This is a genomic window from Lysobacter sp. F60174L2 (assembly GCF_052547135.1).
On the sequence record NZ_JBQWRA010000001.1, the window covers coordinates 169,980 to 225,669 of the forward strand.

Genomic DNA, 55,690 nt, shown 5'->3' on the forward strand with positions numbered 1-55,690 from the left:
GGAGACGCGCGACATCTCGCTGGCGGGGCGGATCCTGGCGCAGTTCCCGGACGTGCTGCCGGCCGACAAGCAGGTCGGCGACCACCTGGCCGAACTCGGCAAGCTGGCCACCACGCCGGAAGCCAACATCATCAAGCTGCCCAACATCTCGGCCTCGGTGCCACAGCTCAAGGCGGCGATCAAGGAGCTGCAGGCGCAGGGTTACCCGCTGCCGGACTACGTCGACGAGCCCAAGACCGACGCCGAGCGCGACGCCAAGGCGCGCTATGACCGGGTCAAGGGCAGCGCGGTCAACCCGGTGCTGCGCGAGGGCAACTCGGACCGCCGCGCGCCGTTGTCGGTCAAGAACTACGCGCGCAAGCACCCCCACCGGATGGGTGCGTGGTCGGCGGATTCGCAGTCGCACGTGGCGCACATGGACGGTGGCGACTTCTACGGCAGCGAAAAGTCGGTGATGGTCGACAACGCGACCGACGTGCGCATCGAGCTCGTCGGCGCCGATGGCGTGACCACGGTGCTGAAGGAGAAGACCTCGCTGCTCGACCGCGAGGTGATCGACGCATCGGTGATGGACACGCGCCGGCTGGCGCAGTTCATCGATGCGCAGATCGACGATGCCAAGGCCAAGGGCGTGCTGTTCTCGCTGCACCTGAAGGCGACGATGATGAAGGTGTCCGACCCGATCATCTTCGGCGTCGCGGTCAACCGCTTCTACGCGCCGGTGCTGGCCAAGTACGACCGCGAACTGATGGAGGCCGGTTTCGATTCGAGCAACGGTATCGGTGATCTGTACGCGCGGCTGTCGTCGCTGCCGGCGGACCTGCAGGCGTCGATCAAGGCCGACATCGATGCGCTGTACGGCGAGCGCCCGGCGCTGGCGATGGTCAACTCCGACAAGGGCATCACCAACCTGCACGTGCCGAGCGACGTGATCGTCGACGCGTCGATGCCGGCGATGATCCGTGACAGCGGCAAGATGTGGAACGCGAAGGGCGAGCTGCAGGACGCCAAGGCGATCATCCCCGACCGCTGCTATGCCGGCATCTACCAGGTGGTCATCGACGACTGCAAGGCGCGCGGCGCGTTCGACCCGGCGATCATGGGCAGCGTGCCCAACGTCGGCCTGATGGCGCAGAAGGCCGAGGAGTACGGCAGCCACGACAAGACCTTCCGCGCGCCGCGCGACGGCACCATCCGCGTGGTCGATGCTGCCGGCAAGGTGCTGCTGCAGCACGCGGTCCAGGCCGGCGACATCTGGCGCATGTGCCAGACCCGCGACCTGCCGGTACAGGACTGGGTGAAGCTGGCGGTCAGCCGCGCGCGCATCAGCGGTACGCCGGCGGTGTTCTGGCTGGACCCGCAGCGCGCGCACGATGCGCAGCTGATCGCCAAGGTCGAGCATTACCTGAAGGACCACGACACCAAGGGCCTGGACATCCAGATCATGGCGCCCGAGGAGGCGATGCGGGTGTCGCTGTCGCGCGCGCGACGTGCGCTGGACACCATCTCGGTGACCGGCAACGTGCTGCGCGACTACCTGACCGACCTGTTCCCGATCATGGAGCTGGGCACCTCGGCCAAGATGCTGTCGGTGGTGCCGCTGATGGCCGGCGGCGGGCTGTTCGAGACCGGCGCCGGCGGCAGCGCGCCCAAGCACGTGCAGCAGTTCGAGGCCGAGGATTACCTGCGCTGGGATTCGCTCGGCGAGTTCCTCGCGCTGGCGGCGTCGCTCGACCATGTCGCCGAGACCACCGGCAATGCCAAGGCGCGGGCGCTGGCGGAGGCGCTGGACAAGGCCAACGGCGCGTTCCTCGACAACAACAAGTCGCCGTCGCGCAAGCTCGGCGGGATTGACAACCGCGGCAGCCATTTCTACCTGGCGATGTACTGGGCGCAGGCGCTGGCGGCGCAGGACGACGATGCGGAACTGAAGGCGAAGTTCGCGCCGTTGGCAAAGGCGTTGACGGAGAACGAGGAGAAAATCGTCGGCGAGCTGATTGCGGCGCAGGGCAAGCCGGTGGAGATGGGCGGGTATTACCACCCGGACCTGGCGAAGGTGGGCGCGGCGATGCGGCCGAGTGCGACGTTGAACGCGGCGTTGGCGGGGGTGTAGCCGGCGTTGGCGTGCGGCCGCGTTTGCGCGATGTTGCGCGGTCGCGGCTTGCGGCGCTCGTACCAGAACAGGAAGCCCGGGGTCGCTTGCGATGCCCGGGTTTTCTTTTTGGCGAGTGGCCCCGCGGGCGGTGGGTTGATTGTCGGCGGGAGGGGCGTGTCGGGGTGGTGAGGTTGCGGAACGGGGGTGCGTTGCGTTTGGGGTGTCTGCTCGGTCGCGACTTACGTCGCTCCTACATGGGGAGCGTGTGCGGTCGCCTGTTCGTTGTTGTAGGAGCGACGTGAGTCGCGATCGCACGACGCACGCGCCAGCCCGCTCGCGTTCCGGAGCTATGGCGCCGCCCGCCCCGCTTCCTCGATCCGCTCCCCTATCTCCACCGGCTCCATGTCCTGCCCGTTCCCATGCAGTCGCTTCGACGCCTGATCCGCCTCTGGCTCCGCTTCCGGCCCAGCCTCCGGCGCCAACACCTCCCCCAGTTCCACCGCCTCCACCCGCTCCCTTTCCCGCGGCCGGAAATCCTGCCGCTCCTGCAACCACGCCTGCGCTTCGGTCTGGTCCATCCTGTAGGCCGGCGCGAGGTGCGGCAGCAGCAGCCGCATCCAGGCGTTGCTGGCGCGGCTGGCTTCGGCGGGGCAGGTGCGGGCGCGTGATTCGGGCAGGTCGCCGCGCGCGACGATGTCGGCGAAGCGCTCGGGGTCGGAGCCGTACAGCAGGCACTGCAGGTTGAAGTAGCGCTGCAGGTTGAGCGAGTGGGCGTCGGCGTAGGCGTCCAGCGAGAATTCGGTGTCCACGCGCGACAAGAACCACAGCGAGGCCATGCGCAGGTTGTCGGCGATCTGCTTGGGCGACTCGCTGTCGCTGCCGATGTACTGCATCAGCGAGGTCGCGAACTGGTCGACGGCGTCTTCCTGGCGGCCGGTCACCGGCAGGTCGAGCAGGTCGATCAGGGCGTGGCCGGTCTCGTGCGCGACGATGAAGCGCACGTTGGCGAGGACGTAGCGGATGGCGATCTGCCCGGGCGTGCTGTCGCCGAAGTCGAAGCCTTCGCCGCCGGTTTCGGCCAGGTGTTCGCCCTGTCCGTAGAGCGCGTGCAGCATTTCGTAGCAGAGCACCACTTCGTGCCTGTCGGGCAGGTAGAACGCATCGGCCTCGCCGCAGGCCTTGGCGACGTAGGTGATCGTCGCCGGCAGCAGCAGCAGGCCGTCGAGCCATTCCACCTCGGGCAGCTTGCGCAGCAGGTCCTGTTCGCGCACGCGGCGGGCGGTGGGTGCCAGCGCCGGGTCGCCGGTGTCGAGGTAGCGGTAGGCGAAGTTGACCGGCTGGATGGCGGGCGTGTCTTCGGCGGGGGTGGCCGGTGGCATGGGGACGGCGGGGGACGGCTCGACCGGCGGCGTGTCGCGCCCGGACCAGGCGGCATGGCCGCAGGCCCCGACGACGGCGCCGACCGCGACCAGCAGCAGTGCCTTGAGAATCCTGTGCAGCATCGGCGTCCCCTCCCTCATGCGCGGACCGGGCCATGGTACGGCCCGGCCGCGCGCGGCGCTGCCCGCCGCTCAGTCGGTCATCCGACCAGCAGCGGATGCGGCCGCGCATGCAGGCGGCGCCAGGCCGAGGCGATCGCCGCGCCCAGCAATCCGTACGCCAGCACCCATGCAAGCGCGAGCACCAGTGGGGTGGCGCCGATGCCCTTGGCCATGGCGGCATACAGAATGGTGCCCATCGCCAGCAGCAGCATCGGTCCGGCCAGCACCAGCATGCGCCAGCCGTTCATGCGCAGGCCGGCGACCGGGCGAAGGCAGGCCAGCGCGGTGGTCAGCGCGACGCCAACGCCGGCCATCGCCATCAACCCCATCATCCGCGGCGCCACGCCGGTCATCAGCCCGAGGCCGACCAGGACCACCAGCATCAGGGCCATCGCGATGGCCGGCGCGCGGGTCACGGCCGACAGCAGGGTGGCGCGGCGCTCCGGGACTTCGCCCAGACCGGGCAGCAGCGCGAGTTCGTCGAGCTCGCCGCCCGGCTTGCTGTACATCGCCTCCAGGCGCTGCGCGTACATCACCACCATCACCGCGATGCCGCCGATCGCGCCGCCGACGAGGGTGCCGGGATTGGCGTTCTCGCCGGTCGTGTTCATCAGCAGGTAGGCCACGACCAGCGCGCCGATGCCGAGCTGGACCACGATCTGTGCGCCCGACAGCGGCGCGAATGGCGTACCCATCAGTGCACGCATCGCACGCACCGGGCGGTCCGGGCCGGCGCCGGCGGTCTGGCCGGCCGGCCACATCCAGTCCGGCAGTTGCGCGCTGGAGGCATCGCCCGACAACCAGTCGAAGCCGCCACCGGTGCGCGGGTTGGCGACCAGCGCCGGCTGCCACCAGACCGAGGTCGTGTCGGCGGGCGGGCGCCGCACAATGGCGAACCAGCGCCAGCCCGCCAGCGCGAGCACCGGCCCGACCAGCCAGACGACGTGCTGCATCTGCAGCGCCGGCAGTGTCACCGCGCCGGCCGGCACCACGCGCACGAACAAACCATGCAGCAGGCCCACGCCAAGTGGCGCGAGGCACAGTGCCATGTAGGCGATCCGGGGCAGCGTGGCCGTCAGCACCCCGACGCCTGCGGCCAGCGTCATCGCGCACACCGCGACACCGGGGTTGACCCCTCCGGAGGCGAGCAGCAGCGACGGCAGCAGCACCGTCGCGATGAAGGCGAGCGAGACGGTGCCGGCAATCGCCATGCCGACCCCGGGCATGCGCGACTGGTGGGCTTCGATGTGCAGCAGCAGCAGCCGCGAGAACCACAGGCCCCACAGCGCGGCGACCGCCAGCCCCGACAGGAACAGCGCCACTGACAGCCGTTCGGGTTTGTCGATGGTGGCCAGTGCCAGCCAGCCCAGTCCCCCGAAGATCAACGCAAGCGCGATCGCCAGCACGCGCATCGAGCGGCTCGCGCTGTTGCCCAGCAGCGCCCCGGCGTGGCGCATGCGCCAGCCGATGCTGTCGGTTTCATACGGATGGGCGCGGGCGTTCACTCGGCCACCTCGACGAACAGGTCCTCCAGCGACAGCACGTCGGCGTGCACGCCCGGCGCCGTCACCAGTGCCGGCCAGGCGGCGTCCTCGTCACGCACGACCACCAGCGACAGCGCGCCGTCGGGCAGCGTGCGGCGGGCGACCTCGCCGGGCACCCTTCCGACCAGCTGGCTGGCGGCCGACGCCGGCACGCGCAGGCGTCGGTGGCGCTCCTTCAGCGTGTCGAGTTCGGTCTGCAGCACCACCCGGCCCTCGTGCATGAAGGCGACGTGCGAGGCGGCGCGCTCCAGGTCCGAGACGATGTGGGTCGAGAACAGCACGCTGGTGCCGGACTCGCCGGCGCGCTGGGCGATCTCGCGCAGCAGTTCGCGGCGGGCGACCGGGTCGAGTGCGGCGGCGGGCTCGTCGAGCACCAGCAGTTCCGGCCGCGGCGCCAGCGCGCGGATGATCGCCACGCGCTGCCGCTCGCCCGGCGACAGCTTGGCCAGCACCTTGTTGGACGGCAGGTTCCAGCGCGCCAGCGTGGCGGCGACGAAGCCGGCATCCCAGCTCGGGTAGAAGCGGCCGACGAAGTCCAGCATGTCGCCGACCTTGAGCCACGGCAGCGCCTCGGGTTGCTGCGGCACGTAGCCCAGGCGCGCCTTGGCGCCGTCGTCGAGCGCGAGCGCCGGCCGGCCCCAGATGCGCGCTTCGCCGGCGTCGGGCTCGACCAGACCGAGCAGGACCCGGATCAGGGTCGACTTGCCGGCGCCGTTGCGGCCGATCAGGCCGAGCACCGCGCCCGGTTCGAGCTGCAGCGAGGCTCCGGCGAGCACGGTCTGGCCGTCGTAGCGCTTGTCGATGCCGGTGACGGCGATCGGCGGGTCCATGCCCAGCCGCGACAGGTCCAGCGGCGGCGCGGCGACAGGGTGGGCGGGTACAGCGGTCTCGGCAACGGTGTTCATGCGGGTTCCTCCATCCGTAGGCGGAGCCGGGCGAGCAGTTCGTCCGGCGGAAGTTCGAGTTCGCGCGCGTGGCGGGCGAGCGCATCGAGGGCGGGTTCGAGCAGGTCCCAGCGCTGCTGCGGCGACGGCGGCGCGGCGGCCCCGGAGGCCACCGCCATGCCCTTGCCGCGCTGGCGTTCGAGCACGCCTTCGGCCTCCAGCTGGCTGTAGGCCTTGGAGACGGTCATCGGGTTGATCGCGTGGGCGGCGGCGACGTCGCGCACCGACGGCAGCGTGGTGCCGGCGGCGAGTTGGCCACCGGCGACGAGGCGGCGGATCTGCTCGGCGATCTGCCGGTAGATCGGCTGCGCGGCGGCGGGTTGGATATGCAGCAGGGTTGCGTCCATGTGTATTACTACATCGATACACTTGGCGCCTGTCAAGTGCCCCTCGCACGCCGCATGAAAAAAGGCCCGGCGAACCGGGCCTCCGGGTGCATGCGGTGGCGGCTCAGCGGCAGCCGACGCGCGGATCGACGGGCACCACGCCGGCGAACGCCGCAAGCGCATGCGCCGCGCGCCGCCAGCCGGACCGCACCGGCGCACGGTCCTGCGGACGGCGGGATGGCCGCGCCGCAGCCGACGCGGCCGCGACCGCCACGTCATCGGCGTCTTCGGGCAAGACCCGGAATCCATCGAGGAACATCAGGCCCTTGTAGATATTCATGGTTCGCTCCCAGTTGGCAGGCAGCGCCTGTCTTTATTGAACGCTGCAAAGGCTAGGCGCATGATCTGCCTTGAAAAAGCGACGATTTCGCAAGCCTGGCTTGAATCCATTTCAACCCTCGACTGGAGCCCGCATGGCATGGCCCGACTCCCGCTGAACACCCTGCAGGGCTTCGCCGCGGCCGCGCGCAGCGGCAACCTGACCCGCGCGGCCGAGTCGATGCACCTCACCGTCAGCGCGCTGAGCCACCAGATCCGCGCGCTGGAGGAGCACCTCGGCCGGCGGCTGTTCGACCGCGGCCCGCGCGGCGTCGTGCTGACCGACGAGGGCCGGCGGCTGCTGGCCGAGACCGACCCGCACCTCGACGCGCTGGAACAGGCCCTGCGGCCGCCCGGCCCGCGCAACGGCGAGGTGTTGACGATCAGCGTGATGCCGAGCATGGCCTCGGGCTGGCTGGTGCCGCGGCTCGGGCGCTTCCTCGCCGCGCATCCGCAACTGGAACTCAACCTGCTGTCGTCGGAGCGGCTGGTCGATTTCGACCGCGACCACGACATCGATGCGGCGTTGCGGATGGGCGCGGGCGACTGGCCCGGGGTCCATGCCGAACACCTGCTGGACGAGTCGCTGGCGCCGGTCGCCAGCCCGGCACTGATCGACCGGCTGGGCCTGCCGCCGACCGAACTGCACCGCTGGCCATTGCTCGGCGAACGCGGCAAATGGCATTGGACCCGCTGGTTCAGCGCCCACGGTGGCCCGGAGCCGGAGCGGTACGTCGCCTACCTCGATGACCTGGAATCGCTGCACCGCGCCGCGGTCGACGGCATGGGCGTGGCGCTCGGACGGATGGTGCGTTCGCGGGTGTTGATCGAGAGCGGCCAGCTGGTGGTGCTCAGCGATGCGCGGCTGCCCAGCGACTTCAACCATTACCTCGCCTATCCGCCGCGCTCGGCCGGGCATCCCGGGCTGCTCGCGTTCCGCGACTGGCTCCATGCCGAGGTGCGCGCGCACCGCGACGCGGCGGCGGACACCGCCGCGCGCGACTGAACCGCGCCGCCGACTCTGCGATACGCTGGCGCCCTCGTTCCCAAGGCCCCGGCCATCCAAGGACCCGCCATGAACCGTGTGCTGCTCGTCGCCCTCCTGCCCATCGCGCTCGCCGCCTGCAACGGCAATCCGCCGCCGGTCGCCAACGACACCGCCGCCGCGGTCGAGACGCCGGAACCCGCCGCCACGCCCGACGCGGCCGCCACCGCGCTGCAGGCCGCGATCGCCGGCGACTGGCGCGACCCCGCCAACGTCGCCCGCGACCGCTACCGCCACCCGGCCGAAACGCTGGCGTTCTTCGGCCTGCAGGCGGACCAGACCGTGGTCGAGATCACCCCCGGCGGCGGCTGGTACGCCGAGATCTTCGCCCCCTACCTTCGCGACGGCGGCCATTACGTCGCCGCCGTGGTCGACCCGGGTGCGCTGCCCGAAGGCAGCGGGCGCGACTACCAGCAACGCAGCCGCGACCGGCTGGAAAAGAAGTTCGCCGCCGCGCCCGCGCAGTTCGACGCCGCCGAAGTGGTCGCCTACGACCCGGCCGCACCGGTGTTCGGCCCGGCCGGCTCGGCCGACCTGGTGATGACCTTCCGCAACGTCCACAACTGGCGCGAGTCCGGACAGGCGCAGGGCATGTTCGATGGCTTCTTCGCGGTCCTGAAGCCGGGCGGCACCCTCGGCGTGGTCGAGCACCGCGCGGCGGCCGATGTCGCCGCCGACGACGACAGCGGCTACGTCGGCCAGGACCAGGTGATCGCGCTGGCCGAGGCCGCCGGCTTCGTGCTGGAGGAGACCAGCGAGATCAACGCCAACCCGCGCGACACCAAGGACCACCCCAACGGCGTCTGGACGCTGCCGCCGGGCAACAACCACGACGACGCCGACGACGCGAAGTACCAGGCCATCGGCGAGAGCGACCGGATGACGCTGCGCTTCCGCAAGCCGGAATAAGGCGGCGATCGGAACGCCTGTTCGCGGGACGTCGACCGGCGCCCCGCGAACCGGACACCGGCTTGCACCACACAGCCCGGATGCTGGATGTAGGAGCGACGTAAGTCGCGAACGCCACCGCATCCGCCTGCGTTGGTCGACCACCGTGCGCGAACGGCACCCGCGTATCGGAATGTTCGCGCGCACCCTGATCGCCGGGGCATCGGTGAATTCGCGACTTACGTCGCTCCTACATCCGGACCTACTCCCACTCCTGTTTCACGACCTTGCTGATCGCCTTCAACAAACCCTATGGCGTGCTGTGCCAGTTCACCGATCGCAGCGACCCACCGCGGCCGACGCTGGCCGGCTTCGGGCTGCCGCCGGGGGTGTATGCGGCCGGCCGGCTCGACCACGACAGCGAAGGCCTGCTGTTGCTGACCGACGACGGCGGCCTCGCCCATCGGTTGACCGATCCGCGCCACAAGCAGCCCAAGACCTACTGGGTGCAGGTCGAGGGCGCGCCGCAACCGCAACAGCTGGACGCGTTGCGCCGCGGAGTCGAGCTGCGCGACGGCCTTACCCGGCCGGCCGCGGCGACGCTGATCGAGCCGCCCTCGCTGTGGCCACGTAATCCGCCGGTGCGCTTCCGCAAGACCGTGCCGGACGCCTGGCTGCAGATCGAAATCAGCGAGGGCCGCAACCGCCAGGTCCGGCGCATGACCGCGGCGGTCGGGTTGCCGACGCTGCGGCTGGTGCGGGTCGGGATCGGCGGACAACGGCTGGACGGGCTGCCACCCGGCGAGTGGCAGTCACGCTGACGCCGGTTGGCCGGACGGCCCGGCGCGCGGCGTGATGATTATGTGAACCGTTCAGACACCTTCCACGGGGTCCGCACGAAAGCGCAGCGACTCTGGTAGTTTCAATCGCGCATTCAGATTCATCCCGGCGCTCCCGACGACCGCCGAAACTGTGCGAGACCCGATGAGCTCAACCGATACCGCCCTGGGCCGCATCCTGGTCGTCGACGACCAGGCGGCCAACCTGCGTGTCGTCAGCGCGCTGCTGACCCGCGAGGGCTACGACGTCATCACCGCGGCCAGCGGTCCGGATGCGCTGGCGTGCTACGCCGATGCGGTGCCGGACATGATCCTGCTCGACATGATGATGCCGGGGATGGACGGTTTCGAGGTGCTGGCCGTGCTGCGCGAGCAGGAGCCGCCGCTGAACATCCCGGTGGTATTCGTCACCGCGGCGCACGACCGTGACCTGTTGCTGCGCGCGTTCGATGCCGGCGTGGTCGATTACGTGACCAAACCATTCCTGCCGGAGGAGCTGCTGGCCCGGGTCAACGCGCACATCGGGCTCAAGCTCACCCGCGACCGGCTGGAGCGCGTCGCCCGCGAGCGCGAGGAGCTGGTCAACCTGGTCGCGCATGACCTGAAGAACCCGCTGTCGAGCGTGCTGTTCGCCGCCGACATCCTGCGCAACGACGGTTGCCGGCCCGAGCGCGTGCCGCGCTACCTGCAGATGATCCACGAGAGCGCCGACGATGCGCTGGGCTACATCCGCCACTACCTGGAAAGCCGCGCCGGCGCGATGCGCGAACCCGGCGAAGCGGCGTGCGCCGACCTCGGCGAGGTCATGCAGTGGCTGGCGCAACGCTACGAGATGCAGCTCGAAGCGCGCGGCGGCCGCTTGCGGCTGGCGCTGCCGCAGGACGCCGCGCACGTGGCGATCGACGAGCGGGTACTGCGCCAGCTTGGCGAGAACCTGGTGACCAATGCGATGAAGTACGCGCCCGGCGGCGAGTTGCTGCTGGCCGGTCGACCCGGCGCGCCGGGGTACTGGCAGCTGGTCGCGGCCGATCGCGGCCCGGGCATCCCGCCGTCGCAGCAACGCGAGCTGTTCAAGCCGTTCACCCGCCTGCAGCAACCCGAGGACGGCGTGTCGAGTGGGCTCGGGCTGTCACTGGCCAAGCAGATCGTCGCCAACGCGGGCGGCCAGCTCTGGTACGAGGACCGCGAGGGTGGCGGGGCGTGCTTCGTGATCGAATTGCCCGAGGCGGGGCCGCAGGCGGAGTGTGACCCGGCCGATCCGGCCTGAGCGGCGAGCCGCGTCGCGGACGCAGCGGTTATTCGGAACTCGGTGTTTTAGTCGCAGTGCGCTTGCGCGCGGTGGTCTTGCGCGGGCGCTCGGCCGCCGACGCGCGACGTGCCTCGACCCGCTTGGCCTTGCCTTCGATCGGCGCGCTCGCGGCCTGCCGCTGCTTGCGTCGCGCGGCGTACCACAACAGGCCCGCACCGGCCGCGGTGGCGACCACGATCGCCGGGTTGCGGCGCACGAACGAACCGGCGATGCGCGCGCCACCCTTCAATGCACCGAGCTTGGCGCCGGTTTCCAGCCAGCGGCCGGCGTTGGATGGCACCAGATGCCTGATGCTGTCGCCGACGCGGTCGGCCAGTTCCAGCGCGCGGTCGGGGTAGGAGTCGAATCTGCTCATCGGGATGCCTTGTGGGGTACGGGCGAATGCAGCCAGTTTCTGCAAGGCATCGTTGAAACCGCGTGAGTCCGGCGCACTGCGGTCGGCTCGCAGCTGAACGCCGCGCGGCAATCGCTCAGGTGCCGCGCGGCTTGGCCCGGTGGGTGGCCTTGGCGGTCCACGGGTCGTCGGGCCAGGGGTGCTTGGGGTAGCGGCCCTTCATCTCCTTGCACACTTCCGGATAAGTGCGTTCCCAGAACCCGCGCAGGTCGCCGGTGACCTGCAGCGGCCGGCCGCCGGGCGACAGCAGGTGCAGGGTCAGCGGCACCCGGCCATCGGCGATGCGCGGGGTGTCGGCCAGGCCGAACAGTTCCTGCAGCTTGACCGCGAGCACCGGTGCCAGCGGCGCGTCGGTGGCGTCGTCGAAGGCGTAGGTGACCGGCCGCTCCAGCCCCGATGGCACCGCGATGCGGGTCGGGGCGAGCGCATCGATGCGTTGCCGCAGTGACCAGTCGACGGTGTTCCTGAGCGCGTCCGACAGCTCGGCCTGCGACAGCGCGTCGAGCCGCGACTTGCCGGCCAGCGATGGCTGCAGCCAGTGTTCGAGCCGATCCAGCAGCGCGGTATCGGAGAGGTCCGGCAACCCGAGTTCCGGACACCATGCGCGGAGGCAGCGCAGCCGCGCGCGCCATTGCCGCAGCGACTCGCTCCACGGCAACGCATCGAGGCCGAGCTGGCGCACCGCGTCGACCAGCGCTTCGGCGTGGCGCGACCGGTCGGGCGCGGCGATCGGCTTGCGCTCCAGCACGATCTGGTCAAAGCGGCGCTCGCGCACGGCGTGGATCCGCTGGCGGTCCGCGTCCCACAGCACGCGGTCTTCGGTGGTGAAGCGGTGCGGCCAGTCGCGCTCGAGCCGGGCCGGGTCGAGCGGTGCGGCGCGCAGCACGGTCGAGTCGTTGCGTGCGCCCTGCGCGGAACGCAGTTCGGTGACCAGCAGCCACGGTTCGCCAAACACTGCGCTGTCGTCGAACAGCCGCGCGCTGCGGCCGTTGGCGAGCTGGTAGCGGCGCGGATCGGCCGGGTGCTGGCGGGCGATGCGGTCCGGGTAGGCGTGTGCGAGCAGGTCGCCGAGTTGGTGCGCGGCGGCATCGACGGGAGGCACCGCATCCAGGCGCAGGCGGCGTCGCCATTGCCGGGCCGCCTGGTCGATCGCGGCCAGTGCGCCGCGCGAGGCATCGGCGGGGACCCGACCGGCGCGGAACGCGGCGAGCGCCTGCCAGCGTTCGACCAGTGCATCGCTGCGCGAGCGCAACGGGTCGCGGGCTTCGATCAACGCGGCGAGGTCGCAGGCCAGTGCGCGTTCTGCGGGGGCGGAATCGTCGGGCGCAAGCAGCATCGCGGCCAGTCGCGGGTGGGTGCCGAGCGCGAGCATGCGCCGGCCGGCGGCGGTGATCGCGCCGCGGTCGAGCGCGCCGAGTCGTTCGAGCAGTTCGCGCGCGGCGGCCATCGCGCCCGTTGGTGGCGCGTCGGGGAAGCGCAGGTCGGCGTCGCCCCAGGCCGCGAGTTCGAGCGCGAGGCCGGCCAGTTCGACCTGCGCGATCTCCGGCCGGCGCTGCGGCTCCAGCCGTTGCGACTGCGGCCACAGCCGGTAGGCCCAGCCGTCGGCAACGCGGCCGGCGCGACCGGCACGCTGGTCGGCCGAGGCCTGCGCGATGGCGACCACGTCGAGCCGGCCGAAGCCGCTGTTGGGGTCGTAGCGCGGCTCGCGTGCAAGGCCGCTGTCGATCACCACGCGCACGCCGGGCAGGGTCACGCTGGATTCGGCGACGTTGGTCGCGAGCACCACCCGGCGGCGACCGTCGGGCCCGGGCTGCAACACGCGCGATTGTTCCTCGACCGGCAGGTCGCCATGCAGGGCGAGCAGGTCGACGTCGCCGGGCAACTGCACAAGCGCCTGTTGTGCACGCGCGATCTCGCGCCGTCCCGGCAGGAACACCAGTACATCGCCGGGGTGTCCGGCCAGCGCATGCTCGACCGCGCGGCGGACCTGGTGTTCCAGCGCCTCGTCGCGACGCGCCGGGAAGTGGCCGATGTCGACCGGATGGCTACGGCCGCCGCTGCCGAGTCGCGGCGCGTCGAGGAACTGCGCGAGGCGCTCGCCATCCAGCGTCGCCGACATCACCACGATCCGCAGGTCGTCGCGCAACGCCGCCTGCACGTCGAGCGCGAGCGCCAGGCCGAGGTCGGCGGCGAGGTGGCGTTCGTGGAACTCGTCGAACACGATCGCGCCGACCCCATCCAGGGTCGGATCGTCCTGGATCATGCGGGTCAGGATGCCTTCGGTGACGACTTCGATCCGGGTGGAAGCAGACACCTGGTTGTCGAAACGGATGCGATAGCCGACCGTCTGCCCGACCGCCTCGCTCCGCTGCGACGCCATGAACCGCGCCGCCGCGCGCGCGGCAACCCGGCGCGGCTCCAGCATCAGGATCCGACGGTCGCCGAGCCAAGGCGCGTCCAGCAGCGCCGGCGGCACCTGGGTGGTCTTGCCGGCACCGGGCGGCGCCTCGAGCACGAGCCGCGGATGGGTGGCGAGGCTGTCGCGGATCCGCGGCAGCAGTTCGTCGATGGGGAAGGTCGGGCGGTTCACCGTGGAAGGATAGGCGGGCTGCCGGCCTGGGGCACCGTTCCGGTGACATTCCGTCCGTCCATGCGCGTTCTCCCAAGGAGTAGAAGCTGCGTTGTGTAGGAGCGACGTAAGTCGCGAACGCCTCGCCATCTGCCGCGCTCAGGGCGTCGCGACTCAAGTCGCTCCTACAACGGAGGGATTGGCGAACGGCCGGGGCGGGCACCCCATACACGCACCGCGCCCCTGCCACCTAAACTGTCCCGATGGAATTGATCGACATCGGCGCCAACCTCACCCACGACTCCTTCGACCACGACCGCGACGCGGTGATGCAGCGCGCGCGCGATGCCGGCATCGCGCAGATGGTGGTGACCGGCGCCAGCCGCGAGCATTCGCCACAGGCGCTGCGACTGGCGCAATCGCATCCTGGCGAACTTTTCGCCACCGCCGGCGTGCACCCGCACCACGCCAGCGAATACACCGCCGAATGCGACGCCGAGATGCGCGCACTGCATGCGCACGCGGAGGTGGTCGCCGTCGGCGAATGCGGACTCGACTACTTCCGCGACTTCTCGCCGCGACCGGCGCAACGCCGCGCATTCGGGATGCAGCTGCAGATCGCCGCCGACCTCGCCGTCGATGGCGTGGGCAAGCCGCTGTTCCTGCACCAGCGCGACGCCCATGCCGACTTCATGTCGGTCATGCGCGAATTCGACGGCCGGCTTGGCCCGGCCGTGGTGCACTGCTTCACCGGCAGCCGCGAGGAGCTGTTCGACTACCTCGACCAGGACTGGCACATCGGCATCACCGGCTGGCTGTGCGACGAGCGCCGCGGCCTGCACCTGCGCGAACTGGTCAAGAACATCCCCGCCAACCGGCTGATGATCGAGACCGACGCGCCCTACCTGCTGCCGCGCACGGTCAAGCCGGCGCCGTCACACCGGCGCAACGAGCCGATGTACCTGGCGCATATCGTCGAGGAACTCGCGCGTGATCGTGGCGAGGATGTCGCGGTGACCGCGGCCAACAGCACCGCGACCGCGCGGGCGTTCTTCGGCCTGCCGCAAGCCGGATAACGGCGGCGCGACGACGCGGCGCCGGTGCGGCCGGCCGCCGGCCGATGCCGGGATGGCGCCGCGGACTTGCGCGCCGCGAGCGCCATCACGGGAAGCCCGGGAGCCCGGGAACTCTGGAACCGGCCTACTTGCCCTGCATCTGCGCGGCCGCCGCCGCGGTCGCGTCTTCGATTTCCTTGCACGATGCGGCGATCTCCGCATCGGACATCGCATCCAGCTTCTGCTTGTGCCTGGCGTACTCGGCCTCGAACAGCGCATCGACCTGGGCATCGCTCAGGCCCAGATGCTGCCGCATCGGCAACTTGCGGACGGCATCGCGGACAGCGGTGTCGTCGGTGCTGCCCGGCGCACAGGCCTCGCCCAAAGCCAGGAGCCCCGTGCTCATGTTGACCATGCCGCGAAGCTGGTCCACCAGCGGGCCGGTCGGGAGGTCCACCGGGGCGGCCGTGGCTTCGGCTGCTTCGGTCGCGGCCTCGTTTTCCGGCATCGACGGCTCCGCCACCGTGTCGGCCATGCCAGGATCAGCCGTGGCGGAATCGGTATCGGACGGGCTGCAGGCGACCAGGGCCGCGGCGAGCGCGAGTCCAAGGATCGGGGCGATGGCGTTGCGGGAAATGTTCATGGGGAACTTCCTTGTGGAAAGCGGATCGGGCGACCGTAACGCAGCGGTCATGGCGCTACAACTGGACCAGCTCGACCCGACGGTTGCGGGCCTTGCCTTCTTCGGTCGAATTGTCGGCCACCGGTTCGGCCTGCCCGAACCCCTTCGCCTGAAGTCGCGAACCGTCGATGCCGCCTCCCGTCAGCGCCGCGACCACCGCCGCCGCACGCGCTTCCGACAGTTGCTGGTTATGGGTGGCGTCTCCAGTGTTGTCGGTGTGGCCGTTGACCGACAGCTTCAACTCCGGATCGTCCTTCAGCAGCGCCACCACCTGTTCGATCTGCGGCTTGGAGTCGGGCAGGATCTCGGCCTTGTCGGTCGCGAAGTTGACCTGGAGCGCGACCTTGCCGGCGCTGTCGAGCGTCTGTTTCAGCTCGCTGGCCGGAAGCAGTTGGGCGGAGGCAACGAACGGCTTGGTCTCCGCGATAACCCAACCGCCAGAGTAATTATTGGTCGACAGATGCACCCAGATGTCACGGTCGGGGCGACGGATTAGATAGGTGGACGTTGGATTGTTGTAGAGGTCGCCCAGGCCATCGACGTACCGTACAGCGATGTCATCCTCCTGGTACGTGTCGGTCATTGCGGAGGGGATCTGCCCATTGGCAACCTTCCGGCCACCGGCGGCGGCTACCACCGATTCGACGTTTCGATGCACGCCGTATGGCGAGTATTGCTGGTCGTCCTTGCCGGCAAATCCCGCCGAAAAGACCTTGCCTTCGACCCAGACCATGCGATCGCCCACCCAGAATGGGAAGCGGTCGAACTCGAGCGTCCTTTGGTCGCGCGCTGTCAGTTCCGACGGTAGCGACAGGTAGGGGAAGTCGCCCAGCGGCTGCTCGGACACCGGCACGGAGGCGATATCGAATCCGGCGCTGGCAGCGGGCGCCTCGTCGTATTCCGATGCCTTGTCCGAAGCCAGGTCGACCACGGGTGCTTGCTGCGCATCTGACCGTAGTTGTGCGTCAGCCGGCGCATCACCCGACGGCTCGCCCCCGCAAGCGGCGAGCACCGAAACGACAGCCAGTGCTATGAAAGTGTGCGGTAAGCGGGAAGTTCTGACGATCATGTCGGTACGGTCCTTGGGTGTTGAGCTATGCGGTCCACGGTCAATCCGGGCGCGCTTCTGTCGACGCCGGCTCCGGCGCACGCGGATAAACCTGCTCAAGGGTTCGTGGCAGGTCGAACAGGGAAGCATCCAGCGCGTCGCGCGACATTGACGTGACCCGCAACTCCTTCACCTGGTCGCGGCCGGCTACGCGCCCGCGGAAGGCAAGCACCAGGCCGCTACGGGGTTCCACCCACAACGTGCCGCTCTCGGTCCCGTCGGGACCGCGACCGTCGGCGTCGCGATAGCGCCAGGCCTGTACCAGCTGTCCGGCGATCACCTCATGCTGGCCGGGTTCGCATCGCGCACCAATCTGGGCGCATGGCGCGGTCGGATCGGCCCGGAACATCGTCCGCGCAGTGCTGTGAATCGGCAACGCCACATCGGCCCGCTCGTTCACCAACCAGGCACGTGAGTCGCCGTGGCTCAGCAGATAACCGTCCTCGCCACGCGGGCCGTCGAAGTCGATCCGCACCCGGGTGCCATGCAGGCGGATGGTGAGCGGCATTGCCGCACCGGTGCCCCGCACCGGCCCGATGCCGGTGGCGAGCGCGTACAGGGTGACATCCTGGACTGGCGTACCGGTGTCGTCGGCCACGGCGACGCCGGTAACCATCGACGCACAGGACAGCGCGAACGCCCCGGCAACCCGCAGGATGCGGTGCCAGGGTTCAACGCAACTTGGAGCGGTCATAAATCGGAGATTGCATGCGCACCAGCGCATAGGATTCGAGCCGGATCCGGCTGTGGCCGCCCACCGAGCAACGCAGGCTTTCGCGCCAGGTTCCGCCGGTGGTGATCAGGTCGGAAGCGCCCTTGATCACGCGATCGACAAACGGGACGATCATCGGATAGCAATAGCGCACGCGGATTTTGAGAATGTTGGCGTCCTGCACGTTGACCCCGCTGCTGCCGACGGCGGCGCTGCGATAGGCGAGATTGTCGTTGGGCAGTGCACGCTTTCCGTTGTACTGGACCTCGGCGAACTCCTGCCAAGCGGCCCGGCTGGGGCTGATGATGTCGATGTCGGAGAAGAGGCGGACGTCGGCTTCTGCCTTCAAGCGACCCTCGGCTACGCCGCCCACACTCGGCGAATGCACGTACAACGGCGTCAACCCGCGGATCAGACCCTGTCGAATCTCGGATATTTCCGCCCTGTTGACCGCGCCGCTGCGTGCGGCTTCCAGCGCCGCATAATCCAGCGTGGCCTTGGCTCGATAGATCAGCAGAAACTGGAATGCCCCCAGCAACAGGAAAATGAAGGCCGGTACCACGATCACGAACTCCAGCAGCGACTGCCCTCGCTGATGTAGCGGCATACCGTGCGCGTGGCCGCGAAACGTGGACGTCAAGCGTCTATGGCTTGCCATTGCAGCACCTCCCCTTTTACCGGTTCGATCCGCGACAGGCCGCCGGCATGGAGTTCGATGGTGGCGTGCGCGCCCTTGAACGCACAGGCGCGCCAGGGTCGCACGCTTTCACGCCAGCCCAGTACCTTGTTGTCGCGGCCAAGGAACAGCAGGTCCAACGGGTAACCCATCCAGAACGTATGCACCGAGTTGCACGGCGACAGCCATAGCGCCTCGCTACCATCGGCGGCCAATGCCTGCCGCCCCAGCAGGCCACGCAGCCGCAACCACCAAGAGTCTGCGCGCCACACGCGCGGCACCAGGCAAGCCTCACGACGACAGAGCCGGCCTGATTTCACAGGACGCCCTCCTGCTTCAACTTCAAATAGATGAAGTACCCGAGCACCAGGAAGATCAGCGGGAAAAAGAACATCACCAGCGGCAACATCATCTTGACCGGCGCTTCCAGCGCGAGCTTTTCGGCGCGCAGAAAGCGCTCCTCACGACGCTGACCGGCCTGTGCACGCAGGGTGGCGCTCAGGCTGGCGCCGACGCGGTCGGCCTGGATCAGCGCACTGGTGAAATTGGAGATCTGTGAGATGTCCATGCGCTCGGCCATCCGCTTCAACGCTTCCGAACGCGGCAGGCCGGCGCGCAGATCGCGCAGCATGCGTGCGAACTCCTGCCCCAGCGGGCCTTGGGGTCCCTTGGCCACTGCCTGCTCGATCGCACCGGTAATGTTGAGCCCAGCCTCCACCGCCATGGTGATGAAGTCCAGGTAGGTCGGAAGGTCTTTGATCACCTTGCGCCGGCGCAGGTTGCGCTTCTCGCCCAGCCACAACGTGGGGTATATCCAGCCAAGCGGCGCACCCAGCAACACGCACAGCAATACGCCTGTCAGACTGGCCTTGCCGAGCATGAACGCCATCACGACAAAGAACACCGAGACGATGGCGGCCGCCACCACGCGCAAGCCGTACAGGCTCTCCGGGGTCAGTACGTAGTCCTGTCCGGCCGACTGCAAGGCGCGATGGGCGGTTTCCAGCTGCACCGACTTCAGCCGCGGCGCCAGCGCCAGGGTGGCCGCCGTCACCACCGGCCAGATCAGCTGCAGGCCCTTGGGCAAGGGGTCCTGGTAATAGCGGTCCTCCTGTGGGACCTCCTGCAGCAGCCCGCGGGTAGCCACAAACACCAGACCGACCGCTGCGGCCGCCATCAACCCGATCAATAGCAGCCAGATGCTCATACGTCGATGGTCATGATCTTGCGGCACATGCGGTAGCCCAGATATTCCATGACCAGACAAATGGCAATCACGGCCCAACCGAGCGCGGTGTGGAACATCGGCCGCATGGTTTCCGGGTAGAAGAACACCAGGTAGGCGACCATGGTGGCCGGCAGCATGGCCATGACAATACCCTGCAGGCGACCCTGCGAGGTCAGCGCCTTGACCTTGCCTTCCATGATCAGCCGGCGACGCAAGGTTTCGGCCAGCGTGGTCAGGCTTTCGGCGAGATTGCCGCCGACCTCGCGCGATATCTGCACCGCCGACACGAACAAGCGCGCGTCCTGCACGGGCACGCGCTCAGCGAAGTGGTCGAGCGCCTCCTCGGTCTTCACGCCCATGCGTTGCTCGCGTAGCACCAGCGCCAGTTCCTGCGCCAGCGGTGGCAGGCCGTCAGCAACCAACGCTTCCATCGCCGGGCCAAAACCGACGCCGGCCTTCATGCTGCCCGCCAGCATCAGCAAGCCGTCGGGCAACTGCTCCTGGATCTTGTCAATGCGGCGCTGGCGCAGCCAGACGTAGATTTTGCGCGGCATGATCGCCAGCAGCAGCGCGGCGGCCACTGCGAACAGCAGTTGTCCGGTCAGTATCCAGACCAGCAACGGCACTACCACCAGCACCGCGATGTTGATCATGAACAGGTTGGCGGTATCCATGAACAGGAACATGTCGGCCAGGTTGAGGCGCGCCTGGTTGACGAAGCTCTCCCGGTAGTGGTGCATGAACTTCTCGCTGGCGCGCACCGCCACCACGCCTGCGGTCGCGACGCAGGCGAATACAACCAGCCCGATCAGCCATACGTTCATAGCTGGTCACCGCCGCGGAAGATCGACAGGTCCACCGGTACGCCACGGTCGGCCAGCTCCTCATAGAATTCGGGCACCGCGCCGGTGGCCACAAAGTCGCCTTCGACCCTGCCATCGGCACCGGCATGGTTGCGCGCGCGAAACAGGAACACGTCCTGCATCTGGATAGTGCCGCTTTCCAATCCGGTGATCTCGGTGATGTGGCTGACTTTGCGCGAACCGCATGGAAAACGGCGCTGGTGCACGATCAGGTCGACCGCCGAGGATATCTGCTCGCGCACCACCGTCATCGGAAGGTCCATCGACGACATCAGCACCATCACCTCAAGCCGCGAAAGTGCCTCGCGCGGGTTGTTGGCGTGCGCGGTAGTCAGCGACCCTTCGTGGCCGGTGTTCATAGCCTGCAGCATGTCCAGTGCCTCTCCGCCGCGACACTCGCCGACCACGATGCGGTCGGGCCGCATGCGCAGCGCGTTCTTGACGAGGTCGCGAATGGTGACCTGGCCCTTGCCTTCCAGGTTGGGCGGCCGTGCTTCCAGCGCCACCAGATTGGGCTGTACCAGTTTGAGCTCGGCTGCATCCTCGATGGTGACGACGCGGTCGGTGTCGGGGATGAAGTTGGACAGGATGTTTAGCAGCGTGGTCTTGCCCGAACCGGTACCGCCGGTGACAACGATGTTGCGGCGTTCGCGCACGGCGATGGTCAGGAACTCCAACATCTGCGGACTGATCGACCCGTACCCGAGCAGATCCTCTCCGGTCAGTTTGCGCTTGGCGAACTTGCGGATGCTGACGCTGGGTCCGCGCAACGCGATAGGCGGGATGATCGCGTTGACACGCGAGCCGTCCTTCAGGCGCGCGTCGACCATCGGTGAACTCTCGTCGATGCGCCGGCCCAGTGGTGTGACGATGCGCTCGATAGCCGACAGCACCGCGCGATCGCTGGTGAAGCACACCGCGGACTGTTCGATGCGTCCGTTGCGTTCGATGTAGATCTGGTCGTAGGCGTTGACCATGATCTCCGTGACGGTGTTGTCCTCGATCAGATCTTCCAGCGGACCCAAGCCGATGGCTTCGTCAAGCACCTGCTTGGCCAGGCGCCGCGGGTTTATGGTTTTTGGCAGATCGGAAAACTGGCGCTCCATGATCTCGTCGATGAGCTTGGCGGTCGCCTCGCGCAAGGCCTCGTCGCTGAGACTGCGTACGTCCATCCGGCGCAGATCCATCTGCTTGACCAGCTCGCCGTGAACACGCGCCCGCCAGACGTTCATGTCCGGCGGTAGATCGTTGGCGTGGGCCAGCTCGCGTGAGGTCGACGGCGTGTGCTCCTGCGGGGGAACGGGAGCCGGGTCCGGAGCCGGGACTGCATCGTTGGCCGCTTGCGGCGCGGGCCGTGCATCCTCGTTCAGCACCCGAATACGGTACTCGCCAATCTCCACCAGGTCATTGCTGGTCAACGGCCCGTGCGTGGCCTTGAGCTTGCGGCCGTTGACCAGCACTGCCGCGCGCCCTCCGCCAAGCGGCTCGATGAAAACGCCATCGCTCATGCGCTTGAGCGCCGCATGACGACTGCCAATGTTCCAGCCTTGCAGCACCACCAGATTGCCATCGCCACGACCGATACCGCACTCGCTGTGCAGGCAGCGCACTTGGCGCGGGTCGCGGTTTCCGGTTTCGATCAGGACGTTGAACATTGCATCACTCCGCCATCTTCCTGCCCAGATCGGCGTCGAGCTCCTCGTGCATCTTCCGACCCTTTTCGATGCCGTCGAGGTTCTCCGGCGAGTCCGGAGTGACTATGCGCGGAGTGACGAACACCACCAGTTCGGTGCGGTTGCCACGGAAGCCGTCGGAGCGGAACAACTTCCCGAGGATCGGGATGTTGCCCAGGATCGGGAACTTCTCGGCCGACCGGGCGGCGTTGATATCAGTCAGCCCGGAAATGACGAGTGTCTGGCCGCTGCGCACATTGACCTCCGAGCGCGTGCGGCGGGTCAGGAAACCGGGGATGCCGGCCACGACCACGCTCGGATCGATGCGGCTGACCTCGGCCATGACCGTGGTCAACACGTCGCGCGATGCATTGACCACGGGCGAAATCTCCAGCTTGATGCCGTATTCCTTGAATTCGACCTGGGTCTGGCCAAACAGCGAAGACACTGGGATCGGCACCTCTCCTCCGACCAGGAAGTCGGCCTGCCCGCCACTGCGCGTGCTCAGGTGCGGTGAGGCGAGCGCCCACGCTTTTCCATCGCTGACCAGCAGGTTGATACGCGAGGCGATGCTGGTGGCAATGCCGAAGAATGCCTGGCTGCCGGGTACCTTCAGCGGCAGGTCTAGGTCGTCGAATGCGCCACCTTCCGGCGCCATACGGTAGTAGTCATTGGTGGTGAAGTCCTTCAGATATCCGCCGACCGGGCCGTCGATCTGGGTATCCCAGCGGATGCCCAGCTCTTCCAACGCGTTCTTGTCGAACTCCATGATCTGCACGTCCATCATCACCATGGGCCTCATGCCGACCGCGTCGACGCTGCCGAGGTTGACGATGCTCGGATAGGTCTTGGTCAGCGACTGGATGCGCATCCAGTCCGCCTGGCTGATGTCCTGCCCGCTGACGATGACGTTGCCGCCAACGATGGCTACGCGCGCGTTGCTCATCGGCGACAGCGACGCCTGCAACACGCGCGCGGCCAACCCGAGGTTGTCGTCGACGATGGTGATGGGCACGTCGCTTTGGCTGCCGTCGCGCATCCACAGGTGCAACGAGGTATTGCCCGGTTCGTTGGCGATGATGACCAGTTCGCCGCCACCCAACGTCTTCACCTCCACCAGCTGGCCACTGCCGACCGCAACACGTCGCAGCGGAGAGTCGACGCTGTAGGTGACGACCTGCCCCGCATACATGGTCAGCGACAGCGGCAGGCGGCCATGGCTGGAAGCCGATGGCGCGGCGGCTGCGTTCCGGTCATTCGGGCGTTGGCTGGCATCGATCTCGCTGGATTCGATGATGTAGCTTTCGCCCGGCGGCGGTTCGGTCGGTTGGGCCGGTTCGGCGGACGCGTCCAACGCCTGCCGCGCGGCTTCAGCGGCATTCTGGAGGACGGCCGCATCGGCTACGGTTTCAGCATCGGCTTCGGATTGTTGTCCCGCCGCACTGGCGGTCGATACGATCGCCAACAAGGCGATGCCCAGACACGCAGCCATGCCGCCACGCGCGATCGTGTTCCATTGCACTCGTTTCAACCCTCACCCCCGATAATGAATTGCACACCCTGGCTGCGGCGCTGGCGCGTGGGCGCGCCTTGCAGCAGTTCGCGTTCGGTCAAGCCGTCGAGTTGGAATGCGGTGGCGTCCTCTCGCTGGCGCAGCAGCACCCGCAGAGTGCCTGCCTTGTCTGCCACGGTGAGCTTCTCCGCCTGCTTGGGCTGCAATTCCAGGGTCATGGTCGAGTAGCCCAGGTCACCGTCATCGTTGGCCAGCTCCTCGCCGACCCGCGTGCCGGTCGCCAGAACGGTGATGTCTTCCAGCAGGGGCATCACCCGGGTGTTGCCACTTTCCTGCTCGGTCGACAGCAGGATGTCGACGTGGTCGCCCGGTGTCACCATGCCGGAGATCGAGTTGGTCTCGTCAACCTGCAGTGTGTAGCCGACATTGCCCTCGTTGATGACCCGCGAGAATTGATCGTATAGCGGCACCAGCGAAGCTGCTGACAGCGGCACGCCCTCGCGCACCGGCGCGCGCAGCATGCGACCCATCAGACTGGCGTAGTTTTCGGGGGTGACGGCATCTGCGGGCACGTAATCGACCGGTACTTCGCGCACTGCCAGGTCGGCCTCGTAGATCACCGCGCCCACCTCCATGTCACCCTTGGGCACCGCCACTGCCGTCATCTGGGTGGACAGATCTGCTGTGCGCAGATCGACCTCTTTGCGGATGTAGCTGACCGCTGCGAACGCGGCCACCAAGCCGAGCACTAGCGCGACAGCCAGGTAGATGAAGTTTCGATTGATGGTGGGCATGCGGCGCTTAGATCCAGGAAAGGGAAATGGCGAAAGTGAAAGATTCGTAGACGTTCTTCAGCGCGTTCAATAACGCCGGAATAGCGTCGGGAAAGGCGACCAGCACCAGCACCGCCAGCGCGGTTATGACGCTGTATTCGATCAGCGCCTGACCAAGCTGGGCGCGGCGCCGGGAAGGTGGCGTTATTGGAGGAGGTTTCCGCATGGCCGGTTTCACTCGTCTACCTGGTTGGCCATAACCATGGTTCCTTCGCCATTCGGGGCGCGGGTAAAGGTCAGGCTCAGGTGGGATCCGGGCTTGACGAAACGGGCCGCGCAACCGGCGCTGACCGCAAGGCATTCGCTGCCACCTTCATGCCGCCAGCCCTGTCCGGACAGACGCCGCAGGTAGAAGTCGTGGTTGAGTCCTGGCGACAGGGTGTTGTGCATGAGCACTGTCCGCGCTTCATTGGCGTCGAGATAGCGGATGTCGTTGACGACCTCGGTGTTGGCCGGCTTGGGCATGCCGTATCCCGGTGGGTGCCCGGCCGTCGGCGCGTCCATGTCGACGATGCCGACGTTGGCCTCCGTACCTCCGCCCGCCGATTGCAGGTCCACGGTGATGTAGTGGTCGCCGTCCCGGTGGCCGAGGATGCGCTTGCGCCCGAGCGTATTGCGCACCATCTCGTCGCCCCACTGTTCGTGGTAGAAGGCTTCGATCTGGTCGAGGGTGCGCGTACTGGTGAAGCGGCTGGCACGCATATGCACGCCGTTATAGACCATGTGACGTGAGACCCATTCGGCCTGGCTGCCCTCGGGCAGTGGCACGTCGGGCCAGTCAGCGGCAAAAGCGGGCGTGGCCAACAACAGCATCAGGCCAGTCAGGAAGGCACTAGTAGTTCCGGACATACGGCTCCAGCCGATCATGCGGCACGATGTCCGGCTCCCGATAGCCGATTTCCAGCCGCGTCGGGACCCCGATGAACGGAAAGCCCTCCAGGAAACTCAGCGAATCGACCACCTTGTCGAGCCCGTCGATGTAGCTGGTCGGTACCAGTGTGCGTACCTGCTCGTTGACGCTACGCGGATGGGGATTGCGACCATGGCCCGGGCCCTTGGCGTTCCATGCATCCACCAGCAGGGTATGGCTGGCGCTCATGCGAAGGTTGATGTTGTCAAACGGCGCGAGGTAGCGCGCCGGCGCACCGTTCTGGGTTCGCAAGTTCTGCGGGTCGACCGTGACAGTCGCCGTCACCAACCCATTCTTGTTGGGTGGGAATTCCCCCGGTAAGCCACGCAGTATGTTGCCTATGCGGTTGAGGAAACCCGGCGCGTTCTTGTCGGTGTAGGAGCGCAGGCGGATATCCGCGGCGGTCAGCAGGGGCTGGTTGGAGAAGGTGTTGAGAAACACATCACCGAGCCGGCCGTTCCGTGGCGGGCGGGGTGGGTTACTGCGTATTGGCGCATCGGCAGCTGCGAAGTGGCGGTTGATCAGGTCACTCTGGGTAGCCGCTCGTCCCGGCAACTTGTAGTCGGTGGCGACAGTCGCATCCCATGCCGCCGCTCGCGCGGCCTGAAGGTTGGCCTGGCGCAGATGGACGTACTTGGCCATTACCGGAATGAGCAGGAATAGCGGAACCAGCACCGCTGCCAGCACCGCAACTTCGGTCATGGCCTGACCACGCTGATTCGCGGACGTGGACGGCGCGTATCGCAACGGGTTCATGGCGATGCCTCCAGCGCTTCACCAGGCGGTTCCAGATCGGCGGCTTCGAAAGACGTACCCACAGTGAACCGGCGCACCGTCACCTTGCAGCCCATGCCCTCGGTCGGAGCTGTCTGCGCCAACACGATGGCGCTTTCATAGGTGGAAAGCGGTGCCGGTGAGCAACCTCGGGCATCGATCTCATCGCTGAACCCCCATTGACGTCCGCCCGACCAGAGGCAGACGGTGGCGCCATCGGGTGCGGTCCATCGCGCGCACGGCTGGCCGGCTACTGTCATCTTTACCGGCCCGCTGTACCCGAGCGTCTCCATCACTTGATCGCTGTCGACATGTTCCGAAATGCGTTGCAAGCGGTCGGCGTCGGTCGGCCCGCGCGTGGTCTCGCCGGTTTCCAGATCGGTTTCGATAGTGGCGTCCGGCCCGATTCGGGAATGCAGACCAGCGGACACCAACTGGAACGTACAGCGCTGCGATTCAACGCCCTTCATGAGGTAATTCCAGGATTGCCGGCTCAGCACTTGCACTTCGTCGGAGAAGAACAACTGCACGTGCGCTGTTCCCAGTCGCTCGGCCTGCTGCGGCGATAGCGGCGTAGTGGGAAACCCGGCGTCTTGGCAATGCTGCAACGCTTGTTCGTAAGCATCACGGCGGACATTGCGGCCAGCCATCAGCGGCTCTTCGAGCAGATCGACGTGGATCGGGGGCATCGGCTCGTTCGCCTCGTCGGCATCCGCAGCTTCCTGCTGACTTGCCCCGGCCGATGAAACACTCGCTGCGCCGTCGTCGCCGTCCTCCTCGGGCGCACAAGCCGACAGCACAGCTGACATGGCCAGCGTCAACACCGCGGGTGCAGTCCAACTCAACCTCATGGCGCCACCACGCCGCCGATTCCCAACGCCGTCCGTGCGGCAAGTGGCGTCTCCACCAGTCGTACCTGCCAGTAAGGGCTGAACAGGCTGCCGGATTCGCGATGACGATCAGTTTTTCCGCGGATCACGCGCGGGAACAGCGAATTGGGGCGATTGAAATAGATCTGAGCCGACGACATCGCGGCCATGCGGTTCTTCTGGGTCTGCTCTTTGAGTTCCATCCGTCCGGCACCCAGCCCAACCCTGTGCGCAGTACGCAGGTCCGCATTGTCCAGCTCGACTTCGACGGTAAAGGTCGGCCCGGCGTCCTCACCCTCCGGCTCCCGGCCGTAGCGATGGCCGGATCGATCGGCTACGTCGTGGTAGTCGCTTAGACCGTGATAGCCGCGGAAGTAGGCACCGCGTCTTTGTCCATTGGCAGCACGCACATTGGGGTCGCGCTGAGCCTTCCTGCCACGCCGCTGGCCAATGCCGTTATAGGCCGCGTAGGTACGGCGGTCGTAGTCGGAATACCAGCCAGAACCGTTGTTGCGACCGCTCCGGATACCCGGGTAAAAGTTCTTGGTGCCGCTCGGCAGCGCCTGGGCACCGCCGTTGCCGAACGCACCCTTGAATACACCGAAGAACACTTCGCCATCCATGACGTCCAGCGCCGCCCACCGATTGTAGTCGACCATATCGGTGCCGCCCTTGGCTTCCCAGCCGAACAGGAAAAGGTTCAGCTCGTCGCTGCGATCGCGACTGAACTCGTCGCGCGACTCCATCACCACGTTGCGGTAGCGATCGCCGCCTCGACTGCGTTTACCGGCCCGGACGTTGTGTGCCTGCAGGAATTTGTCCTTGGCAAACACGTACTGGCTGGACAACAGCACCCAGGACGCCGGGCTGACCCGGGCCTTCGGGCTATTGGCCTCGACCACATCCTGGATCACCATCCCGGCTTCGGCCCCGCCGGCAGCCTCGATCATTAGCCGGCTCGCATCAGCAAAAACCTGGTTGAAGCCGTCCAGGATCGGTATGCCGGCGCTGGCGGCGACGTGGAATGCACGCCGGGCCACCCGCATCCCTTGATCGATCGCCTTGAATATCTGCACCGCAGCCTTGAACGCCGCGCCCACGTAAGGGATCGCCTGACCCCAACGCAACACCTTCCACAACGTTATCGTCGAGTCATTGGTCTGGTTGAGCCAGGAGTACATGCTGACCATCTGCGCAATCGCCACTTCGTTGGCGACTCGCCCACGATTCATATAGGCGGCAAAGTTCCATGTCCTTGCCTGCTGTACCGCGACGCTATAGGCGGCGGCGTCGGCGCTGTTGGTCAGCTGGATCTTCTTGGTCACCGTCTGGCCGGTGTTGAACAGCAATATCGCGCCTACGCACAGGACCATCAGGAACACGAGGCCCAGGATCAGGGCCTGGCCCCTGCCGTAGCGTCGCGCGCCCCTCGGAGCGCGAAGGATTGATGGGGTGTCCATTGGCATTCACACGCTCCCCTGACCGCTGCGCTCGCGACGGGTAATGGAATGGGTGGAGACTGCGGGCAGAAGCGCGACGAGCCGCTGCCGGGAGGACGGGCGGGGCGTCCCCGAGGAGCCCCGACGCCGAGAGTTGCCTACTTGTTGTTGTAAGCGTCCATTCCCTTGGTTTTTTTGGCTTCGTTGGCGGACTGGTTGGCCGTGTTCTTTGCGTCGCCGATCTGCGGCGTGGCGCTCTGGCCGGAAAGCTCCTTCGCCATGCCGGACATCTGGTTGCGTACGGTCCCGCCAAACAATGTCACGACGGCGATGGCCGCAATCGCAATCAGAGCCGTGATGATGATGTACTCGGTCATGCCCTGACCGCGCTGACGACGACCGCCAATACGACGTTGGATCTGCATGGGCTATCCCTCTCTGTGGAAGATGGTGACTCTCACCGTCATTCTTGACTGGTGATGGTGACGAAAAAGTGACAAATTTTGTCGTTTATCGTCGCCCGACGGCAGCGAACCACTTCAATCAGACGAGGTCAACCACCCTTGAGGCATTAGCGTGACCCACATCACACAACCAGCCCCAACTAAATGCCGGCTGTCAGCGCGCCGAGCGTTCAGCCACGGCTGAACGCGTCCCGGGTCAACTCGCAGGTGCGCGCATCCGGCGCTCCACCGGCCATGTCGGCTTGCCCGGTCTTCACGCCTTGAGCGAAGGCGGCATCAAAGCCGGTGCCATCGCCCATCGCTTCGACCTTGCCCCGGGCCTTGGCCTTGTAGCTGTCCAGTTCGGCTTGCTCGAATCCGCAGGCCTCGCCACCGGCATAGATGGAGCCGGCAACGAACGCCCAGCTGCCAGCCATGGCGCCGGCCGTCGGCGCGGAAACCTCGGCCGGTGTGGTGGGGGCGGCAGGGTCAGGGGTGGTCGATGACGGCTCGGCGTTCATCGCAGTGGCGACGTCGGTGGTTTGGGACACCTCAGCTTCTGGTTGGCCATTGCTGCAGGCAGCCAAGCCGGCCAGTGCGATCGCGGCGGTCAGTATGGAAACTCGGAATGGGGACATCTGAACTCCTCGGTTCTTGAAGGGCGGCCAGCTGGCCGCGATAGCGGTTGCGACACCATGGTCCACGCCAGGCATCACGGCAACGACGTGGTTGGCAGAACCACTGCCGTTGGCTCTCTGCATTAATTGACGGATCAGCTCGCCTTCACCAACTCGACGCGACGGTTCCTCGCCTTGCCTTCCTCACTGCCGTTGTCGGCGACCGGCTGATCCTGGCCGAAGCCCTTCGAATCCAGTCGGTCGGCTTTGATGCCCCGGGCGACCAGCATCGCGACCACCGATGCGGCGCGCGCTTCCGACAGCTGCTGGTTTTGGTCGGCGTGACCCGTGTTGTCGGTATGCCCGTTGACTGACAGCTCCAGCGCCGGGTCATCCTTCAGCAACTGAACCACCTGTTCGATCTGCGGCCTGGAGTCGGGCAGGATCTCGGCCTTGTCGGTCGCGAAGTTGACCTGCAGCGCAACCTTGCCAGCGGTATCGAGCTGCTGCTTGAGCTCGCTGGCTGGCAGCAGTTTTGCAGTCGGCGCAAAGGCCTGGGTCTCGGCGATGATCCAGCCACCGAAAATATTGTTGGTCGACAGGTGCACCCAGATATCGCGGTCGGTCCGGCGAATCAGATAGGTGCTGGCCTGGTCGTTGTAGACATCGCCTTTGCCATCGACGTAGCGGACGGCCACGTCGTCCTGTTCGTACTGCTCGGTCATCGCGGCGGGAATCCGCCCTTCGGCAACCTTCCTGCCGCCGGCGGCTGCCACCATCGATTCGACATTGCGACGCAACGCAAGCGGCGAGAACTCCTGGTCGTCCACTCCCACGAAGCCGGCCGAGTAGACCTTGCCTTCCACCCAGACCATCCGGTCGCCAACCCAGAACGGGAAGTGATCGAACTCGAGGGTCCGCTCCTCCGAGATCTCCAGCTCCGGCGGCAGCGCGAGATACGGAAATGCGCCCAAGGGCTCATCGGATAGCGGAACCGATTCGATATCGAATCGATCGACCTCGCCCGATACGCTTTCAATCGGCTCGGGTTCCGCGGGCAATGCCGCCGGCAAGTCGGTGGACCCGTTCGGCGGCGCCTCGGCGCCAGACGGGACCGGCGCGGCAACATCCGCGGACGGGGCGGGCGTGTCGCCCCCACACGCCACCAGGGCAAATGGCAGCAGGGTGATGATGGCAGCGCGGTACGCGCGGGCAGTGACATGACGATTCAAGTTGGCTGCCTCCTGGCGGCGATCGGGGGAACGCGCCTGCGCGGCGCGCACAAACCCTACCACCACCGATAGCGCACCCAAGGCGACCCACCGCACAACTCGCGATGGATCAGCTGCGCAATCCCACTCCCCGCCTGAGCAGCCACAACGCCAGCGCCGTGAGCACCACCACGAAGCCCAGCATCAACACGAACGCAACCCACAGCGGCACATCGCTGACCCCCAGCAGGCCGTAACGGAACGCGTTGACCATGTAGAAGATCGGGTTGGCGTGGGTCATCGCCTCGGCCCAGTCGGGCAGCAGCTTGACCGAATAGAACACGCCGCCCAGATAGGTCAGCGGGGTCAGGATAAAGGTCGGGACGATGGTGACGTCGTCGAACTTCTTCGCGTAGACGGCGTTGATGAAGCCGGCCAGGGCGAAGATCACCGCGCCCAGCAGCACCGTCGCCAGGGTCACCCACGGGTGCGGCATGCGCACGTCGGTGAACAGCGAGGCGATCGCCAGCACGATCACGCCGACCGCCAGCCCGCGCGCGACCGCGCCGGCGACGTAGCCGCCCAGGATCACCCAGTTCGGCATCGGGCTGACCAGCAGCTCCTCGACATGGCGGCCGAACTTGGCGCCGAAGAACGACGAGGAGATGTTGCCGTAGCTGTTCTGGATGATGCTCATCATCACCAGCCCGGGGACGATGAAGTCCATGTAGGAGATGCCGTCCATGGTCCCGATCCGCGAGCCGATCAGGCCGCCGAAGATCAGGAAGTACAGGGTCATCGTGATCGCCGGCGGCACCAGGGTCTGGGCCCAGATGCGCAGGATGCGGTGGATCTCGCGGCGGGCGACGGTGCCCAGCGCGACGAGGTTGGCGTGCATGGGGTCGGGCTGGCTCATCGGCTTTGTTCCGGCGCGCTGTCGGCGACTTGGTCGGGGGCGGAATCGCCGGCGGCGACCATCCGCACGAACAGCTCCTCCAGCCGGTTGGACTTGGTCCGCATCGAGCGCACCCGGATGCCGGCGTCGCCGAGCGCGGCGAACACCCGGTTGAGGTCCATCGCCCGCGGCATCTCGATGTCGAGGGTGTGGTCGTCGCGCGCGAGCACGGTGGTGCCGTCGATCTGCGGCAGCGCCGGCGGCAGCGCGCCGTCGATGTCGAGCACGAAGCCCTCGACGTCGAGCTTCGCCAGCAGCGTGCGCATCGGCCCGGCGGCGACGATCCGGCCGCGGTCGATGATCGCCAGGTTGCGGCACAGGTACTCGGCTTCCTCGAGGTAATGCGTGGTCAGGATGATGGTGGTGCCCGCGGCGTTGATCTCGCGCAGGGTCTCCCACATGCCGCGGCGGATCTCGATGTCGACCCCGGCGGTCGGCTCGTCGAGGATCAGCAGGCGCGGCCGGGTCATCATCGCGCGGGCGATCATCAACCGGCGCTTCATGCCGCCCGACAGGGTGCGGCTCATCATCCGCGCCTTGTCCCACAGCTGCGCGCGCTTGAGCTCCTGCTCGGCGCGGACCAGCGCCTCCTTGCGGTCGATGCCGTAGAAGCCGGCGTAGTTGACCAGAATGTCGAGCGGCTGCTCGAACATGTTGAAGTTGATCTCCTGCGGCACCAGCCCGATCAACCGCATCGCCGCGCTGCGTTCGGCCTGCAGGTCGGTGCCATAGATGCTGACCGCACCGGAACTGAGGTTGACCAGCGAGCTGATGATGCCGATCAGGGTGCTCTTGCCGGCGCCGTTGGGCCCGAGCAGGGCGAAGAAATCGCCTTCGGCGACGTCCAGCGAGACGCCCTTGAGCGCTTCGACGCCCTGCTTGCCGGAACCGGCATCGTAGGTCTTGCGCAACTCATGGACGGAGAGTGCGGGGACCGCCCCGTCCGGCGCGGCGACGGCGGTCGCCTGGGTCTGGGTCATCGGGTTGCAGGCCTTTGTGGGCAGGCCCGGCGGACCGGGCCGTCGTGGTACGGGAATGGCGCGTGCCGCGGACGTGGGCCGCGGGCGATCCCGGTAGTATAGGCGGCCCGGCAAGCACGGCCGGGCGACGCAGCGTTCCAGCAAGCACCGGCGCTGCACCGGTACGTCCTCCGGGTCGCCCCGACGCCTCCTCCCGCTCCCCCAGGATCCAACGCGTGGCAATCCAGCACTTCCCGCTCAAACTCGTCTCCCGCCGCATGCTCGCCCCGAGCGTCGGCCATTACGTGTTCGTGCGCGACGACGGCCAGCCGCTGGACTTCATCCCGGGGCAGTTCATCCAGGTCCATTTCGAGTACGCCGACGGCACCGCGACCAAGCGCAGCTACTCGCTCGCCACCATCCACGACCATGCGATCGGCCCCGGCGAGGCGGTCGAGATCGCGGTCAGCTACGTGCCCGGCGGCGCGGCGACGGCGCTGTTCGAGGGCCTGGATGTCGGCGGCACGGTCGATGCCAGCGGTCCGTTCGGGCGCTTCTGCCTGTTGCCGACCGACGCCAACGCGCGCTACCTGCTGATCGGCACCGGCACCGGGGTGACGCCGTACCGGGCGATGCTGCCGCTGATCGAGCAGGCGATCGCCGAGCGCGGCATCCAGGTGGTGCTGCTGTTCGGCGCGCGCACCCCGGACGAGTTGCTGTACGGCGACGAGTTCCGCGCATTCGCGGACAGGCACCCGGACAACTTCCGCTTCGTGCCATGCTTTTCGCGCGAGCTGCCGGAGCCGGGCTCCGATGCCGCCCACGCCGACGTCCGCCATGGCTACGTGCAGCAGTTCCTGCCCGAGTTCGCGCCCGATGCGGCGACCGACATCGCCTACCTGTGCGGCAACCCGAACATGGTCGACGCCTGCTTCGAAGCGCTCAAGGAATCGGGGCTGGAGGTCAAGCAGATCCGCCGCGAGAAGTACGTCAGCAGCAAGTAGCCTGCCGGGCAGGCCACCGCCTGCCGTTTGTCACATTTTCCGCGCAGTCCCCGTCTGTCATCCTGCAAGGCGATCCGCCTTACGGACCCGAGGGGAAACATGCGCACCACCCGGATACTGCCCATCGCCGCCGGCGTCATCGCGGCGATCCTGCTGGCGGGCTGCAACGCCGACACCGCCACCGCCGCGGCCGACACCGCCAGCACCCGCCATTTCGGCGACATCGGCTTCGCGCCCTGCTCGCTGACCGGCCCTGCCGGCGGCACACCCACCGAAGCCCAGTGCGGCACGTTCGAGGTGCCCGAGAACCCGGCCGCGCCGGACGGCCGCATGATCGCGCTCAACATCGCCTGGCTGCCGGCCAATGACGGCAACAGCGTCGCCACCGCCGACCCGGTGTTCTTCCTCGCCGGCGGTCCCGGCCAGGCCGCGACCGAACACGCCGCGACGGTCGAGCGCACCCTGGAAGAGGTCGGCAAGAAGCGCGACATCATCCTGGTCGACCAGCGCGGCACCGGCCAGTCCAACCCGCTCGACTGCCGCGACGCCAGCGGCGCGCCGATGCAGCTGGACCCGTCGGACGCGCCCGACATCAAGCAGATGGTCGACTTCGCCCGCCGCTGTGCGCAGGGACTGGAAGGCCGCGCCGATCCGCGCTTCTACACCACCACCAACGCCGTGCGTGACCTCGACGCGGTGCGCGCGGCGCTCGGGGTCGAACAGCTCAACCTGCTCGGCGTGTCCTACGGGACCCGCGTTGCCCAGCAGTACGCGGCGACCTACCCGCAGCACACCCGCACGGTGGTGCTCGATGGCGTGGCGCCGAACTCGCTGGTGGTCGGTGGCGAGTTCGCCCGCACGCTGGAGGACGCGCTGGCGCTGCAGTCGGAGCAATGCCACGAGCTGCCCGCCTGCCGCGAACGCTTCCCGACCGACATGCGCGCGCAACTGCGCACGGTGATGACCTCGCTGGAGGCGGCGCCGGTCGAGGTCGACTACCGCGACTCGCGCACCGGCGAGTTGCGCCACGACACCGTCACCGCCGACGCGGTCGGCAGCCTCGCCTTCATGTTCTCGTACGTGCCGCAGACCGCCGCGCTGCTGCCGCTGATGATCGACGAGGCCGCCCATGGCCGCTACGCGCCGCTGATGTCGCTGGTGCAGATGAGTGGCGAGCAGATGCAGGGGCAGATGACCCGCGGCATGCAGTGGTCGGTGCTGTGCGCCGAGGACGCCGGCCGCTATGAACCCGGCGCCGAAGCCGCCGACACCCTCATCGGCGGCGAGATGGCCGAGGCGTTCTTCGCGCCGTGCTCGGTGTGGCCGAGCGGCGACGCGCCGCAGGGGTTCCACCAGCCATTCGCATCGGACCTGCCGGTGCTGCTGCTGTCGGGCGAGCTCGACCCGGTGACGCCGCCGCGCTATGGCGAACAAGTCGTCGCCAACCTGCCCAACGGCCGCCACCTGGTGCTGCAGGGCCAGGGCCACAACGTCTCGGCGACCGGCTGCATGCCGAAGCTGCTCGGCCAGTTCATCGAGGACGCCGACGCCGATGCGCTCGATACCGGCTGCCTCGACGCGCTGCGCTACGTGCCGCCGTTCGTGCACTTCAACGGGTGGGCGCCATGACCCTCTTCGCAAGGACCATCGCATGATTTCCGCTGACAACCTGCACAAGGCGTTCAAGACCAAGACCGGCACAGTCAAGGCGGTCGACGGCGTCCACTTCGATGCCGCCGACGGCCAGATCACCGGTCTGCTCGGCCCCAACGGCGCCGGCAAGACCACCACCCTGCGCATGCTCTACACGTTGATGACGCCGGACACCGGCAAGGTCGTGGTCGACGGCATCGACGCTGCCAGCGATCCGGCCGCGGTGCGTCGCGCGCTCGGCGTGCTGCCCGACGCACGCGGTGTCTACAAGCGGCTGACCGCGCGCGAGAACATTGCCTACTTCGGCCAGTTGCACGGCATGTCGGCCGAGCTGATCGCACAGCGCACCGCCGCGTTGTCGGCGGCGCTCGACATGGCCGACATCCTCGACCGCCAGACCGAAGGGTTCAGCCAGGGCCAGCGCACCAAGACCGCGATCGCGCGCGCGCTGGTGCACGACCCGCGCAACGTGATCCTCGACGAGCCGACCAACGGCCTCGACGTGATGACCACCCGCGCGATGCGCGGCTTCCTGCAGCAACTGAAATCAGAGGGCCGCTGCGTGATCTTCTCCAGCCACATCATGCAGGAGGTGGCGGCGCTCTGTGAACGCATCGTCATCATCGCCAAGGGCCAGGTGGTGGCCGCCGGCAGCGCCGACGAGCTGCGCGCGACGTTCGGCGAATCCAACCTGGAAGACGCCTTCGTCAAGGCGATCGGCAGCGACGAGGGACTGCACGCATGAAGTCGAAATCGATGGCCACGTTGTGGACGGTGTTGCGCAAGGAACTGCTCGACATCGGCCGCGACCACCGCACGTTGCTACTGGGCCTGATGATGGGCCCGCTGCTGATGCCGGTGCTGATCCTCGGCATGGGCGCGATCTCCGAGAACCGCAGCAAGACACAGTTGGAGGAGGTGCTGGAGGTACCCGTCGTCGGCGCCGAGCGTGCGCCGAACCTGCTGTCGTTCCTCGCCGCGTACGGGATCGACGCGGTCGAGCCGCCGGCCGACCTGGCCGCGGCGATCGCCGGCCAAGACGTCGACGTCGCATTGCGGATCGACAAGGACTTCGCCGCCGACTGGCGCGCCGGCCGCCCCGCCGGCATCGAGATCCTGCACGACAGCACCCGCCGCAACGCCGAGATCCCGGTCGCCCGGGTCCGCGCCGCGCTGGCGCTGTACCGCGAACAGGTCGGCGCACTGCGGCTGTACGCCCGCGGCATCGACGCCGCGGTCGGGCGGCCGGTCACCGCGGCCAGCCTCGACATGGCGACGCCGGAAGCCAAGCGCGGCATGCTGCTGGGGCTGCTGCTGCCCTACTTCCTGATCATGTCGGCGTTCCTCGGCGGCATGGCGCTGATCCTCGACGCCACCGCCGGCGAGCGCGAGCGGCAATCGCTGGAGCCGTTGCTGGCGACGCCGGCGCCGCGCGGCGCGATCGTCAGCGGCAAGCTCGCCGCGGCCTGCGTGCTGGGCATGGTCACGCTGCTGCTGACCCTGCTCGCGCTCAAGCTCAGCGCACTGGTCGGCACCGCGACGGCCGAGGCGATGGACGTGCGGCTCACCGCGATCGCCAACATGCTGCTGGTGCTGCTGCCAATGGTGTTCATCGGCAACGCGCTGCTGACCTACCTCGCCGCCGCGGCCAAGAGCATGAAGGAGGCGCAGAGCCACATGAGCTGGCTGGTGCTGCTGCCGATGCTGCCGACCATCGTGCTGATGGCCAACCCGATCAAGACGCAGCTGTGGCAGTTCGCGGTGCCGTTCCTGGCGCAGAACCAGTTGCTGCTGAAGATCATCCGGGCCGAACCGATCAGCCTGGAGATCTGGGCGGTCTACATCGCCGCGAGCTTCGGGCTGGCCGCGGTGCTGTGGTACGCGGCGGTGCGGCGCTACCACCAGGAGAAGCTGGCGATCTCCGGCTGACGGCGACGTCCGTGACTTTTCGCGAGGACCACACACGACAAACCCGGCAGATGCCGGGTTTGTCGTAACTGCTGGCGGGTACCGCCCGGCCGGTTTACCGGCCCGGGCTGAAGCCGATCGCGCGGCGGGTCGTGACCGGCTCGGAGATCGGCTGGAAGCGCCAGTTCTGGACCGCATCGAGCGCGGCACGGTCGAACACCCGGCCCGGATTCGAACGCACCACGCGCGCCGAGGTGACCGAACCGTCGGTTCCGACCGTGTACTCGACCAGCACCTCGCCGGACTGGCCGGCGCGCAGGGCTTCACGCGGGTACTGCGGACCCGGCATCGCCAAAGGCCGCAGGTCGGCGGCGGTCGGCTTCGCGGCCGCGGCGGCCGCGGCGGCGGCCCGTCGCTGCTCGGCAGCGGCGGCATCGGCAGCCGCCTTGTCGGCCGCTTCCTTCTCGGCGGCGGCCTGCGCCGCGGCATCCTTGTCGGCGGCTTCCCTTGCCGCCAGCTCACGCGCGGCCTGCTCCTGCTGGCGCTTCTGCTCGGCCAGGCGCTTGCGCTCGAGTTCGGCCTGCGCGGCGGCCTGCTCCTCGGCGGTCACGATCTGCTGCGCCGCGCGTTCGGCCGCGGCCTTCTGCTGGGTTTCGATGTTGGTGCGCAGGCGCGCCAGCGCCGGATGCTGCGGCTCGGCCTTCTCCAGCAGCGCCGCCAGGCGCTGGGCCTCGGCGAAGTCGCCGCGGTTGATGCTCTGCTCGGTGGCGATGACGGTCATCGGCAGCAGGTCGGTCAGTGCACTGGACACCGACGCATCGCCCGGCGACTTGTCGCGCAACGCGAGGTAGTACTCGACCGCGTTGTCCTCGGCGGGCGCGTACAGGCGGTTGTCGCCATAGGCCTTGCGGGCGGCCTCGCGCAGCTGCTCGGCGCTGAGCGCGTTGACCTTGTCGGACACCGCGTCCTCGGCGGCGATCACCGGAGCCTCGGCGGGCGCGACCGCGGTGGTCGACGCCGGCGCCGCGCCTTCGGGCGCCGCCTGGTCGTTGTTGCAAGCCGCCAGCACCAGGCCCATGGCCAGCACCAGCGACAATTTGGAAACAGCAGGCAACCGGCGCGATTGCCGGGCTTGTGAATTGACGATCATTGACGAACTCCCCTGAAGTGCTGCCTCGCAGGCGCACACGCACAAGGTCGCGAGAGCACGCGGCCCTTGTCAAGTTTCCGTGACGGCCGGCCGCCAAACGACGGCGACCGGACCATGTAAACGTGACTTGCATCACATTTCACTTGCCGATGCAGAAGCTCGAGAAAATGCGCCCCAGCAGGTCGTCGGGGTGGACCCGGCCGGTGATCTCGCCGAGCGCGTCGTGGGCCAGCCGCAATGCCTCGGCGGCCAGATCCAGCGCTTCGTGGCGCAGTTGCGCGCGCGCCTCGACCAGTTCCGCACGGGCACGGCCCAGCGCTTCGACATGGCGCGCGCGCGCGGTGAATGCCCCGTCCGTCGCTTCCGCGCCATCGCCCAGCGCGAGTGCCCGCAGTCGGCCGTGCAATTCGTCGAGCCCGGCGCCGGTCCGCGCCGAGACCGCGAGGTGCTGCCGGCTGCCGTCACCGGCCGGAAGCGGCGGTGGCTGTTCGAGCAAGTCGCTCTTGTTGTGCAGCCACAGTTGCCGCGGCACGTTGGCGATCGCCTGCATGACCGCCGCCGCGCCGGTGTCGGGATCGCGCGCATCGAGCACGACGATCGCGAGGTCGGCGCGCTGCAGCTCGGCTTCGGCGCGGCGCATGCCCTCGCGTTCGATCGCGTCGCCGCCCTCGCGCAGGCCGGCGGTATCGACCAGGCCGAGTTCGACGCCGTCGATCCGCACCACTTCGTGCAGCAGGTCGCGGGTGGTGCCGGCGATGTCGGTGACGATGGCGCGGTCGCTGCCGGCCAGCGCGTTGAGCAGTGAACTCTTGCCGGCGTTGGGCGGGCCGACGATGACCGCGTGCAGGCCGTCGCGCAGGCGCCGGCCGCGCTCGGCGGCGAGCAGCAGCTGGTCCAGGTCCCGTGCCAGCGCGTCGAGCCGTGCGCGCAACGGGCCACCGCCGAGGGTGTCGAGCGGTTCGTCGGCAAAGTCGATCGCGGCCTCGACGTGGATGCGGATCGCCAGCAGGCCATCGGCCAGCGCGTCGACCCGGCGCGAGAACTCGCCATCGAGCGCACGCCGGGCGGCACGGGCGGCGCGCAGGTCGCCGGCCGCGATCAGGTCGGCGACCGCCTCGGCCTGGGCCAGGTCGAGCCGGCCTTCGAGGAACGCGCGCTCACTGAACTCCCCCGGCCTGGCGTGTCGCGCGCCCAGCGAGACGCATCGCGCGAGCAGCGCCTGCAGCAGCGCCGGACCGCCATGCGCCTGCAGCTCGACCACGTCCTCGCCGGTGTAGCTGGCCGGACCCGCGAAATAGAGTGCGATGCCATCGTCGAGGGTGTCGCCATCGCCATCGCGGAAACGCACGTGGTGGGCATGCCGCGCGACCAGCCGCCGCCCGCAGATCGCACGCGCGATCTCCGTGGAGCGCACGCCGGACAGGCGCACGATCCCGACCCCGCCGGCGCCGGGCGCGGTGGCGATCGCTGCGATGGTGTCGCGCTGGGACATGGGATCAGCTTGTCGACTGCCGGGATCGGACGCAAACAAAAGAGCCCGCACTCGGCGGGCTCTTCGCGGCAAGGCTCACGCCTTGACCGGTTCCTCGCTGTACTTCCTGACCATCCACCACTGCTGCAGCAGGCCGAGGCCGGCGTTGGTCACCCAGTACAGCACCAGGCCGGCCGGGAAGAACGCGAACATCACGCCCATCACGATCGGCATGAACTGCATCATCTTGGCCTGCATCGGGTCGACACCGGTCATCGGGTTGAGCTTCTGGGTCGCCCACATCAGCGCGACGTTGATCACCGGCAGCACGAAATACGGGTCGCGCGCGGTCAGGTCCTGGATCCACAGGATCCACGGCGCGTGGCGCAGCTCGACCGACTCCGACAGCATCCAGTACAGCGCCAGGAACACCGGCATCTGCACCAGCAGCGGCAGGCAGCCGCCAACCGGGTTGATCTTCTCCTTCTTGTACAGCTCCATCATCGCCTGCTGCAGCTTCTGGCGGTCGTCGCCGTAGCGCTCCTTCAGCTGGGCCATGCGCGGCTGGAACTTGCGCATCTTCGCCATCGATTTGTACTGCGCGGTCGACAGCGGGAACATCACCAGCTTCAGCAGCACCACCAGCCCGACGATCGCCCAGCCCCAGTTGCCGAGCATCCCGTGCAGCTTGGCCAGCACCCAGAACAGCCAGCCGGCGAGCGTCGCCATCGGGCTGAAGCTGCTGAAGTCGACCGCGCGCTCCAGCCCCGGCACCTGCTGCGACTGGATGTTGGCCACCAGCTTGGGACCGACCCACAGCCGCGCGGTGGTGGTCGCGTTGGTGCCGGGCGCGACGCTGAAGCTCGGGCCCTTGGCCTCGATCACGTAGCGTCCGTCGACCATCTTCAACGTGTACAGCGCCGGCTGGTCGGCCTGCGGGATCCAGCTGCCGAAGAAGTGGTGCTGCAGCATCGCGATCCAGCCGCCGGTGACCTGGAGGTTGAGCGGGCCGTCGTCGATAAAATCGTCGTACTTGCGCTTGTCGTACTCGCCGGCGCCGAACCATGCCGCGCCCTGGAAGCTGTACTGCTCGACGCTCAGCGGGCCGGACTTCTGCAAGGCGCGCGGCACGCGGCTGAGCTGGCGGTAGACGAAGCCCTGCCACGGCGCGCCGCTGCCGTTGACCACTTCGTCGCGGACCTGCACCGCATAGTCGCCGCGACCGAAGGTGTAGGTGCGGCGGATGCTGACGCCGTCGGGGCCGGTCCAGGTGAACGGCACCACGACCTGCTCCTCGCCCGGATCGAGCTTGAAGTCGGCGCCGGCCGGCAGCGCGCTGCGGTCGAGCGCGAAGCCGGACTGGTGGCCCGGGGCGGCGCCGGTCTGGCTGACCCAGCCGCTCTGGGCGACGAAGTAGTTGGCCGCGTCCTGGGCGAACAGCCGGACCGGCGCGCTGTCCTCGTCGGCCGTGCTCGGGTAGGTCAGCAGGTCGGCCTGGCGGACTTCTCCGCCGTCCAACACGACCTCGAGCACGTCCGTGCGCACCGTCACCGCGGCGGCGGCCGGCGTGGTGGCGGTCGCGGTCGGGCCTGCCCCGGGAACGCTGCCGGTCGGGACCGCCGCCATGCCCGGTACGCCGCTCGCATCAACCGGTGCCGCGGCCGGAACCGTGGTCGAGGTGGTGGTGGCCGGCAGCGCGGGCGCCTGCTCCTTGTCCCATGCCATCCATAGAAGGGTCGCCACCATCAGCCAGGCGAAGAGCAGGAACATGCGGGTCTGGTTCATAGGGAGGCTTTCACGGGCAACGGGAAGGCTCAGCCACCGTCGGACGACGGCGCGGGCGCGAAGGGAGAAGGATCGGCGGACCGTCCGGCCGATGCGGCGGGCGCGGGCATTGTGCCGCCAGCCGCAGGCACGGGCAACGCGGCGGCCGACACCACGCCGGCGCGCTGCAACAGTTTGAGGAACGCTTCGCCGACCTGGGGACCGCTGAGGCCGGCGGCCCCGACACGCGCGACCACGACGTAATCGCCATCCGCCAGCGCGGCCCGGTGGCGACGGAAGGTCTCGCGCAGCGCACGCTTGATCCGGTTTCGTCCGACCGCGTGCGGGTCGACCTTGCGCGACACCGCCAGTCCCAGTCGGGGACCGTGCTCGCCGGCGGCATCAGGCACTTCGGCCTGCCAATGCAACGCAAGCACGGGCAGCGCCACGCGCCGGCCGTGCTTGAAGATGCGATCGAAATCGGAGCCTGCGCGAACCCGCGCGGTGCGCGGGAAGCGGGTCGTCGTCATTGGTGTGGCAACGGCGGCGAAGGGCGGCCGCTGCGGCACAACGCGCGGTTTAGGCGCAGAGACGCTTGCGACCCCTGGCGCGGCGGCGCGCGAGGATCTTGCGGCCGTCGGCGGTCGCCATGCGGGCACGGAAACCGTGGTCGCGCTTGCGCTTGAGGTTGCTGGGCTGGTAGGTGCGCTTGGTCGCCATGGGACGGCTCTAGGGTCTGGTGCGGAAAAGACCGGCAAGTCTAGCGATGCCTCCGGGTCGGGGTCAAGTTGTCCCGGCTTCGACCGCCCCGGGCCAGGCGCGTGTTCCTACTTCCGGCCCCGGCGCGATGGTAGTCTGGGCGGCCCCCATCGACTCCACGCCTGCGCGCGCATGCCGCGAGCGTGGGCGGTCGCGACCTGCCGCTGGACACCAAGAACGACATATGGACGCCTGGCCCCGCTGCCTAGAACGCCTCGAAGCCGAACTGCCGGCCGAGGACGTCCACACCTGGCTAAAGCCGCTGCAGGCCAGCCGCCGCGACACGACCACGGTGCTGTACGCGCCGAATGCGTTCGTGGTCGAGTTCGTGCGCGAACGCTACCTGGACCGGATCCGCGAGCTGCTGTCGCATTTTTCCGGCAGCAACGAGGTCAGCCTCGAAGTCGGCTCGCTGCCGCGCGCGGCCGTCGCGACGGCCGCGGTCCCGACCGCCGCCGTGCCCACGCCGAGCGTGGTGTCGCCGCTGGAATCGTTCAACGGCCACCTCGACAGCCACTACACCTTCGACAACTTCGTCGAGGGCCGCAGCAACCAGCTCGGCCGCGCCGCCGCCTGGCAGGCCGCGCTCAAGCCCGGCGACCGCGCCCACAACCCGCTGCTGCTGTACGGCGGCACCGGCCTGGGCAAGACCCACCTGATGTTCGCCGCCGGCAATGCCATGCGCACCGCCAACCCCGGCACCCGGGTCATGTACCTGCGCAGCGAGCAGTTCTTCAGCGCGATGATGCGGGCGTTGCAGGACAAGGCGATGGACGGCTTCAAGCGCCAGTTCCAGCAGGTCGACGCGCTGCTGATCGACGACATCCAGTTTTTCGCCGGCAAGGACCGCACCCAGGAGGAGTTCTTCCACACCTTCAATGCGCTGTTCGACGGCAGGCAGCAGATCATCCTGACCTGCGACCGCTACCCGCGCGAGGTCGAGGGGCTGGAGCCGCGGTTGAAGTCGCGGCTGGCCTGGGGCCTGTCGGTGGCGATCGACCCGCCCGACTTCGAGACCCGCGCCCAGATCGTGCTGTCCAAGGCCAAGGAGCGCGGCGCGGTGATCCCGGAGGAAGTCGCCTTCCTGCTGGCCAAGAAGATGCGCTCCAACGTGCGCGACCTCGAGGGTGCGCTCAACACCCTGACCGCGCGGGCCAACTTCACCGGCCGCACGATCACCGCCGAGTTCGCCCAGGAGACCCTGCGCGACCTGCTGCGCTCGCAGCAGCAGTCGATCTCCATCCCCAACATCCAGAAGACCGTGGCAGACTACTACGGCCTGCAAATCAAGGACCTGTTGTCGAAACGGCGGACCCGCTCGCTGGCCCGGCCGCGCCAGATGGCGATGGCACTGACCAAGGAGCTGACCGAGCACAGCCTGCCCGAGATCGGCGACGCGTTCGCCGGGCGCGACCACACCACCGTGCTGCACGCCTGCCGGCAGATCCGCACGTTGATGGAATCGGACGGCAAGATGCGCGAGGACTGGGAAAAACTGATCCGGAAGCTCAGCGAGTGAAGGCTGTGCGGGAATTGCGGGCAAGCTGTGGACAAGTCGACGGCCGGTCCACGCCCTGAAAGTTGTCCACAGCTTGTTCCCGGCTTCCGGCCGGAGTTGTACCGGGTTTTGCAAGTCAACTAATTCGTTTAAAAACAGAAACTTGGACAAGTTTTCCCGGGTTTCTGGCGACACCATCACCACCATGCTTTTGATTTATTCAACTCTTTTGTATTGGGCATAGGGGAAGGACCGCATGCGCTTCAGCCTGCAACGAGAAGTATTTCTCAAGCCGTTGGCCCAGGTCGTCAACGTGGTCGAACGGCGCCAGACCCTGCCGGTGCTGGCCAACCTGCTGGTCCAGGTCAGGGACGGCCAGCTGTCGTTGACCGGCACCGACCTCGAGGTCGAGATGGTGTCGCGGATCGCGGTGGACGATGCCGAGGACGGCGAGACCACGATCCCGGCACGCAAACTGTTCGACATCGTCCGGGCCCTGCCCGATGGCAGCAAGGTCACGGTCAGCCAGGGCGCCGACAAGGTCACGGTGCAGGCCGGGCGTTCGCGCTTCACCCTCGCCAGCCTGCCCGCCAATGATTTCCCGTCGATCGACGAGGTCGAGGCGACCGAGCGCGTGCGCGTGCCGGAAGCGACCCTGAAGGAACTGATCGAGCGCACCGCGTTCGCGATGGCCCAGCAGGACGTGCGCTACTACCTCAATGGCCTGCTGTTCGACCTGCGCGAGGACACCCTGCGCTGCGTCGCCACCGACGGACACCGGCTGGCGCTGTGCGAGGCGCCCTACGAGGGCAGTGCCCAGGCCAAGCGCCAGATCATCGTCCCGCGCAAGGGGGTGACCGAGCTGCAGCGCCTGCTGGAAGGTGGCGACCGCGAACTCGAACTGGAGATGGGTCGCGGCCACATCCGGGTCAAGCGCGACGATGTCACCTTCACCAGCAAGTTGATCGATGGCCGCTTCCCGGACTACGAGGCGGTGATCCCGATCGGCGCCGACAAGGAAGTGAAGATCGATCGCGAGGTGCTGCGCGCCTCGCTGCAGCGTGCCGCGATCCTGTCCAACGAGAAGTACCGCGGCGTGCGGATCGAGGTATCGCCAGGCCAGCTCAAGATCAGCGCGCACAACCCCGAGCAGGAAGAGGCGCAGGAAGAGGTCGAGGCCGACACCCGCGTCGATGACCTGGCGGTGGGCTTCAACGTCAACTACCTGCTGGACGCGCTGTCCGCCCTGCGCGAGGAACAGGTGGTACTCGCGCTGCGCGACGCCAACTCCTCCGCATTGGTGCGCGAGGCGACCAACGACAAGTGCCGGCACGTCGTGATGCCGCTTCGCCTGTAGGCGTCCCGCATAACGTGTTCCACGTGGAACAGAACGAAACGACCCCCACGCCCGGCTTGTCCGGGCGTGATGGTATGGGGCGTCCGGTTGCTGTCGTGGACGGGACGCCGCCATGCAGGTGACCCGGCTGGATATCCGCTACTTGCGCCGTTTCGATCAGGTGCAGCTCAGCCCCACTCCCGGCCTCAATGTCCTTGTGGGCGACAACGGCGCCGGCAAGACCAGCGTGCTGGAAGCGCTGCATCTCATGGCCTACGGCCGCAGTTTCCGGGGCCGGGTCGGCGACGGGCTGGTGCGACACGGGGCACCGGCGCTGGAAGTGTTTGTCGAATGGCGTGAACGCGCGGGAACAGCCGGGGACCCTCCCCGCTCCGGATCCACGCAGCCGCCGGGCGCAGAGGACAGTCAGCGCACGCGCAAGGCGGGTCTGCGTCATGCCGGTCGCGACTGGGAAGGTCGGCTGGACGGTTCGCCGGTGGCGCAACTGGGGGAACTCTGCGCGGCGCTGGCGATGGTGACATTCGAGCCCGGCAGCCACGCGCTGGTCAGCGGCCCGGGCGAGGTTCGCAGGCGCTATCTGGACTGGGGTTTGTTCCACGTGGAACCGGCCTTTCTGGCCCTGTGGCGCCGCTACTCCCGCGCGCTGAAGCAGCGAAACGCGCTGCTGAAGGCACGCGCGGGCGACAGCCAGCTCGATGCCTGGGACCGCGAACTGGCGGAAGCCGGCGAACCGTTGGGGCGCCATCGTCAGCAATACCTGGAATCTCTGCAGCCCGGATTCTCGCGTCTGGCCGCCGAGCTGGCGCCGACCCTGGGGCAACTGCAATTGCACTATCACCCCGGTTGGCGGCGCGACGAGCTGTCGTTGGCCGATGCCCTGCTCCTGTCCCGTCAACGTGACCTGCAGTCCGGGTTCACCTCCGTCGGGCCGCACCGGGCGGATTGGCGAACCGGCTTTTCCTCGTTGCCGGGCCGCGAGGCGCTGTCCCGGGGCCAAGCCAAGTTGACGGCCCTCGTTGCCCTGCTCGCCCAGGCTGAATTCCACGCAGCCAGCCGTGGAGAGTGGCCCATAATCGGCTTCGACGACCTTGCTTCCGAACTGGACCGAAAGCACCAGGCCCGGGTCCTTCGATGGCTGGCGGCGAGCCCAGCGCAGGTTTTCGTGACCGGTACCGAAGCGCCCGCAATGCTTGATGGTCCTGATGTCGCCTCTTCGTTGTTCCACGTGGAACAGGGGCAGATCCAGCAGGTCCGCTGATCGGCAGGTTCCACGTGGAACCTCGGGAAACAAGGCAGTGCACAAGCGGTCCCGACCCCCGTCCGCTATACTCGGACCCACATGTATTCAACGAGTTTCGACGCCGCCGCGCACCCTGCGGCCGCGTCGTCGGAGCCTGCTGCGCAATGACCCAGATCGAGCAAGACCCCTCGCCGACCGACGCCCCCGTTCCCACGCAAGCCTATGACTCCAGCCGGATCACCGTGCTGCGCGGGCTCGAGGCCGTGCGCAAGCGCCCGGGCATGTACATCGGCGACGTCCACGACGGCACCGGCCTGCACCACATGGTGTTCGAGGTGGTCGACAACTCGATCGACGAGGCCCTCGCCGGCCACGCCAACGAGGTCATCGTGACCCTGCACGAGGACGGTTCGGTCGGCGTCTCCGACAACGGCCGCGGCATCCCGGTCGACATCCACAAGGAAGAGAACGTCTCCGCGGCCGAGGTCATCCTCACCGTGCTGCACGCCGGCGGCAAGTTCGACGACAACAGCTACAAGGTCTCCGGCGGCCTGCACGGCGTCGGCGTGTCGGTGGTCAACGCGCTGTCCGAGCACCTGTGGCTCGATATCTGGCGCGACGGCTACCACTACCGCCAGGAATACTCGCTGGGCGAGCCGCTGTACCCGCTCAAGCAGCTGGAGGCCTCGGAAAAGCGCGGCACCCTGCTGCGCTTCAAGCCGGCGGCGGAGATCTTCACCGACGTTCAGTTCCACTACGACGTCCTCGCCAAGCGCTTGCGTGAGCTCTCGTTCCTCAATTCCGGGGTCCGGATCGTCCTCGCCGACGAGCGCGGCGAAGGCCGCCGCGACGTGTTCCAGTACGAAGGCGGCATCGCCTCGTTTGTCGAGCACCTCGCCCAGCTCAAGACCCCCCTGCACCCGAACGTGATCTCGGTGACCGGCGAGCAGAACGGCATCACCGTCGACGTCGCGATCCAGTGGACCGACGCCTACCAGGAAACGATGTTCTGCTTCACCAACAACATCCCGCAGAAGGACGGCGGCACCCACCTGATCGGCTTCCGCGCCGCCCTCACCCGCACCCTGACCAACTACATCGAGCAGAACGGCATCGCCAAGCAGGCCAAGGTCAACCTGTCCGGCGACGACATGCGCGAAGGCATGATCGCGGTGCTGTCGGTCAAGGTGCCGGACCCGAGTTTCTCCAGCCAGACCAAGGAAAAACTCGTCTCATCCGATGTGAGACCCGTTGTTGAGCACACGTTCGGCGCACGTTTGGAGGAGTTCCTGCAGGAACACCCCAATGAAGCCAAGGCCATCGCCGGCAAGATCGTCGATGCCGCGCGCGCCCGCGAGGCCGCCCGCAAGGCCCGCGACCTGACCCGCCGCAAGGGTGCGCTCGACATCGCCGGCCTGCCCGGCAAGCTAGCCGACTGCCAGGAGAAGGACCCGGCCAAGTCCGAGCTGTTCATCGTCGAGGGCGACTCCGCCGGCGGCTCGGCCAAGCAGGGTCGCAACCGCAAGAACCAGGCGGTGCTGCCGCTGAGGGGCAAGATCCTCAACGTCGAGCGTGCCCGCTTCGACCGTATGCTGTCGTCGGCCGAGGTCGGCACCCTGATCACCGCGCTCGGCACCGGCATCGGCAAGGACGAGTACAACCCCGACAAGCTGCGCTACCACCGCGTCATCATCATGACCGACGCCGACGTCGACGGCAGCCACATCCGCACCCTGCTGCTGACCTTCTTCTACCGGCAGATGCCGGAACTGCTGGAGCGCGGCCACATCTACATCGGCCTGCCGCCGCTGTACAAGATCAAGCAGGGCAAGAACGAGATCTACCTCAAGGACGATGCCGCGCTCGACGCCTACCTGGCCGGCAACGCGGTCGAGGGCGCTTCGCTGGTGCCGGCCGACGGCGAACCGCCGATCACCGGCGAGGCACTGGAAAAGCTGCTGCTGGCCTATGCCGGCGCGCGCGAGACCATTGCTCGCAATGCCCATCGCTACGACCCGCTCGTGCTGGAATCGCTGATCGATTTCACCCCGCTCGATGCGGAGCACCTGGCGAGCAATACCGACGAGCGCCACGAACTCGAAGCGCTGGAGAAGCGGCTCAACCGCAGCGGGCTCGGCAAGCCGCGCTACGCGGTGAGCCTGCAGCCGGGGACCGAAGCCCATCCGGCGGCGCTGCTGGTACGGCGCACGCACATGGGCGAAGAGTTGCTGCAGGTGCTGCCGCTGGCGGCGTTCGAGGGCGGCGACCTGCGTCCGCTGCGCGAGGCCGCCTCGCTGCTGCACGGCCTGGTGCGCGATGGCGCGCGGATCATCCGCGGCAACCGCGAACAAGCGGTCGAGAGCTTCGCCGAGGCCCAGGCCTGGCTGCTCGAGGAAGCCAAGAAGGGTCGCCAGATCCAGCGCTTCAAGGGCCTGGGCGAGATGAACCCCGAGCAGCTGTGGGACACCACGGTCAATCCGGAAACCCGTCGCCTGTTGCAGGTCAAGATCGAGGACGCGGTCGCCGCCGACCAGATCTTCAGCTGCCTGATGGGCGACGTGGTCGAGCCGCGCCGCGAGTTCATCGAGGACAACGCGTTGAAGGTCTCCAACCTCGATATCTAGTCCCCCGGCCGCTTTTGACGGCCTGTTCATCCGGGGCGGCATACAACTCGAACCCCCGGAACCACCGGAATGGAACAGGGAACACCCATGAAACGACGACTGCTGCTTGGCCTGGCGATCGCGACCGTCGTCGCCGCGTGCGCCACCACCACCTCGCCGACGGGGCGCACCCAACGCGTCGGGGCGGTGCCGCAACAGCAGTTGAACCAGATGGGCGCGGAAGCGTTCGCCGAGTACAAGGCCAAGCTGCCGCAGAGCAACAACCCCGGCCAGACCGCCTACGTGCGCTGCGTGGTCAACACGATCACGCGCCAGCTGCCCGCCGGCAGCCAGGCGCAGTGGGAGGTGGCGTTGTTCAACAACGACTCGCCCAATGCCTTCGCCCTGCCCGGCGGCAAGGTCGGCGTCTACACCGGCATCTTCAAGGTCGCGCGCAACCAGGACCAGTTGGCCGCGGTCATCGCCCATGAAATCGGGCACGTGATCGCCCACCACCACGACGAACGCGTCACCCGCCAGACGGGCGCGCAGGCCGGCCTCGGCATCATCGGCGCGCTGGTCGGTTCGCAATACGGCTCGGGCGCCGCCCAGGCCACCCAGCAACTCGGTGGCGCCGCCGTGCAGGCCGCCTTCCTGCTGCCCAACAACCGCGTGCAGGAAAGCGAGGCCGACGTGGTCGGCCAGCGGCTGATGGCCCAGGCCGGCTTCGACCCGCGCCAGGCGGTCGACCTGTGGCAGAACATGATCGGCGCGAGCAGTGGCAGCCGCGCACCGGAATGGCTGTCGACCCACCCCGATCCGCAGTCCCGCATCGCCGAGTTGCGTGCCCGCGCCGGTGGCCTGTTGCCCACCTACGAGCAGGCGCGCGCAGCGGGTCGAACGCCGGACTGCGACTAGCCACAATCTGGCGAGTGCCAGGGACACGCTTCCGTGACGTGATCTTTTTCTGGTAGCGTGATCGCCCCTTTTACGCATCGTCGCCCTCTTCGGTTCACGAGGCGGCAGATACGAGGAACCCAGATGAATACGTCCATGGCCCGCAACTGCCTGAGGAATGCCAGCGTACTTTCGGCCCTGCTGGTACTGGCCGCGCCCGCCGCGGCCCAGACGGGCCTCGAGGCGGGCAAGGCCGCCCGCGCCCAGGGAATGGCCCAACAGTCCCGCGAACTGCAGCGCGACCAGGGACGCAAGGACGGCTTCGCTGACGACGCGCTCTATCCTGACGCCACCCGCAAGGCCCCGGGCCTGCGTGCCTCTGGCCGGACCGCGAACAAGCTCGAGAAAATGATGAAGCTGTACGAGGGCCAGAAGGGCGCCGAAGCACGCGTCATCGCCGACGAGATCATTGCGGCCAACGGCGCCAACGCCTTCGAGCAGGCCTATGCCGCGCAGATCGCCGCGCAGGTCGCCTATGACGCCGGCGACACCGCCACCGCGGTCAAGTACTACCAGCAGGCGATCGAGCTCGACGGCCTCGACAACGCGGCCCACTACAACGTCATGCTGAACCTCGCCCAGCTGCAGCAGGCCGCCGGGCAGCCGGAGGCCTCGCTGGCGACCTACGAGCGCTTCTTCAACGAGACCAGGAGCCAGCAGCCCCAGCATCTGATGATGAAGGGCCAGGCGCTGTACCTGATGAAGCGCTACCCCGAGGCTGCGACGGTGATGAAGCAGGCGATCGACGCCAGCACCGATCCCAAGCCGGAATGGCAGGCCCTGCTGATGCAGGCCTACGCCGAGGGCGGCCAGGGCGACGAAGCGGTGGTGATGGCCGAGAAGGTCGCCGCGGCCAAGCCCGACGACAAGCGTGCGCAGATGAACCTGGCGATCGTCTACCAGCAGGCCGGCATGACCGACAAGGCGACCGCGGTGCTGGAGAAGCTGCGCACCGGCGGCCAGCTGACCGAAGCGGCCGAGTACCAGCAGCTGTACGCGACCTACATCAACCTGGAAGGCCACGAGAAGCAGGCCATCGAGGTGATCGAGGAGGGGCTGCAGAAAGGCATCCTCAAGCCCGACTACAACACCTATGTCGCGCTCGCACAGGGGTACTATTTCTCCGGCCAGCCCGGACCGGCGATCGAGGCCTACCAGAAGGCCGCCCCGCTCGATGACGATGGCGAGACCTACCTCAACCTCGCCAAGGTGCTGGTGAACGAGGGACGCACCGCCGAGGCGCAGGCTGCCGCCAGGCAGGCGCTTGCCAAGGGCGTCAAGAAGCCGGAGCAGGCCAACTCCATCATCGCGTTGCCGGGGAGTTAACGGCATCACGAAATTCCCAGAGTCCGCTTGGAACCAGAGGCGGAGTTTGGTATATCCTAGGAGGTTCCCGCGGCCGTAAAGGCGCAGGAGCCAGAAACGGCCCGCGGCGCCAACGGCGTCCGGCCCCCTTCCGCGAGCTGACGGCGCAATGACGCAAGACTTGGAAAACCACGCTAAGAAAGTAGACGACCGCGAAGGGTTGAACTGGCCGCGTATCGCCGGTATGACCATGGCGCTCGCCGTGCATGGAGCGGTGTTGCTGCTGCTGCTCGCGCCGATGGCTCCGCCACAGACGGACAAGGCGGAAGAAGAGGTGACCTTGGTGAACATCATCAAGCCGCCACCGCCGCCACCGCCGCCGCCGCCGCCGCCGCCGGAACCGCCGAAGCCGATCACTCCGCCCAAGGAGCTGTCGCCGCCCAAGCCGTCCCCGCTGCCGCCGCCGCCCGATCCGCCGCCGGTCGTGTTCGACGATCCGAGCCCGGTCGACGTGCCCGCCCCGCCGCCGGCGCCCCCGGCGCCGCCGGCGCCGCAGAACACGCTCGGCTCGGTCGATCCCTCGTCGAGGTCGCGCAACCCACCGCGCTATCCGCCGAGCGCACTGCGGGCACAGATCGAAGGCACGGTGATCCTCGTGATCAGCATCGATGCCCAGGGCAACGTCATCGACATTGAAGTCGAGAAGTCCAGTCGCAACCGCGACCTGGATCGCGCCGCGGTCGAGGCCGCACGCAAGTGGGCGTTCAACCCGCAGGTCGAGAATGGCGTCGCCGTTGCAAGCCGGGTCCGCGTCCCGGTCGATTTCAACCTCAACTGACGGCCGTACCCGATTCACACGGATACGGCCCCGGTCGAGTCACAGTTGCTGTACTAGTTGTCCCTTTTCTTCCACGACATCCATAGGTAAGCATCATGCTTCAGGAAACCACCACTGCTGCTGCTGGAGGCAACAACGCCGCAGCATTCGAGCAAATGAGCTTCGGTCACATGATCCAGAACTTCGATCTGATGGCATGGATCGTGGCCATTACCCTGCTGATCTTCTCGGTCCTGTCGGTTTACTGGATCGTGATCAACTTCATCAAGAACATGCGCCTGCGCGCCAGTTCCGAGCGCGTGATGAGCACGTTCTGGGAGACCTCCAACGCGCAGGACGCGATTCGCTACATGGAAGAGCAGAAGCGCAGCGAGCCGTTCTCCAAGATCGCGCTTGACGCGGCCCAGGCCGCCGCCCACCACCAGCGCAACGAAGGTTCGCGTCTGGTCGAGTCGCTGAACCGCTCCGAGTTCGTCGACCGCGCCCTGCGCCAGGCCGTCACCCGCGAGTCGATGCGCCTCGAAAGCGGCATGACCCTGCTCGCCACCGTCGGTGCGACCGCGCCGTTCGTCGGCCTGCTCGGTACCGTCTGGGGCATCTACAACGCCCTGATCCGCATCGGCATCAGCGGCAACGCGTCGATCGACGCGGTCGCCGGTCCGGTCGGCGAGGCCCTGATCATGACCGCGGCCGGTCTGTTCGTGGCGATCCCGGCGGTGTTGGCCTACAACTTCTTCAACCGCACCAACCGCCTGACCAACAGCAAGTTCGATACCTTCGCCCACGACCTGCACGACTTCTTCGCGACCGGTTCGCGCGTCGGCGAGCAGGCTGCCAAGCGCTGATCGGCGTCGTCACCCAAGCTTAGAGTCGGAGTTCGGTTATGGCCTTCAGTTCAGGCAACGAAAGCGGCGGCCCCATGGCCGAAATCAACGTCACGCCGCTGGTCGACGTGATGCTGGTGCTGCTGATCATCTTCATGATCACCGCGCCGTTGATGTCGCACAAAGTACAGGTCGAGTTGCCGGAAGCCAATCTGGATACCCGGGACCAGCTGGCCCCGGAGGTGCCGCCGATCACCCTGGCGATCACCCAGGACGGCAAGGTGTACTGGAACGACGAACCGGTGACCACGCAACTGCTCGAAAGCCGCCTGTCGGTCGAAGCGCAGAAGACGCCCCAGCCGCAGATCAATGTTCGCGGCGACAAAACCACCAAGTACCGCACCGTCAGGGAAGTGGTCGATATCGCCCAGAAGCAGGGCATGCGCAAGGTTGGTTTCGTCGCGATCAAGGATCGCTCCAACTAGTCCGGAGACCCGAACATGGCTTTCAGTTCCAACTCCAGCGGCGGTGCGATGGCCGACATCAACGTGACGCCGCTGGTCGACGTCATGCTGGTGTTGCTGATCATCTTCATGGTGACCGCGCCGATCGCCTCGTACCCGATCGAGGTCAACCTGCCGCAGCGCACGACCGCGCCGCCGCCGCTGACCGAGCCGCCACCGCCGATCAGGTTGCGTATCGACGCGGCGGGCCAGATCTTCTGGAACGACTCGCCGTACCCGATTTCGACGATCGAGAACATGATGCGCGAAACGGTCCAGCGTGACCCGACCAACCAGCCGCAGCTCGAGATCGACACCAACGCGGATGCCGATTACGGGATCCTGGCGAAGGTGCTGGCACATGCCAAGAACGCCGACATGAAGAAGATCGGGTTCGTCGAGAACGACTGACGCAGTACACGCACCAGCTACACAGATGGTTATCGTGGAATTGGAACGCCGCCTTCGGGCGGCGTTTTTTTGTGTCCGGGGTTTTTCCTGTCCCGTCGACAGATGCCGCCTGAGGGCACCGCCGGCGGTCAGTGACCCGCAGGTGATCCCGCTGGGACTTCGCCCGCCCGCCCGAGGATTGCCAGGTAGCCGCGGACCGTCGCGGCCAGCCCGTCATGCAGGGCCTCGCCGATCAGGGCGTGACCGATCGACACCTCGAGCGTCCCGGGTACCGCCTGCAGGAAGGCACCGAGGTTGGCCTGGCTGAGATCGTGTCCGGCATTGACGCCCAGTCCGGCCGCCTGCGCACGCCGGGCGATCTCGCCGAAACGCTCGAGCATCTGCGCCGCGGAACCGGTGGCAAAGGCGTCGGCGTAGGGCCCGGTGTACAGCTCGATGCGGTCGGCACCGGTGTCGGCGGCGGCCTCGACGGCAGCCGCATCCGGCTCGACATGGGCGTCGGCGAACAGGCTCACCCGGCAACCGAGCTCATGCAGCCGCGCCACCAGCGGACGCAGCTGCGTCCCGTCCCGCCGGAAATCGAAACCGTGGTCGGACGTGAGCTGGCCGTCGCCATCGGGCACCAGGGTGGCCTGCGCCGGCCGCACCTGTTCGCACAACGCAATGAAACCCGGGTATCCGGGCCGCGGCGGCGCAAACGGGTTGCCCTCGAGGTTGAACTCGACGCCGCGCTCGCGGGTCAGGCCAGCCAGTGCCACCACGTCGTCGGCGCGGATATGGCGTGCGTCCGGCCGTGGATGCACGGTGATGCCGTGGGCGCCGGCATCGAGGCAGGTACGGGCGGCATCCACCACGTCCGGCATGTTGCCGCCGCGGGAGTTGCGCAGCACCGCGATCTTGTTGACGTTGACGCTCAGGACGGTCATGGCGACGGGATCGGACGCGGCTCAGCCCGGCTCGGACCCGGCCTGGCTGGCGGCGGCCCTGCGCGCTTCGGCCTGCGCCCGCAGCTGCTGCAGTTCCAGTGGATCGAGCATGGGGCCGTCACCGCCGCTGCGGCGGTCGATCCGACGCGCCAGCAACTGCATCACGCCCATCAGGGTCAGCACCAGGGCGCCGACCAGGCAGACGGACAGCAAGGCCACCGAGGTGGTGGTCAACGCGATCACCAGGGCGACCACGGCGAGCAGGAACAGCAACCAGGGCATGGGACGCTCCATGGGGCGGGCAGCGGAAGTGTAGCGGGGCCGGCGGCGTCACAACAACGGCGATACCAGCCGCGCCAGCGCCTCCGGCACGCGGGTGCGCCACAGCGGCCGGTCGCGGTCGTCGCGGACGCGCACGGAGTGGCCGCACTCGTGTTCGATCAATGCGCCAAGATCCTCCACCACGTCGAGGTCGCGGAACAGCACCGACACCTCGAAGTTGAGCCGGAAACTGCGATTGTCGAAATTGGCGCTGCCGACGATCGCCAGGTCGTCGTCGCACAGGAGCGCCTTGGTGTGCAGCAGGCGCGGGCCGTATTCGTAGATGCGCACGCCGGCGGCGAGCAGGTCGTCGAAATACGAACGCGCGGCGTAGGTCACCAGCAGGCTGTCGCTGAGCTTCGGCACCAGCAGGCGCACGTCGAGCCCGCCCAGCGCGGCCGAGGTCAGCGACATCATCGCCGCCTCGCCGGGGACGAAGTACGGGGTGACCAGCCACACGCGCTCGCGGGCGGCATGGATCGCGCCGACATGCAGCCGGTGGATCGCCTCCCACGGTGAATCCGGTCCCGAGACCAGCACCTGTGCAGCGACCGGGCCCGGCTGTGGCGGGGGCACCGGCAGGCGCAGCGGTGGCTGGCCGGTGGCATAGGTCCAGTCCTCGACGAACACCAGTTGCAGCGAGCGGACGATGTCGCCCTCCAGCCGCACGTGCAGGTCGCGGTAGGCATCGTCGCGCAGACGCTCGTCCTGCGCATCGGTGATGTTGATGCCGCCGGTGAAGCCGACGCTGCCGTCGACCACCATGATCTTGCGGTGGCTGCGCAGGTTCAGCCATGGCCGCTTCC

The 55,690-nt window shown here is 67.7% G+C and carries 55 protein-coding genes (2 of these 55 only partly in view); 20 read left to right on the forward strand and 35 right to left on the reverse strand.

Going from position 1 to position 55,690, the window contains the following annotated elements; translation table 11 throughout:
- Positions 1–2,113, forward strand: partial view of an NADP-dependent isocitrate dehydrogenase gene (locus ACT9AS_RS00760; RefSeq protein ID WP_445098205.1) — the 3' portion only. 128 nt of this gene lie to the left of the window's left edge; only the last 2,113 of its 2,241 coding nucleotides appear in the window; its start codon lies beyond the left edge, outside the window; its stop codon occupies positions 2,111–2,113.
- A 329-nt stretch (positions 2,114–2,442) separates the two neighbouring features.
- Here the strand turns inward: ACT9AS_RS00760 and ACT9AS_RS00765 are convergent, their stop codons facing one another.
- The 5 genes from ACT9AS_RS00765 to ACT9AS_RS00785 form a co-directional block, all read right to left on the reverse strand.
- Positions 2,443–3,597, reverse strand: a complete 1,155-nt coding sequence (locus ACT9AS_RS00765) for a DUF4344 domain-containing metallopeptidase (RefSeq protein ID WP_445098206.1) — start codon at positions 3,595–3,597, stop codon at positions 2,443–2,445.
- Positions 3,598–3,674: 77 nt separating this feature from the next.
- Positions 3,675–5,141, reverse strand: coding sequence for a hypothetical protein (locus tag ACT9AS_RS00770; RefSeq protein WP_445098207.1), 1,467 nt, complete (start codon positions 5,139–5,141; stop codon positions 3,675–3,677).
- Positions 5,138–6,085, reverse strand: a complete 948-nt coding sequence (locus tag ACT9AS_RS00775; RefSeq protein WP_445098208.1) for an ATP-binding cassette domain-containing protein — start codon at positions 6,083–6,085, stop codon at positions 5,138–5,140. Before ACT9AS_RS00775 ends, ACT9AS_RS00770 begins: the two co-directional genes overlap by 4 nt.
- The gene (locus ACT9AS_RS00780) at positions 6,082–6,471 is read right to left on the reverse strand and encodes a GntR family transcriptional regulator (protein ID WP_445098209.1); all 390 of its coding nucleotides are present in this window, start codon (positions 6,469–6,471) and stop codon (positions 6,082–6,084) included. Before ACT9AS_RS00780 ends, ACT9AS_RS00775 begins: the two co-directional genes overlap by 4 nt.
- A gap of 103 nt (positions 6,472–6,574) precedes the next feature.
- A complete protein-coding gene (locus ACT9AS_RS00785; RefSeq protein ID WP_445098210.1) occupies positions 6,575–6,790 on the reverse strand; it encodes a hypothetical protein in 216 nt (71 codons plus the stop codon).
- 138 nt (positions 6,791–6,928) lie between these two features.
- Here ACT9AS_RS00785 and ACT9AS_RS00790 point away from each other — a divergent pair, with 138 nt between their 5' ends.
- The 4 genes from ACT9AS_RS00790 (at position 6,929) to ACT9AS_RS00805 (ending at position 10,867) form a co-directional block, all read left to right on the forward strand.
- Complete coding sequence (locus ACT9AS_RS00790) at positions 6,929–7,834, forward strand: LysR substrate-binding domain-containing protein (protein WP_445098211.1); 906 nt, start codon at positions 6,929–6,931, stop codon at positions 7,832–7,834.
- Positions 7,835–7,903: 69 nt separating this feature from the next.
- A complete protein-coding gene (locus ACT9AS_RS00795; protein WP_445098212.1) occupies positions 7,904–8,782 on the forward strand; it encodes a class I SAM-dependent methyltransferase in 879 nt (292 codons plus the stop codon).
- Between the two features lie 266 nt (positions 8,783–9,048).
- A complete protein-coding gene (locus tag ACT9AS_RS00800) occupies positions 9,049–9,582 on the forward strand; it encodes a pseudouridine synthase (protein WP_445098213.1) in 534 nt (177 codons plus the stop codon).
- A gap of 163 nt (positions 9,583–9,745) precedes the next feature.
- On the forward strand, positions 9,746–10,867 hold the full coding sequence (locus ACT9AS_RS00805; RefSeq protein WP_445098214.1) for a response regulator: 1,122 nt from the start codon (positions 9,746–9,748) through the stop codon (positions 10,865–10,867).
- Positions 10,868–10,895: 28 nt separating this feature from the next.
- On the opposite strand, the gene ACT9AS_RS00810 is transcribed toward ACT9AS_RS00805, so the two are convergent.
- The gene (locus tag ACT9AS_RS00810) at positions 10,896–11,264 is read right to left on the reverse strand and encodes a hypothetical protein (RefSeq protein WP_445098215.1); all 369 of its coding nucleotides are present in this window, start codon (positions 11,262–11,264) and stop codon (positions 10,896–10,898) included.
- A 115-nt stretch (positions 11,265–11,379) separates the two neighbouring features.
- Positions 11,380–13,893, reverse strand: a complete 2,514-nt coding sequence (hrpB, locus tag ACT9AS_RS00815) for an ATP-dependent helicase HrpB (RefSeq protein WP_445098216.1) — start codon at positions 13,891–13,893, stop codon at positions 11,380–11,382.
- 242 nt (positions 13,894–14,135) lie between these two features.
- On the opposite strand from hrpB, the gene ACT9AS_RS00820 reads away from it, so the two are divergent.
- Positions 14,136–14,948 carry a TatD family hydrolase gene (locus ACT9AS_RS00820; protein ID WP_445098217.1) on the forward strand — a complete coding sequence of 271 codons (813 nt, stop codon included), beginning with the start codon at positions 14,136–14,138 and terminating at the stop codon, positions 14,946–14,948.
- A gap of 124 nt (positions 14,949–15,072) precedes the next feature.
- On the opposite strand, the gene ACT9AS_RS00825 is transcribed toward ACT9AS_RS00820, so the two are convergent.
- From ACT9AS_RS00825 to ACT9AS_RS00920, 20 genes are all read right to left on the reverse strand, one after another.
- The gene (locus ACT9AS_RS00825; protein ID WP_445098218.1) at positions 15,073–15,621 is read right to left on the reverse strand and encodes a hypothetical protein; all 549 of its coding nucleotides are present in this window, start codon (positions 15,619–15,621) and stop codon (positions 15,073–15,075) included.
- Between the two features lie 4 nt (positions 15,622–15,625).
- Positions 15,626–16,678, reverse strand: a complete 1,053-nt coding sequence (locus tag ACT9AS_RS00830) for an OmpA family protein (protein ID WP_445098219.1) — start codon at positions 16,676–16,678, stop codon at positions 15,626–15,628.
- 40 nt (positions 16,679–16,718) lie between these two features.
- Entirely contained in the window at positions 16,719–17,315 is a 597-nt protein-coding gene (locus ACT9AS_RS00835; RefSeq protein ID WP_445098220.1) for a hypothetical protein, read from the reverse strand.
- A 73-nt stretch (positions 17,316–17,388) separates the two neighbouring features.
- On the reverse strand, positions 17,389–18,069 hold the full coding sequence (locus ACT9AS_RS00840; RefSeq protein WP_445098221.1) for a TadE/TadG family type IV pilus assembly protein: 681 nt from the start codon (positions 18,067–18,069) through the stop codon (positions 17,389–17,391).
- Positions 18,066–18,377 carry a DUF192 domain-containing protein gene (locus ACT9AS_RS00845; protein WP_445098222.1) on the reverse strand — a complete coding sequence of 104 codons (312 nt, stop codon included), beginning with the start codon at positions 18,375–18,377 and terminating at the stop codon, positions 18,066–18,068. Before ACT9AS_RS00845 ends, ACT9AS_RS00840 begins: the two co-directional genes overlap by 4 nt.
- Before the next feature lie 44 nt (positions 18,378–18,421).
- The gene (locus tag ACT9AS_RS00850; protein WP_445098223.1) at positions 18,422–19,312 is read right to left on the reverse strand and encodes a type II secretion system F family protein; all 891 of its coding nucleotides are present in this window, start codon (positions 19,310–19,312) and stop codon (positions 18,422–18,424) included.
- A complete protein-coding gene (locus ACT9AS_RS00855) occupies positions 19,309–20,157 on the reverse strand; it encodes a type II secretion system F family protein (RefSeq protein ID WP_445098224.1) in 849 nt (282 codons plus the stop codon). Before ACT9AS_RS00855 ends, ACT9AS_RS00850 begins: the two co-directional genes overlap by 4 nt.
- Positions 20,154–21,851: an ATPase, T2SS/T4P/T4SS family gene (locus ACT9AS_RS00860; RefSeq protein ID WP_445098225.1), complete on the reverse strand. Its 1,698-nt coding sequence runs from the start codon at positions 21,849–21,851 to the stop codon at positions 20,154–20,156. Before ACT9AS_RS00860 ends, ACT9AS_RS00855 begins: the two co-directional genes overlap by 4 nt.
- A gap of 4 nt (positions 21,852–21,855) precedes the next feature.
- Entirely contained in the window at positions 21,856–23,361 is a 1,506-nt protein-coding gene (locus tag ACT9AS_RS00865) for a pilus assembly protein N-terminal domain-containing protein (RefSeq protein WP_445098226.1), read from the reverse strand.
- Positions 23,362–23,396: 35 nt separating this feature from the next.
- Complete coding sequence (gene cpaB / locus ACT9AS_RS00870; protein ID WP_445098227.1) at positions 23,397–24,176, reverse strand: Flp pilus assembly protein CpaB; 780 nt, start codon at positions 24,174–24,176, stop codon at positions 23,397–23,399.
- A gap of 7 nt (positions 24,177–24,183) precedes the next feature.
- The gene (locus tag ACT9AS_RS00875) at positions 24,184–24,393 is read right to left on the reverse strand and encodes a hypothetical protein (protein ID WP_445098228.1); all 210 of its coding nucleotides are present in this window, start codon (positions 24,391–24,393) and stop codon (positions 24,184–24,186) included.
- Positions 24,390–25,028, reverse strand: a complete 639-nt coding sequence (locus ACT9AS_RS00880; RefSeq protein WP_445098229.1) for a hypothetical protein — start codon at positions 25,026–25,028, stop codon at positions 24,390–24,392. The genes ACT9AS_RS00875 and ACT9AS_RS00880 overlap by 4 nt, the downstream gene beginning before the upstream one ends.
- A 19-nt stretch (positions 25,029–25,047) precedes the next feature.
- Positions 25,048–25,881 (reverse strand): TadE/TadG family type IV pilus assembly protein, encoded by an 834-nt coding sequence (locus ACT9AS_RS00885; protein ID WP_445098230.1) that lies wholly within the window; start codon positions 25,879–25,881, stop codon positions 25,048–25,050.
- Positions 25,878–26,708, reverse strand: coding sequence for a hypothetical protein (locus ACT9AS_RS00890; protein ID WP_445098231.1), 831 nt, complete (start codon positions 26,706–26,708; stop codon positions 25,878–25,880). Before ACT9AS_RS00890 ends, ACT9AS_RS00885 begins: the two co-directional genes overlap by 4 nt.
- Positions 26,709–26,746: 38 nt before the next feature.
- Positions 26,747–28,234: a pilus assembly protein TadG-related protein gene (locus ACT9AS_RS00895; RefSeq protein WP_445098232.1), complete on the reverse strand. Its 1,488-nt coding sequence runs from the start codon at positions 28,232–28,234 to the stop codon at positions 26,747–26,749.
- Positions 28,235–28,365: 131 nt separating this feature from the next.
- Entirely contained in the window at positions 28,366–28,632 is a 267-nt protein-coding gene (locus ACT9AS_RS00900) for a pilus assembly protein (RefSeq protein WP_445098233.1), read from the reverse strand.
- Positions 28,633–28,841: 209 nt separating this feature from the next.
- Complete coding sequence (locus ACT9AS_RS00905; protein WP_445098234.1) at positions 28,842–29,288, reverse strand: hypothetical protein; 447 nt, start codon at positions 29,286–29,288, stop codon at positions 28,842–28,844.
- A 134-nt stretch (positions 29,289–29,422) separates the two neighbouring features.
- Entirely contained in the window at positions 29,423–30,499 is a 1,077-nt protein-coding gene (locus ACT9AS_RS00910; RefSeq protein ID WP_445098235.1) for an OmpA family protein, read from the reverse strand.
- Positions 30,500–30,608: 109 nt separating this feature from the next.
- Positions 30,609–31,394 (reverse strand): ABC transporter permease, encoded by a 786-nt coding sequence (locus ACT9AS_RS00915; protein WP_445098236.1) that lies wholly within the window; start codon positions 31,392–31,394, stop codon positions 30,609–30,611.
- Positions 31,391–32,413, reverse strand: a complete 1,023-nt coding sequence (locus tag ACT9AS_RS00920) for an ATP-binding cassette domain-containing protein (protein WP_445098237.1) — start codon at positions 32,411–32,413, stop codon at positions 31,391–31,393. Before ACT9AS_RS00920 ends, ACT9AS_RS00915 begins: the two co-directional genes overlap by 4 nt.
- Before the next feature lie 215 nt (positions 32,414–32,628).
- On the opposite strand from ACT9AS_RS00920, the gene ACT9AS_RS00925 reads away from it, so the two are divergent.
- From ACT9AS_RS00925 to ACT9AS_RS00940, 4 genes are all read left to right on the forward strand, one after another.
- Entirely contained in the window at positions 32,629–33,396 is a 768-nt protein-coding gene (locus tag ACT9AS_RS00925) for an FAD-binding oxidoreductase (protein WP_445098238.1), read from the forward strand.
- A 99-nt stretch (positions 33,397–33,495) separates the two neighbouring features.
- On the forward strand, positions 33,496–35,025 hold the full coding sequence (locus ACT9AS_RS00930; RefSeq protein ID WP_445098239.1) for an alpha/beta fold hydrolase: 1,530 nt from the start codon (positions 33,496–33,498) through the stop codon (positions 35,023–35,025).
- A gap of 22 nt (positions 35,026–35,047) precedes the next feature.
- Positions 35,048–35,794 carry an ATP-binding cassette domain-containing protein gene (locus ACT9AS_RS00935; protein ID WP_445098240.1) on the forward strand — a complete coding sequence of 249 codons (747 nt, stop codon included), beginning with the start codon at positions 35,048–35,050 and terminating at the stop codon, positions 35,792–35,794.
- On the forward strand, positions 35,791–36,978 hold the full coding sequence (locus ACT9AS_RS00940) for an ABC transporter permease subunit (RefSeq protein WP_445098241.1): 1,188 nt from the start codon (positions 35,791–35,793) through the stop codon (positions 36,976–36,978). Before ACT9AS_RS00935 ends, ACT9AS_RS00940 begins: the two co-directional genes overlap by 4 nt.
- Before the next feature lie 94 nt (positions 36,979–37,072).
- Here ACT9AS_RS00940 and ACT9AS_RS00945 read toward each other — a convergent pair whose 3' ends face one another.
- From ACT9AS_RS00945 to rpmH, 5 genes are all read right to left on the reverse strand, one after another.
- Positions 37,073–38,107 carry a TonB family protein gene (locus ACT9AS_RS00945; RefSeq protein ID WP_445098242.1) on the reverse strand — a complete coding sequence of 345 codons (1,035 nt, stop codon included), beginning with the start codon at positions 38,105–38,107 and terminating at the stop codon, positions 37,073–37,075.
- A 139-nt stretch (positions 38,108–38,246) separates the two neighbouring features.
- Entirely contained in the window at positions 38,247–39,599 is a 1,353-nt protein-coding gene (gene mnmE / locus ACT9AS_RS00950; protein WP_445098243.1) for a tRNA uridine-5-carboxymethylaminomethyl(34) synthesis GTPase MnmE, read from the reverse strand.
- 75 nt (positions 39,600–39,674) lie between these two features.
- Positions 39,675–41,363, reverse strand: a complete 1,689-nt coding sequence (yidC, locus tag ACT9AS_RS00955) for a membrane protein insertase YidC (protein ID WP_445098244.1) — start codon at positions 41,361–41,363, stop codon at positions 39,675–39,677.
- Between the two features lie 29 nt (positions 41,364–41,392).
- Positions 41,393–41,872: a ribonuclease P protein component gene (rnpA, locus tag ACT9AS_RS00960; protein ID WP_445098245.1), complete on the reverse strand. Its 480-nt coding sequence runs from the start codon at positions 41,870–41,872 to the stop codon at positions 41,393–41,395.
- Positions 41,873–41,921: 49 nt separating this feature from the next.
- Entirely contained in the window at positions 41,922–42,062 is a 141-nt protein-coding gene (gene rpmH, locus ACT9AS_RS00965; protein WP_445098246.1) for a 50S ribosomal protein L34, read from the reverse strand.
- 223 nt (positions 42,063–42,285) lie between these two features.
- Here rpmH and dnaA point away from each other — a divergent pair, with 223 nt between their 5' ends.
- The 10 genes from dnaA (at position 42,286) to ACT9AS_RS01015 (ending at position 53,637) form a co-directional block, all read left to right on the forward strand.
- A complete protein-coding gene (dnaA, locus tag ACT9AS_RS00970; RefSeq protein ID WP_445098247.1) occupies positions 42,286–43,620 on the forward strand; it encodes a chromosomal replication initiator protein DnaA in 1,335 nt (444 codons plus the stop codon).
- Between the two features lie 235 nt (positions 43,621–43,855).
- Positions 43,856–44,956, forward strand: coding sequence for a DNA polymerase III subunit beta (gene dnaN, locus ACT9AS_RS00975; protein WP_445098248.1), 1,101 nt, complete (start codon positions 43,856–43,858; stop codon positions 44,954–44,956).
- 112 nt (positions 44,957–45,068) lie between these two features.
- Positions 45,069–46,214: a DNA replication/repair protein RecF gene (gene recF, locus ACT9AS_RS00980; RefSeq protein WP_445098249.1), complete on the forward strand. Its 1,146-nt coding sequence runs from the start codon at positions 45,069–45,071 to the stop codon at positions 46,212–46,214.
- 146 nt (positions 46,215–46,360) lie between these two features.
- Positions 46,361–48,820: a DNA topoisomerase (ATP-hydrolyzing) subunit B gene (gene gyrB / locus ACT9AS_RS00985; RefSeq protein WP_445098250.1), complete on the forward strand. Its 2,460-nt coding sequence runs from the start codon at positions 46,361–46,363 to the stop codon at positions 48,818–48,820.
- An 87-nt stretch (positions 48,821–48,907) separates the two neighbouring features.
- Positions 48,908–49,717 carry a M48 family metalloprotease gene (locus ACT9AS_RS00990; protein ID WP_445098251.1) on the forward strand — a complete coding sequence of 270 codons (810 nt, stop codon included), beginning with the start codon at positions 48,908–48,910 and terminating at the stop codon, positions 49,715–49,717.
- A 249-nt stretch (positions 49,718–49,966) separates the two neighbouring features.
- Positions 49,967–51,082: a tetratricopeptide repeat protein gene (locus ACT9AS_RS00995; RefSeq protein WP_445099006.1), complete on the forward strand. Its 1,116-nt coding sequence runs from the start codon at positions 49,967–49,969 to the stop codon at positions 51,080–51,082.
- A gap of 148 nt (positions 51,083–51,230) precedes the next feature.
- Positions 51,231–51,899: a TonB family protein gene (locus ACT9AS_RS01000; RefSeq protein WP_445098252.1), complete on the forward strand. Its 669-nt coding sequence runs from the start codon at positions 51,231–51,233 to the stop codon at positions 51,897–51,899.
- A 95-nt stretch (positions 51,900–51,994) separates the two neighbouring features.
- A complete protein-coding gene (locus tag ACT9AS_RS01005) occupies positions 51,995–52,744 on the forward strand; it encodes a MotA/TolQ/ExbB proton channel family protein (protein WP_445098253.1) in 750 nt (249 codons plus the stop codon).
- 38 nt (positions 52,745–52,782) lie between these two features.
- Positions 52,783–53,208 (forward strand): biopolymer transporter ExbD, encoded by a 426-nt coding sequence (locus ACT9AS_RS01010; RefSeq protein WP_445098254.1) that lies wholly within the window; start codon positions 52,783–52,785, stop codon positions 53,206–53,208.
- Positions 53,209–53,223: 15 nt separating this feature from the next.
- Entirely contained in the window at positions 53,224–53,637 is a 414-nt protein-coding gene (locus ACT9AS_RS01015) for a biopolymer transporter ExbD (protein ID WP_445098255.1), read from the forward strand.
- Between the two features lie 128 nt (positions 53,638–53,765).
- Here the strand turns inward: ACT9AS_RS01015 and ACT9AS_RS01020 are convergent, their stop codons facing one another.
- The 3 genes in view from ACT9AS_RS01020 to cls are tightly spaced (at most 48 nt apart) and all read right to left on the reverse strand, a layout consistent with a single transcriptional unit that may run on beyond the window.
- Complete coding sequence (locus tag ACT9AS_RS01020; protein ID WP_445098256.1) at positions 53,766–54,563, reverse strand: pyridoxine 5'-phosphate synthase; 798 nt, start codon at positions 54,561–54,563, stop codon at positions 53,766–53,768.
- A gap of 21 nt (positions 54,564–54,584) precedes the next feature.
- The gene (locus ACT9AS_RS01025; protein ID WP_445098257.1) at positions 54,585–54,845 is read right to left on the reverse strand and encodes a hypothetical protein; all 261 of its coding nucleotides are present in this window, start codon (positions 54,843–54,845) and stop codon (positions 54,585–54,587) included.
- Between the two features lie 48 nt (positions 54,846–54,893).
- On the reverse strand, positions 54,894–55,690 hold the 3' portion of the coding sequence (cls, locus tag ACT9AS_RS01030) for a cardiolipin synthase (protein ID WP_445098258.1). Its footprint extends 640 nt past the window's final position; the window shows 797 of its 1,437 coding nt (coding positions 641–1,437); its start codon lies beyond the right edge, outside the window; its stop codon occupies positions 54,894–54,896.

What these genes read in the sequence shown, in the direction of transcription:
- ACT9AS_RS00765 (WP_445098206.1), bottom strand. Translation starts at nt 3,597, where the DNA reads ATGCTGCACAGGATTCTCAAGGCACTGCTGCTGGTCGCGGTCGGCGCC.
- ACT9AS_RS00775 (WP_445098208.1), bottom strand. Translation starts at nt 6,085, where the DNA reads ATGAACACCGTTGCCGAGACCGCTGTACCCGCCCACCCTGTCGCCGCG.
- ACT9AS_RS00780 (WP_445098209.1), bottom strand. Translation starts at nt 6,471, where the DNA reads ATGGACGCAACCCTGCTGCATATCCAACCCGCCGCCGCGCAGCCGATC.
- ACT9AS_RS00785 (WP_445098210.1), bottom strand. Translation starts at nt 6,790, where the DNA reads ATGAATATCTACAAGGGCCTGATGTTCCTCGATGGATTCCGGGTCTTG.
- ACT9AS_RS00790 (WP_445098211.1), top strand. Translation starts at nt 6,929, where the DNA reads ATGGCCCGACTCCCGCTGAACACCCTGCAGGGCTTCGCCGCGGCCGCG.
- ACT9AS_RS00795 (WP_445098212.1), top strand. Translation starts at nt 7,904, where the DNA reads ATGAACCGTGTGCTGCTCGTCGCCCTCCTGCCCATCGCGCTCGCCGCC.
- ACT9AS_RS00805 (WP_445098214.1), top strand. Translation starts at nt 9,746, where the DNA reads ATGAGCTCAACCGATACCGCCCTGGGCCGCATCCTGGTCGTCGACGAC.
- ACT9AS_RS00810 (WP_445098215.1), bottom strand. Translation starts at nt 11,264, where the DNA reads ATGAGCAGATTCGACTCCTACCCCGACCGCGCGCTGGAACTGGCCGAC.
- ACT9AS_RS00820 (WP_445098217.1), top strand. Translation starts at nt 14,136, where the DNA reads ATGGAATTGATCGACATCGGCGCCAACCTCACCCACGACTCCTTCGAC.
- ACT9AS_RS00825 (WP_445098218.1), bottom strand. Translation starts at nt 15,621, where the DNA reads ATGACCGCTGCGTTACGGTCGCCCGATCCGCTTTCCACAAGGAAGTTC.
- ACT9AS_RS00830 (WP_445098219.1), bottom strand. Translation starts at nt 16,678, where the DNA reads ATGATCGTCAGAACTTCCCGCTTACCGCACACTTTCATAGCACTGGCT.
- ACT9AS_RS00850 (WP_445098223.1), bottom strand. Translation starts at nt 19,312, where the DNA reads ATGAGCATCTGGCTGCTATTGATCGGGTTGATGGCGGCCGCAGCGGTC.
- ACT9AS_RS00855 (WP_445098224.1), bottom strand. Translation starts at nt 20,157, where the DNA reads ATGAACGTATGGCTGATCGGGCTGGTTGTATTCGCCTGCGTCGCGACC.
- ACT9AS_RS00860 (WP_445098225.1), bottom strand. Translation starts at nt 21,851, where the DNA reads ATGTTCAACGTCCTGATCGAAACCGGAAACCGCGACCCGCGCCAAGTG.
- ACT9AS_RS00865 (WP_445098226.1), bottom strand. Translation starts at nt 23,361, where the DNA reads ATGGCTGCGTGTCTGGGCATCGCCTTGTTGGCGATCGTATCGACCGCC.
- cpaB (WP_445098227.1), bottom strand. Translation starts at nt 24,176, where the DNA reads ATGCCCACCATCAATCGAAACTTCATCTACCTGGCTGTCGCGCTAGTG.
- ACT9AS_RS00880 (WP_445098229.1), bottom strand. Translation starts at nt 25,028, where the DNA reads ATGCTGTTGTTGGCCACGCCCGCTTTTGCCGCTGACTGGCCCGACGTG.
- ACT9AS_RS00885 (WP_445098230.1), bottom strand. Translation starts at nt 25,881, where the DNA reads ATGAACCCGTTGCGATACGCGCCGTCCACGTCCGCGAATCAGCGTGGT.
- ACT9AS_RS00890 (WP_445098231.1), bottom strand. Translation starts at nt 26,708, where the DNA reads ATGTCAGCTGTGCTGTCGGCTTGTGCGCCCGAGGAGGACGGCGACGAC.
- ACT9AS_RS00895 (WP_445098232.1), bottom strand. Translation starts at nt 28,234, where the DNA reads ATGCCAATGGACACCCCATCAATCCTTCGCGCTCCGAGGGGCGCGCGA.
- ACT9AS_RS00900 (WP_445098233.1), bottom strand. Translation starts at nt 28,632, where the DNA reads ATGCAGATCCAACGTCGTATTGGCGGTCGTCGTCAGCGCGGTCAGGGC.
- ACT9AS_RS00905 (WP_445098234.1), bottom strand. Translation starts at nt 29,288, where the DNA reads ATGTCCCCATTCCGAGTTTCCATACTGACCGCCGCGATCGCACTGGCC.
- ACT9AS_RS00915 (WP_445098236.1), bottom strand. Translation starts at nt 31,394, where the DNA reads ATGAGCCAGCCCGACCCCATGCACGCCAACCTCGTCGCGCTGGGCACC.
- ACT9AS_RS00920 (WP_445098237.1), bottom strand. Translation starts at nt 32,413, where the DNA reads ATGACCCAGACCCAGGCGACCGCCGTCGCCGCGCCGGACGGGGCGGTC.
- ACT9AS_RS00930 (WP_445098239.1), top strand. Translation starts at nt 33,496, where the DNA reads ATGCGCACCACCCGGATACTGCCCATCGCCGCCGGCGTCATCGCGGCG.
- ACT9AS_RS00935 (WP_445098240.1), top strand. Translation starts at nt 35,048, where the DNA reads ATGATTTCCGCTGACAACCTGCACAAGGCGTTCAAGACCAAGACCGGC.
- ACT9AS_RS00940 (WP_445098241.1), top strand. Translation starts at nt 35,791, where the DNA reads ATGAAGTCGAAATCGATGGCCACGTTGTGGACGGTGTTGCGCAAGGAA.
- ACT9AS_RS00945 (WP_445098242.1), bottom strand. Translation starts at nt 38,107, where the DNA reads ATGATCGTCAATTCACAAGCCCGGCAATCGCGCCGGTTGCCTGCTGTT.
- mnmE (WP_445098243.1), bottom strand. Translation starts at nt 39,599, where the DNA reads ATGTCCCAGCGCGACACCATCGCAGCGATCGCCACCGCGCCCGGCGCC.
- yidC (WP_445098244.1), bottom strand. Translation starts at nt 41,363, where the DNA reads ATGAACCAGACCCGCATGTTCCTGCTCTTCGCCTGGCTGATGGTGGCG.
- rnpA (WP_445098245.1), bottom strand. Translation starts at nt 41,872, where the DNA reads ATGACGACGACCCGCTTCCCGCGCACCGCGCGGGTTCGCGCAGGCTCC.
- rpmH (WP_445098246.1), bottom strand. Translation starts at nt 42,062, where the DNA reads ATGGCGACCAAGCGCACCTACCAGCCCAGCAACCTCAAGCGCAAGCGC.
- dnaA (WP_445098247.1), top strand. Translation starts at nt 42,286, where the DNA reads ATGGACGCCTGGCCCCGCTGCCTAGAACGCCTCGAAGCCGAACTGCCG.
- dnaN (WP_445098248.1), top strand. Translation starts at nt 43,856, where the DNA reads ATGCGCTTCAGCCTGCAACGAGAAGTATTTCTCAAGCCGTTGGCCCAG.
- recF (WP_445098249.1), top strand. Translation starts at nt 45,069, where the DNA reads ATGCAGGTGACCCGGCTGGATATCCGCTACTTGCGCCGTTTCGATCAG.
- gyrB (WP_445098250.1), top strand. Translation starts at nt 46,361, where the DNA reads ATGACCCAGATCGAGCAAGACCCCTCGCCGACCGACGCCCCCGTTCCC.
- ACT9AS_RS00990 (WP_445098251.1), top strand. Translation starts at nt 48,908, where the DNA reads ATGAAACGACGACTGCTGCTTGGCCTGGCGATCGCGACCGTCGTCGCC.
- ACT9AS_RS00995 (WP_445099006.1), top strand. Translation starts at nt 49,967, where the DNA reads ATGGCCCAACAGTCCCGCGAACTGCAGCGCGACCAGGGACGCAAGGAC.
- ACT9AS_RS01000 (WP_445098252.1), top strand. Translation starts at nt 51,231, where the DNA reads ATGACGCAAGACTTGGAAAACCACGCTAAGAAAGTAGACGACCGCGAA.
- ACT9AS_RS01005 (WP_445098253.1), top strand. Translation starts at nt 51,995, where the DNA reads ATGCTTCAGGAAACCACCACTGCTGCTGCTGGAGGCAACAACGCCGCA.
- ACT9AS_RS01010 (WP_445098254.1), top strand. Translation starts at nt 52,783, where the DNA reads ATGGCCTTCAGTTCAGGCAACGAAAGCGGCGGCCCCATGGCCGAAATC.
- ACT9AS_RS01015 (WP_445098255.1), top strand. Translation starts at nt 53,224, where the DNA reads ATGGCTTTCAGTTCCAACTCCAGCGGCGGTGCGATGGCCGACATCAAC.
- ACT9AS_RS01020 (WP_445098256.1), bottom strand. Translation starts at nt 54,563, where the DNA reads ATGACCGTCCTGAGCGTCAACGTCAACAAGATCGCGGTGCTGCGCAAC.
- ACT9AS_RS01025 (WP_445098257.1), bottom strand. Translation starts at nt 54,845, where the DNA reads ATGCCCTGGTTGCTGTTCCTGCTCGCCGTGGTCGCCCTGGTGATCGCG.